Annotated in this window: 54 protein-coding genes and 2 pseudogenes; 29 read left to right on the top strand and 27 right to left on the bottom strand. The window is 41.9% G+C overall.

Features of this window, described 5'->3' with window-relative positions; genetic code table 11:
• Nucleotides 1-185: 185 nt before the first annotated feature.
• The 8 genes from MOB01S_RS06455 to MOB01S_RS06420 all read right to left on the bottom strand — a co-directional run bounded on the left by MOB01S_RS06455 (nt 186) and on the right by MOB01S_RS06420 (nt 5,526).
• Entirely contained in the window at nt 186-800 is a 615-nt protein-coding gene (locus MOB01S_RS06455; protein ID WP_066802798.1) for a hypothetical protein, read from the bottom strand.
• Between the two features lie 9 nt (nt 801-809).
• Nucleotides 810-1,355 carry a GTP-binding protein gene (locus tag MOB01S_RS06450; protein WP_066802796.1) on the bottom strand — a complete coding sequence of 182 codons (546 nt, stop codon included), beginning with the start codon at nt 1,353-1,355 and terminating at the stop codon, nt 810-812.
• A gap of 12 nt (nt 1,356-1,367) precedes the next feature.
• Entirely contained in the window at nt 1,368-2,585 is a 1,218-nt protein-coding gene (locus MOB01S_RS06445) for a hypothetical protein (RefSeq protein WP_066802794.1), read from the bottom strand.
• Nucleotides 2,586-2,643: 58 nt separating this feature from the next.
• Nucleotides 2,644-3,285: a hypothetical protein gene (locus tag MOB01S_RS06440; protein ID WP_066802792.1), complete on the bottom strand. Its 642-nt coding sequence runs from the start codon at nt 3,283-3,285 to the stop codon at nt 2,644-2,646.
• A gap of 39 nt (nt 3,286-3,324) precedes the next feature.
• A complete protein-coding gene (locus tag MOB01S_RS06435) occupies nt 3,325-4,071 on the bottom strand; it encodes a PhnD/SsuA/transferrin family substrate-binding protein (protein ID WP_066802790.1) in 747 nt (248 codons plus the stop codon).
• Between the two features lies 1 nt (nt 4,072).
• Nucleotides 4,073-4,558 carry a PAS domain-containing protein gene (locus tag MOB01S_RS06430; RefSeq protein ID WP_084349640.1) on the bottom strand — a complete coding sequence of 162 codons (486 nt, stop codon included), beginning with the start codon at nt 4,556-4,558 and terminating at the stop codon, nt 4,073-4,075.
• Between the two features lie 36 nt (nt 4,559-4,594).
• A complete protein-coding gene (locus MOB01S_RS06425; RefSeq protein WP_066802788.1) occupies nt 4,595-4,957 on the bottom strand; it encodes a roadblock/LC7 domain-containing protein in 363 nt (120 codons plus the stop codon).
• Between the two features lie 230 nt (nt 4,958-5,187).
• On the bottom strand, nt 5,188-5,526 hold the full coding sequence (locus tag MOB01S_RS06420) for a zinc ribbon domain-containing protein YjdM (protein ID WP_066802786.1): 339 nt from the start codon (nt 5,524-5,526) through the stop codon (nt 5,188-5,190).
• A 131-nt stretch (nt 5,527-5,657) separates the two neighbouring features.
• Between MOB01S_RS06420 and ygfZ the strand changes: the two genes are divergently transcribed.
• Nucleotides 5,658-6,332, top strand: coding sequence for a CAF17-like 4Fe-4S cluster assembly/insertion protein YgfZ (gene ygfZ, locus MOB01S_RS06415; protein WP_084349639.1), 675 nt, complete (start codon nt 5,658-5,660; stop codon nt 6,330-6,332).
• Between the two features lie 43 nt (nt 6,333-6,375).
• Here ygfZ and MOB01S_RS06410 read toward each other — a convergent pair whose 3' ends face one another.
• On the bottom strand, nt 6,376-6,699 hold the full coding sequence (locus tag MOB01S_RS06410) for a TraR/DksA family transcriptional regulator (protein WP_066802783.1): 324 nt from the start codon (nt 6,697-6,699) through the stop codon (nt 6,376-6,378).
• Between the two features lie 148 nt (nt 6,700-6,847).
• On the opposite strand from MOB01S_RS06410, the gene parC reads away from it, so the two are divergent.
• A complete protein-coding gene (gene parC / locus MOB01S_RS06405; RefSeq protein ID WP_066802781.1) occupies nt 6,848-9,088 on the top strand; it encodes a DNA topoisomerase IV subunit A in 2,241 nt (746 codons plus the stop codon).
• Between the two features lie 6 nt (nt 9,089-9,094).
• Entirely contained in the window at nt 9,095-9,745 is a 651-nt protein-coding gene (locus tag MOB01S_RS06400; protein WP_066802779.1) for a histidine phosphatase family protein, read from the top strand.
• Between the two features lie 407 nt (nt 9,746-10,152).
• Here the strand turns inward: MOB01S_RS06400 and MOB01S_RS06395 are convergent, their stop codons facing one another.
• A complete protein-coding gene (locus MOB01S_RS06395; protein WP_245640012.1) occupies nt 10,153-10,470 on the bottom strand; it encodes a protein tyrosine phosphatase family protein in 318 nt (105 codons plus the stop codon).
• A 173-nt stretch (nt 10,471-10,643) separates the two neighbouring features.
• On the opposite strand from MOB01S_RS06395, the gene MOB01S_RS06390 reads away from it, so the two are divergent.
• Both MOB01S_RS06390 and MOB01S_RS06385 read left to right on the top strand, forming a co-directional pair.
• Complete coding sequence (locus MOB01S_RS06390) at nt 10,644-10,901, top strand: YfhL family 4Fe-4S dicluster ferredoxin (RefSeq protein ID WP_066802775.1); 258 nt, start codon at nt 10,644-10,646, stop codon at nt 10,899-10,901.
• A gap of 20 nt (nt 10,902-10,921) precedes the next feature.
• Nucleotides 10,922-11,527 carry a class I SAM-dependent methyltransferase gene (locus MOB01S_RS06385; protein WP_066802774.1) on the top strand — a complete coding sequence of 202 codons (606 nt, stop codon included), beginning with the start codon at nt 10,922-10,924 and terminating at the stop codon, nt 11,525-11,527.
• 43 nt (nt 11,528-11,570) lie between these two features.
• On the opposite strand, the gene MOB01S_RS06380 is transcribed toward MOB01S_RS06385, so the two are convergent.
• The gene (locus MOB01S_RS06380) at nt 11,571-12,011 is read right to left on the bottom strand and encodes a type IV secretion protein Rhs (protein ID WP_218016080.1); all 441 of its coding nucleotides are present in this window, start codon (nt 12,009-12,011) and stop codon (nt 11,571-11,573) included.
• 327 nt (nt 12,012-12,338) lie between these two features.
• Here MOB01S_RS06380 and MOB01S_RS06375 point away from each other — a divergent pair, with 327 nt between their 5' ends.
• Together MOB01S_RS06375 and MOB01S_RS06370 are read left to right on the top strand one after the other, a co-directional pair.
• Nucleotides 12,339-12,845, top strand: coding sequence for a hypothetical protein (locus MOB01S_RS06375; RefSeq protein WP_157073915.1), 507 nt, complete (start codon nt 12,339-12,341; stop codon nt 12,843-12,845).
• Nucleotides 12,842-13,102 carry an AAA family ATPase gene (locus MOB01S_RS06370; protein WP_066802766.1) on the top strand — a complete coding sequence of 87 codons (261 nt, stop codon included), beginning with the start codon at nt 12,842-12,844 and terminating at the stop codon, nt 13,100-13,102. Before MOB01S_RS06375 ends, MOB01S_RS06370 begins: the two co-directional genes overlap by 4 nt.
• Here the strand turns inward: MOB01S_RS06370 and MOB01S_RS12795 are convergent.
• The 3 genes and pseudogenes from MOB01S_RS12795 to hisB form a co-directional block, all read right to left on the bottom strand.
• Nucleotides 13,093-13,238, bottom strand: a pseudogene (locus MOB01S_RS12795) (IS1595 family transposase); the annotation flags it as partial. The gene MOB01S_RS06370 and the pseudogene MOB01S_RS12795 sit on opposite strands and share 10 nt — an antisense overlap.
• A 208-nt stretch (nt 13,239-13,446) precedes the next feature.
• Nucleotides 13,447-14,085, bottom strand: coding sequence for an imidazole glycerol phosphate synthase subunit HisH (gene hisH / locus MOB01S_RS06365; RefSeq protein ID WP_066802764.1), 639 nt, complete (start codon nt 14,083-14,085; stop codon nt 13,447-13,449).
• A 9-nt stretch (nt 14,086-14,094) separates the two neighbouring features.
• Complete coding sequence (hisB, locus tag MOB01S_RS06360; protein ID WP_066802762.1) at nt 14,095-14,685, bottom strand: imidazoleglycerol-phosphate dehydratase HisB; 591 nt, start codon at nt 14,683-14,685, stop codon at nt 14,095-14,097.
• Between the two features lie 130 nt (nt 14,686-14,815).
• Between hisB and def the strand changes: the two genes are divergently transcribed.
• Both def and MOB01S_RS06350 read left to right on the top strand, forming a co-directional pair.
• On the top strand, nt 14,816-15,328 hold the full coding sequence (gene def / locus MOB01S_RS06355; RefSeq protein ID WP_066802760.1) for a peptide deformylase: 513 nt from the start codon (nt 14,816-14,818) through the stop codon (nt 15,326-15,328).
• A gap of 132 nt (nt 15,329-15,460) precedes the next feature.
• Complete coding sequence (locus tag MOB01S_RS06350; protein WP_066802759.1) at nt 15,461-16,099, top strand: hypothetical protein; 639 nt, start codon at nt 15,461-15,463, stop codon at nt 16,097-16,099.
• Between the two features lie 3 nt (nt 16,100-16,102).
• On the opposite strand, the gene MOB01S_RS06345 is transcribed toward MOB01S_RS06350, so the two are convergent.
• A complete protein-coding gene (locus tag MOB01S_RS06345; RefSeq protein WP_066802758.1) occupies nt 16,103-16,726 on the bottom strand; it encodes a PH domain-containing protein in 624 nt (207 codons plus the stop codon).
• Nucleotides 16,727-16,877: 151 nt separating this feature from the next.
• Between MOB01S_RS06345 and ykgO the strand changes: the two genes are divergently transcribed.
• Nucleotides 16,878-17,018, top strand: a complete 141-nt coding sequence (ykgO, locus tag MOB01S_RS06340; RefSeq protein ID WP_029103571.1) for a type B 50S ribosomal protein L36 — start codon at nt 16,878-16,880, stop codon at nt 17,016-17,018.
• 47 nt (nt 17,019-17,065) lie between these two features.
• Here ykgO and mutM read toward each other — a convergent pair whose 3' ends face one another.
• Nucleotides 17,066-17,875 (bottom strand): bifunctional DNA-formamidopyrimidine glycosylase/DNA-(apurinic or apyrimidinic site) lyase, encoded by an 810-nt coding sequence (mutM, locus tag MOB01S_RS06335; RefSeq protein ID WP_066802757.1) that lies wholly within the window; start codon nt 17,873-17,875, stop codon nt 17,066-17,068.
• A 225-nt stretch (nt 17,876-18,100) separates the two neighbouring features.
• Between mutM and bamJ the strand changes: the two genes are divergently transcribed.
• The 10 genes from bamJ (at nt 18,101) to mraY (ending at nt 28,554) form a co-directional block, all read left to right on the top strand.
• Nucleotides 18,101-18,961: a BamJ family beta-barrel-assembly machinery protein gene (gene bamJ / locus MOB01S_RS06330; RefSeq protein WP_084349638.1), complete on the top strand. Its 861-nt coding sequence runs from the start codon at nt 18,101-18,103 to the stop codon at nt 18,959-18,961.
• A gap of 93 nt (nt 18,962-19,054) precedes the next feature.
• Complete coding sequence (rsmH, locus tag MOB01S_RS06325; RefSeq protein WP_066802756.1) at nt 19,055-20,023, top strand: 16S rRNA (cytosine(1402)-N(4))-methyltransferase RsmH; 969 nt, start codon at nt 19,055-19,057, stop codon at nt 20,021-20,023.
• Nucleotides 19,941-20,405: a cell division protein FtsL gene (locus MOB01S_RS06320; protein WP_245640010.1), complete on the top strand. Its 465-nt coding sequence runs from the start codon at nt 19,941-19,943 to the stop codon at nt 20,403-20,405. Before rsmH ends, MOB01S_RS06320 begins: the two co-directional genes overlap by 83 nt.
• Nucleotides 20,402-22,417 (top strand): peptidoglycan D,D-transpeptidase FtsI family protein, encoded by a 2,016-nt coding sequence (locus MOB01S_RS06315; RefSeq protein WP_084349637.1) that lies wholly within the window; start codon nt 20,402-20,404, stop codon nt 22,415-22,417. Before MOB01S_RS06320 ends, MOB01S_RS06315 begins: the two co-directional genes overlap by 4 nt.
• 18 nt (nt 22,418-22,435) lie before the next feature.
• On the top strand, nt 22,436-24,001 hold the full coding sequence (locus MOB01S_RS06310; protein WP_157073914.1) for a UDP-N-acetylmuramoyl-L-alanyl-D-glutamate--2,6-diaminopimelate ligase: 1,566 nt from the start codon (nt 22,436-22,438) through the stop codon (nt 23,999-24,001).
• Between the two features lie 348 nt (nt 24,002-24,349).
• The gene (locus MOB01S_RS06305) at nt 24,350-25,030 is read left to right on the top strand and encodes a hypothetical protein (RefSeq protein WP_066802754.1); all 681 of its coding nucleotides are present in this window, start codon (nt 24,350-24,352) and stop codon (nt 25,028-25,030) included.
• A gap of 41 nt (nt 25,031-25,071) precedes the next feature.
• Complete coding sequence (locus tag MOB01S_RS06300) at nt 25,072-25,431, top strand: hypothetical protein (protein ID WP_066802748.1); 360 nt, start codon at nt 25,072-25,074, stop codon at nt 25,429-25,431.
• Nucleotides 25,431-25,871 (top strand): hypothetical protein, encoded by a 441-nt coding sequence (locus MOB01S_RS06295; protein WP_066802747.1) that lies wholly within the window; start codon nt 25,431-25,433, stop codon nt 25,869-25,871. Before MOB01S_RS06300 ends, MOB01S_RS06295 begins: the two co-directional genes overlap by 1 nt.
• A 58-nt stretch (nt 25,872-25,929) precedes the next feature.
• Nucleotides 25,930-27,441 carry a UDP-N-acetylmuramoyl-tripeptide--D-alanyl-D-alanine ligase gene (locus tag MOB01S_RS06290; protein WP_066802745.1) on the top strand — a complete coding sequence of 504 codons (1,512 nt, stop codon included), beginning with the start codon at nt 25,930-25,932 and terminating at the stop codon, nt 27,439-27,441.
• Nucleotides 27,442-27,444: 3 nt separating this feature from the next.
• Nucleotides 27,445-28,554, top strand: a complete 1,110-nt coding sequence (gene mraY, locus MOB01S_RS06285; protein ID WP_066802743.1) for a phospho-N-acetylmuramoyl-pentapeptide-transferase — start codon at nt 27,445-27,447, stop codon at nt 28,552-28,554.
• 91 nt (nt 28,555-28,645) lie between these two features.
• On the opposite strand, the gene MOB01S_RS06280 is transcribed toward mraY, so the two are convergent.
• From MOB01S_RS06280 to MOB01S_RS06270, 3 genes are read right to left on the bottom strand one after another with little or no spacing between them, the layout of a single operon-like run.
• Entirely contained in the window at nt 28,646-29,266 is a 621-nt protein-coding gene (locus MOB01S_RS06280) for an HI_0552 family protein (protein ID WP_066802742.1), read from the bottom strand.
• Nucleotides 29,267-29,292: 26 nt separating this feature from the next.
• The gene (locus MOB01S_RS06275) at nt 29,293-30,561 is read right to left on the bottom strand and encodes a replication-associated recombination protein A (protein WP_066802741.1); all 1,269 of its coding nucleotides are present in this window, start codon (nt 30,559-30,561) and stop codon (nt 29,293-29,295) included.
• Nucleotides 30,540-31,175 carry a hypothetical protein gene (locus tag MOB01S_RS06270; protein WP_157073913.1) on the bottom strand — a complete coding sequence of 212 codons (636 nt, stop codon included), beginning with the start codon at nt 31,173-31,175 and terminating at the stop codon, nt 30,540-30,542. Before MOB01S_RS06270 ends, MOB01S_RS06275 begins: the two co-directional genes overlap by 22 nt.
• A gap of 218 nt (nt 31,176-31,393) precedes the next feature.
• On the opposite strand from MOB01S_RS06270, the pseudogene MOB01S_RS06265 reads away from it, so the two are divergent.
• Nucleotides 31,394-32,035: pseudogene (locus MOB01S_RS06265) on the top strand (IS1595 family transposase); the annotation flags it as partial.
• A 100-nt stretch (nt 32,036-32,135) separates the two neighbouring features.
• Here MOB01S_RS06265 and MOB01S_RS06260 read toward each other — a convergent pair.
• Entirely contained in the window at nt 32,136-33,422 is a 1,287-nt protein-coding gene (locus MOB01S_RS06260; RefSeq protein ID WP_066802739.1) for a valine--pyruvate transaminase, read from the bottom strand.
• 361 nt (nt 33,423-33,783) lie between these two features.
• Here MOB01S_RS06260 and MOB01S_RS06255 point away from each other — a divergent pair, with 361 nt between their 5' ends.
• Nucleotides 33,784-35,526, top strand: coding sequence for a DEAD/DEAH box helicase (locus MOB01S_RS06255; RefSeq protein WP_066802731.1), 1,743 nt, complete (start codon nt 33,784-33,786; stop codon nt 35,524-35,526).
• Nucleotides 35,527-35,705: 179 nt separating this feature from the next.
• On the opposite strand, the gene MOB01S_RS06250 is transcribed toward MOB01S_RS06255, so the two are convergent.
• Genes MOB01S_RS06250 through MOB01S_RS06235 form a run of 4 tightly spaced genes read right to left on the bottom strand, consistent with a single transcriptional unit; the run spans nt 35,706 to nt 41,779 of the window.
• Nucleotides 35,706-37,637 carry an NAD(P)-binding protein gene (locus MOB01S_RS06250; RefSeq protein WP_066802729.1) on the bottom strand — a complete coding sequence of 644 codons (1,932 nt, stop codon included), beginning with the start codon at nt 37,635-37,637 and terminating at the stop codon, nt 35,706-35,708.
• 59 nt (nt 37,638-37,696) lie between these two features.
• Nucleotides 37,697-38,533 carry a substrate-binding periplasmic protein gene (locus MOB01S_RS06245; protein ID WP_066802727.1) on the bottom strand — a complete coding sequence of 279 codons (837 nt, stop codon included), beginning with the start codon at nt 38,531-38,533 and terminating at the stop codon, nt 37,697-37,699.
• A gap of 55 nt (nt 38,534-38,588) precedes the next feature.
• Nucleotides 38,589-40,937, bottom strand: a complete 2,349-nt coding sequence (locus MOB01S_RS06240) for a helix-hairpin-helix domain-containing protein (protein ID WP_066802722.1) — start codon at nt 40,935-40,937, stop codon at nt 38,589-38,591.
• A gap of 56 nt (nt 40,938-40,993) precedes the next feature.
• The gene (locus MOB01S_RS06235) at nt 40,994-41,779 is read right to left on the bottom strand and encodes a hydroxymethylpyrimidine/phosphomethylpyrimidine kinase (RefSeq protein WP_066802721.1); all 786 of its coding nucleotides are present in this window, start codon (nt 41,777-41,779) and stop codon (nt 40,994-40,996) included.
• Between the two features lie 52 nt (nt 41,780-41,831).
• Between MOB01S_RS06235 and MOB01S_RS06230 the strand changes: the two genes are divergently transcribed.
• Entirely contained in the window at nt 41,832-42,557 is a 726-nt protein-coding gene (locus MOB01S_RS06230; protein ID WP_245640009.1) for a lysophospholipid acyltransferase family protein, read from the top strand.
• On the opposite strand, the gene MOB01S_RS06225 is transcribed toward MOB01S_RS06230, so the two are convergent.
• A complete protein-coding gene (locus MOB01S_RS06225) occupies nt 42,543-43,520 on the bottom strand; it encodes a DsbC family protein (protein ID WP_066802720.1) in 978 nt (325 codons plus the stop codon). The genes MOB01S_RS06230 and MOB01S_RS06225 overlap by 15 nt on opposite strands.
• Nucleotides 43,521-43,739: 219 nt before the next feature.
• On the opposite strand from MOB01S_RS06225, the gene guaA reads away from it, so the two are divergent.
• The 4 genes from guaA (at nt 43,740) to MOB01S_RS06200 (ending at nt 47,769) form a co-directional block, all read left to right on the top strand.
• Nucleotides 43,740-45,299, top strand: coding sequence for a glutamine-hydrolyzing GMP synthase (gene guaA / locus MOB01S_RS06220; protein WP_066802719.1), 1,560 nt, complete (start codon nt 43,740-43,742; stop codon nt 45,297-45,299).
• Between the two features lie 60 nt (nt 45,300-45,359).
• Nucleotides 45,360-46,064 (top strand): hypothetical protein, encoded by a 705-nt coding sequence (locus MOB01S_RS06215; RefSeq protein ID WP_066802717.1) that lies wholly within the window; start codon nt 45,360-45,362, stop codon nt 46,062-46,064.
• Nucleotides 46,065-46,323: 259 nt separating this feature from the next.
• Nucleotides 46,324-47,118 (top strand): BPSS1780 family membrane protein, encoded by a 795-nt coding sequence (locus tag MOB01S_RS06205; RefSeq protein ID WP_066802714.1) that lies wholly within the window; start codon nt 46,324-46,326, stop codon nt 47,116-47,118.
• Between the two features lie 147 nt (nt 47,119-47,265).
• Nucleotides 47,266-47,769 carry a hypothetical protein gene (locus MOB01S_RS06200; protein WP_066802712.1) on the top strand — a complete coding sequence of 168 codons (504 nt, stop codon included), beginning with the start codon at nt 47,266-47,268 and terminating at the stop codon, nt 47,767-47,769.
• 4 nt (nt 47,770-47,773) lie between these two features.
• Here MOB01S_RS06200 and MOB01S_RS06195 read toward each other — a convergent pair whose 3' ends face one another.
• A complete protein-coding gene (locus tag MOB01S_RS06195) occupies nt 47,774-48,367 on the bottom strand; it encodes an IMPACT family protein (RefSeq protein ID WP_066802711.1) in 594 nt (197 codons plus the stop codon).
• The gene (locus tag MOB01S_RS06190) at nt 48,367-49,137 is read right to left on the bottom strand and encodes a YwqG family protein (RefSeq protein WP_066802710.1); all 771 of its coding nucleotides are present in this window, start codon (nt 49,135-49,137) and stop codon (nt 48,367-48,369) included. Before MOB01S_RS06190 ends, MOB01S_RS06195 begins: the two co-directional genes overlap by 1 nt.
• A gap of 71 nt (nt 49,138-49,208) precedes the next feature.
• Between MOB01S_RS06190 and MOB01S_RS06185 the strand changes: the two genes are divergently transcribed.
• Together MOB01S_RS06185 and MOB01S_RS06180 are read left to right on the top strand one after the other, a co-directional pair.
• Entirely contained in the window at nt 49,209-49,913 is a 705-nt protein-coding gene (locus MOB01S_RS06185) for a pseudouridine synthase (RefSeq protein ID WP_066802709.1), read from the top strand.
• A gap of 426 nt (nt 49,914-50,339) precedes the next feature.
• The gene (locus tag MOB01S_RS06180) at nt 50,340-52,715 is read left to right on the top strand and encodes a RelA/SpoT family protein (RefSeq protein WP_066802708.1); all 2,376 of its coding nucleotides are present in this window, start codon (nt 50,340-50,342) and stop codon (nt 52,713-52,715) included.
• Nucleotides 52,716-52,965: the final 250 nt, after the last annotated feature.

The raw sequence follows: 52,965 nt of genomic DNA, 5'->3' as shown, positions 1-52,965 counted from the left end.
CATATAAATATTGACATATAACAAAATATTATCCTTTTTATTGAAGGATTTTTTTGATTCAATGATTGTCATAACTTCCTATTATTGTAGGTATAACAAAACAAAAATAAAATTTAATTTTATATTATCTAAAAAATAAAAAACCATTCGGATTTAAGAATGGTTTTGTAAAAATAAGCAAATCATCATACTTCTTGTTCATCATGATGAAATTTAAGCCCTGATGTCTTAATCGCCCAAATTAGCTCCACAAAGGCACGGTTGTTGGTTAAAGGTTCACTATCCAATATAAGCACATAACCTGTACCATCAATCCACAAAAACACAAAACTGGTCTCAGGCATGAGCAAATCCACCTGCCGAAATAACGATACCGCTTTGCCTGTAATCGCCAAGCCACGCTGTTCTTGACGCACAAAAAAATCAAAAAAGTCCGCCCCCGCCACACTAAGGCGATCAGCTTCTTCTTGGGTATAGCCGATTTTGGCAAGGCAAAAGCCTTCGTTGGAAGCAATCGCCGCCTTGCGAGAGCCTGACAAACTTGCCACCACATAAGGCAAAAATTCGTCCAATGCCATGTTGGAGGCAACCAGTTTTTGGGGTAGACGCTCAATCAAGCCTTGCTCAGTAAACTCATCTAACCATTCATGCGAGTGTTTAGTAAGCCACTGACCAACCCTCATGGTAACCTTTTCACTCAAAATGTCCTGTAATGACAACTGTTGTGGCGTAGGATTGGCACGCAAAAACGCCTCAAATACCCCAGCAGGTGTCAGCATAAGATAATCAGAATTTGACATGACAGCTCCCTATGACAGCATATAAATCAACGAACGCACAAGCATTTTCATTTGATCTTTTTCACGAGCATCAACCACACTCACGTTGGCAGGCACGCCCCGCTCAATGAGTGCTTGGGTAAGACGTTCATGCAAATCCCACGGCATATTTTCAGCATGGGTAATCCCCACCACAAGGGCGCTAGATTTGATGAGTGGCATAAAACTGTCCAAATAATAATTCAAATCATCAACAGGATCAGACTCTTCGGCATTTAGCATAAGTAACAAGCCCAATGCGTTTTCGCTCAAAATCTCCCACATAAAATCAAAACGGCGTTGCCCCGGTGTGCCATACAGACGCACCTGCTCACCCCCATCCAACTTCATCACCCCATAGTCCATCGCCACGGTAGTGGTTTTTTTCATAAGCTTAACATCGTCAGAGGCTATCTCTTCGGTGGTTACGATAGGTTTGTCGGACAAGGAACGAATGGCTTCGGTTTTGCCTGCGCCCACAGGACCTGCGATGATGATTTTATAACTGGCAACCACATCTTTTTCATCGTCATGCATGATAATCCCCTTTTAGATACTGATATGAAGTTTTTGCAATAAGCGTTTAAAAAACCCTGTAGAACTGGCTTTGTTGACGCCTTCGTTGCGTTGTATGTTAATTTTAGGCGAAATGGTACTATTCATGGTGGATTCTTTTAATACATCCAAATCCGCCACACCTGACAAAATGGATAATAAAAACACACGGTTTAAAATCCCTCTATCATTGGGTTTACCAAATTGATCCAAACTCACCTGCAACGTAGCAATACTTTTGGGTGTAACAAGGCATGAAGAAATGAGCGAATGTGTGTAATGTGGCACTTTTGACATAAGTCCAAAGTTTGGCATATATTTGATTTTTAATAACAAATTAACGTCAGCAAGCTCCAAAGTATCGGGCAATACTTTATCATACAACTGCCAAAGCAAAGTATTGAGAGACAAACGCTGATGTGTGCCAATGCGAATCACCTCATCAAAATCCTCATACATGATGGGTTGAATCTCAATGACATTTTTTAAAGTGGTGTAGTTTTTGGCAATCGCCAAATAATCCAAAAGACGGTCAATGTTTTGTACCAGTGCCAAATTTTGGGCTTTATTGAGATAAAAAGTCTGTCGCCCTGCCACTACTTTGATGGGTATATTATGAAAACTAATGCTTAGCAAATCATACAAAACCGTCCCTTGTGGGATTTTAAAATATTTGCCCACCACTTGACGCAAAAAGTCCGACATTTGGTTGGGGTCTTGGGTGGCAGTACCACGATAAGGATTGATGGTTTCTTTGATGATGGTTTCAGAATCCAAGATGGGAGCAAAGTGATGAGCTTGGCGTTTAAGATTGGGGGCAGATTTGATGACATGACCAAGTGCCTGCATGATTTCTTGGCGAGTGTGTGGAGATTTTAGAAAAACGGCAAACTCTTTGGGAATGATATTGGCTTGTCGCCACAATATCAAATCCGCCTTTGCGATAAATAGCACCGCTCTTAGTTTGATGAACTCTTGGAGCTGTTTGATGCGAGATGGACCATAGGTCATCATACCCACACCGTCCAAATTAAGCACCAAAATCTCTGCATCAGAATGCTTTGTATTGACACTGCTTGGCAAAGATAGCCGAAGCATATTATTAAAATCCCTTTCAATGCTGATACATTGATGGTCTGGGTATGTCTCATTAATCAAAGTATTGAGTACTTCGGCACTTTGTTTTGAAAAACCTACCAATAATATTTTCATAGCTGTATCTCTTTAATGTTAAGTTGTTGTTTGGTTCAACAAAAACAAAATGCAACTTTTAAATATCTTTTTTATCAACTTGGGCAGTTGTCGGCGTAAAAATCAACTCTTGACGACATTTCTCCCAATCGCTGTGAAACTGCCAATGATTTTTTGACAACTCAAACCACACCATCATAAACCCCATGCGGTCATGGCACGCCACACAGTGAGTAAAAAACTCTTGCTCAATTTGGGCTATCTTACTTTCATCTTCGGCTTGCTTGGCAATCAATAGACGCTGACACACGTCTTTGGCAACCCAAGAAGCATCATCTTTACCGACATACATCTGATGGCTTGGCACGTCCATTGATGGCGTTACCAACACACTCCAACGGGTAGCAAGTTTGGTGATGTTTGGCAAATAATCACCTTGATTGACAAAATGACGAAAATCATCAACTACCCACGTATTTAGGCGTTTTGACACTCTTTGTAAAATGTCATTACCTGTGGTTGGCATAAGATACCAACACGCAAAAAAGTAATCCGCCAATGCACCTTGCAATGGTTCGTTTTGTTCAAGACGCATGGCGGACTGGATACGTTCTATGTGATAACGCTCGTTGTTTGGGGTAATTTTAACAAGGCGTGAAAAATAACGAAACGACTTACGCAACTCGTAAAATTCGCTACGAATGCTGGTCTGTGTTCGCATGATAAACCCTCCAAAAATCCCCAAACAACTTAAAGTCCATCAATCAAGCAAAGTTTCCATTAGGTCAATCATGAATTCAGCATCTTCTTCGCTCATGACCTCAAAACCACTTTCCAAACCAAGCTCTTTGAGTACCGCTTTGCCATCATCATCTTTGTCCAAAGACAATAGCACTTCTTGCAGTTTTTCTGCATCAGCAAAGTCATCTTTGACAAGCACTACGTGTGTCAAGGTAGCAATGTCACTTTGGATTAGGATATTAAGCTGTGATTTGGTAAGGTTGGATAACCCTGCAAACACTTCGGCGATGAAAAATGCCACTTGTGCCTTATCTTGGATAAGCAAACGTGCTGCCGCCTGATAAGTATCCACAATCTCAAACTTCACGTCATTTTCGGTCAAATCCACCGCTTCAAGCAGACGCATACCGATGAGCTTGACATCACGGTTGTTTGCCATCGCAATGGTCATGCCTGCTTTGACATCATCTAAGGTTTTGATGTCGGAGTTGACCGATGAGGTAACAACCATCTCATTAGATTTGCCCACAGGACGCACAATGGCACGATAGCCTTGCTCACGAATCATCTTGGCGGCATCAAAGGGGTTGGCATAGACAATCTTGATGTCGCCACTCTCAATCAACTCTTCTTGCTCAGCATGAGAAGCTGGCGTGTTTAGGTGAATGGCAAGATTGGCACGTTTTTGAAGTAGGTTATTTAACAAATGCCAACCTGCAAAACGCTCAGGTGAAAAATCAGGTGCAATCAAAAAACGATTTGCCATATTAAGCTCCTTTTAGGTTAGCGTAGGTTGCAATCGCTTCGTTGACTTTGGTGCGACTGGGTTTACGGCGTACAGAGGTATAACCTACGGTTTCGCCACGGCGTATATTTGGTACAACGGTAGCATACACCCAGTAGTGCGAGCCATCTTTGCAAAGGTTTTTGACATAGCCATGCCATTTTTTGCCTGCTTTTACGGTTGCCCACAAGTCAGCATAGGCTTCTTTTGGCATATCAGGGTGACGCAAGATGTGCTGTGGACTGCCTAGCAATTCTTCTTGGCTATAACCACTAATCGCCACAAAGGCATCATTGACGTGTGTCAATACACCATTTAAATCCGTACGAGACACGATGAGTTTACCATCTGGATAAGGACGTTCTACGCCTGTATCATAGACTGTGCGGGTTGTGCCATCTTGGAAAGTCAACTGGTGCTCTGTCGCCGCATCTGCTGGCTTTGGCATATCAGGCAGTTGGATATTCATAATCTGCTCCAAAAATTTAATGTCTTAACCGTGCGATTAGATCAGTTTTGCTAATGCTTCTGAGGCACGTTTGATGTCTAGGAAAATCAAACCCAATTTAGCATTTGGTTTAGCAAGAATGGTCAAAACCGCTTCTTTACCTGCCGATGTCATGATGACGTAGCCTTTTTCGCCTTGCACAAGTACACGGTCAGTACTACCACGACCCAACTCTGCACCAGCACGGTCACCCAAAGACAAAAGGGCTGCACTCATCGCACCGACACGGTCTTCATCAATGCCAGTCGGTAGAGCAGAAGCAATCATCAAACCATCAGTAGAAATTAAGGCAGATGCCTCAACATCGGCAGATGAGCTGTTTAGGTCTTCTAGAATTTGTTGAAAGTTATTGGTACGCATAAAAAATTTCCTTTTGGATCCAAAACATAAATGAAATCGCCATCATAAAAAAATAATGGGCAAACTAATTATAAGGCAGATTGGATAAAAATCAATCTTTCAATAACAAAAATGTCAGATTTTTTATACAGTCACATTTATCATTATCACAAACAACAACTAACAACCAAAATTCACATGACAAAACCCAAAAATAACCAAAACATATGTATGTTGGCTGAAATTATCTGTTAGGCTTTCTTAACAACGCTGGATTTTAATTTCATCGCCCCAAACCCATCTATTTTACAGTCAACATCATGATCGTCTGGTGCGTCATAGATGAGGCGAATAGACTTAACCTTTGTGCCAACCTTGATGGATGTGGTTGAACCTTTGACCTTTAAATCTTTGATGATGGTAACGCTATCGCCATCTGATAGCACATTGCCCACCGCATCTTTAATGATGGGCGTACTGTCAGTATTTTCGCCCTGCTCCCATTCATGACTACACATGGGACAAATCAAAAGTGAGCCATCAACATAGGTATAATTTTCATCGCATTTGGGGCAAGCAGGTAAAGTCATAATCTTCTCATTGGTTTAAATTTTATTGTTTATTTTAACTTAAATTTCATCATTTTTGTAAAAAATTTTATGCTTGAATTTTGGGTCATTTCCCCCAATTAGCTTTTATTACTTTTTTTGGAAATAATCTGATGAATTTTACCCAATTTACCCTAAGCGGTGTAGATGCCGACAAATTTTTACAAGGGCAACTCACCGCAAGTACCACCAAAATCACAGACCAATTTTTAGCCACTGCCATTTGCAACCTAAAAGGACGAGTGGCATTTGGGCTATGGATAAAGCGTGTTGATGATGGCTTTGACATCGTACTGTCAGATGATTTGGCAGATGATTTTAAAGCTCACATCAAAAAATATGGGGCATTTTCCAAAATCACCCTATCTGACCCCGCACCCATTTATCCTTGCGTGGTGGACGGTTTACCAACTTTTTTAGATGATGAAAATGATAAAGATTGGGTAAATTTTGCCAAAATCAGCCTCACGCAAGGTAACTATTGGCTCACCAAAGCCACCGCCGAACTCTTTCAACCCCAAGAGTTACGCCTACATCAGCGTGGTGGCGTGGATTATGACAAGGGGTGCTATTTGGGGCAGGAGATTGTCGCACGCCTGTGGTTTAAAGCAAGTCCAAAGGCATGGCTACATCTTATTACACAACCAAATCAGCTGAGCGACAAAATACAAGTTGTGTGCCAATTTGATCATCAAGCCCTCGTCATTGCTCGCCCTGATGATTTGGCAGACGTTGAGATTTTGCCCATGATGAATGGTCTTAACGAAAGTGTTGCCCGAACTGGCTAATCCCCAACCAAAAACCACCGCCCAACCGCGGTGGTTTTTTTAATTAATGAGCGTGTGCCATACAATGTATGGCATAAGGCACGGCATTTAGGCGACCTTCTTCTATTTCTTCGCCACATTCAGCACATTCGCCATATTCACCATTTTCTAGACGAGTCAGGGCAGAGTTGACTTTGGCGAGATTTTCGGTAGCCTCCAAAAGCAAACTTTTACGCATGTCGTTTTCTTGGCTGGCGACGGCTTGGTCGTCCCAGTGATGTCCAAGCTCATCTTGGGGGTGTTCTAGGTGGTTTGTGATTTTGCCAATGCGATACTCATACTCTGCTTTGAGAGCAAGTAAATCGGTTTTATGTTTGTTGATGTCCATGAAAACTCCTAATGACTTAACAAAAGTAGGGATTTATTTGTATAGATTAGCACAAATTGATGACATTGGGTAGGGTTTAATGAAAATAGCCATTTTCTCCCAATTTTGTTACAATAACCCAAGATTTTCCAAATTTTGATAACAACTCATGAAAACTGATTTTGACACCCGTTCCATTGCCGAATTTACCGAATCTGCCTATCTTAATTATGCAATGTATGTCATTATGGATAGAAGTTTGCCCCATATTGCCGATGGGCTAAAACCTGTACAAAGACGAATTGTTTATGCAATGAATGAGCTTGGGTTACGCCACACCGCCAAGCCCAAAAAGTCGGCTCGTACTGTGGGCGATGTCTTGGGCAAATACCACCCCCACGGCGACAGTGCTTGCTATGAAGCAATGGTATTGATGGCACAGCCCTTTTCTTATCGCTATCCTTTGGTGCTAGGGCAAGGCAACTGGGGCAGTCCTGATGACCCCAAATCCTTTGCTGCAATGCGATACACCGAAGCCAAGATGAGCCATTATGCCAGCACCTTATTGTCTGAATTGGGTGAAGGCACGGTGGATTTTATTCCAAACTTTGATGGTACAATGAGCGAGCCTGCCACCTTGCCTGCCCGTCTGCCCAACATTCTTTTGAATGGTACAACAGGGATTGCGGTGGGAATGGCAACCGACATTCCACCACACAATCTAACCGAAACGGTCAAAGCGTGCATTAAACTACTCAAAAACCCAGACATTAGCATTGCCGAACTTTGCAAAACCTTGCCTGCCCCTGATTTGCCAACCTCTGCCCAAATCATCACCCCAAAAGATGAACTAATCAAGATGTACGAAACAGGCAAGGGCAATTTTAAAATGAAAGCCACCTATCATCTTGACCAACAAGACAAAAACACCGTCATCATTGATGCACTACCCCATCAGGTTTCAGGCTCCAAAATCATTGAACAAATCGCCAAGCTAATGGGCGACAAAAAAACACCACTGCCCATTACTGACATCAATGACGAATCCGACCACGAAAACGCCTGCCGTATTGTCATTGAATTTAAAAAGGGCAAAGTAGATATTGACAAAATAATGGCACATTTGTTTGCCACAACCGACCTTGAAACTTCTTATCGGGTCAATATGAATATGATTGGACTAAATGGCAAGCCAGAAGTCAAAAACCTAAAACAAATCCTATCAGAATGGCTAACTTCTCGCCGTCAAGTGGTGCTAAGACGGCTCAAAAACCGCCTTGAGAAAATTGAACATCGGCTACATATTTTGGCAGGGCTTTTGATTGCTTATTTGCACCTTGATGAAGTCATACATATCATTCGCACAGAAGATGAGCCCAAAGCAGTTTTGATGAGTCGTTATGGTTTGTCCGATACCCAAGCCGATGCAATCCTTGATATTAAACTTCGCCAACTTGCCAGATTACAAGAGATTGAACTCAATCGTGAACAAAATGAGTTACAACAAGAACAAGCCACTTTGCAAGACCAAATAGACAACCCAGACAGCCTAACCGCTCTACTCATTGACGAGTTAAGCCTTGATATGAAAGCGCACGGCGACAAACGAAAATCGCCTCTTGTAGAACAAGATGAAGCGGTGGCAATCAAACTTGCCGACCTTGCCCCAAGTGAAAACATTACAGTGATTTTGTCAAAAGCAGGCTGGATTAGAATGGCAAAAGGGCACGAGATTGACCCTATTGCTCTAAGCTACCGCACAGGCGATGAATATGCAATGCACGCTTTGGGCAAAAGCAATGACAGACTGATTTTGCTTGATAATATTGGGCGAAGCTATGGGCTAGATACCACCAATTTGCCGTCCGCTCGTGGGCAAGGCGAACCAATTAGCAGTATGCTAAACCTTGCAAATGGCGGTAAAATTGAACAAATTTTATTTAATAACCCTTGTTCACTAATTTTGGCAAGCTCGTTAGGCTATGGCTTTATCACCGATGTTACAAATCTTGACACCAATCAAAAAGCAGGTAAAGCGATTGTTAATTTAACAAACAACACAAGCCTACTGCCAATCTGCCCAATCACAACCCAAACTTACATTGCGGTGGCAACCAGTGGCGGTTATTTGCTTGTTTTTGAGCGTGATGAACTGCCAGTTTTGGCAAAGGGCAAAGGCAACAAACTTATCAGCCTAAAAGAGAATGAAACGGTTGTTTCGGTCATTGCTTTAACCAGTGATGATTGCCTAACCGTTCACACCAACAAACGCACACTCACGCTCAATCCAAGCGATTGGGCAAATTATCAGGGTAAACGAGCCAGCAAGGGTGGTTTGTTGCCAAAGGGGTTTTTGAATGTGGTAGGGCTTGGCATTCAAAAAACAGAAACAACAAATAAATTTGAGTGATTTGCCATGAAAAAATTCTACCTAATCCGCCACGCCCAATCCGAATCCAACGCCATGCAAAAGGTATCACCCAATGCCAACATCGCCCTCACCAAACTTGGGGAAAAGCAGGCGTGCGAGGTGGCAGAATGGCTTATCACTCATGTTCCCACACCTGATAAGGTATTTGTTTCACCATACATCCGCACACACCAAACAGCACAGCCTTATTTGGACAAAATCAATCAGAAAGCGGACGTGATTGAGCCACTTCGTGAGTTTAATTATCTTGATTATGAGCATATCAAAGATTTGACTTATCCACAAATCACCAAACTGGCAGACGATTACTGGGCAAAAGGTGAACCTAGCCACAAAGACAGCCCCACTACTGATGATTTTATCAATCTCATCAACCGTGTCAAAATGGTGCGTGATGAATTTGGGCTTTTACCTGACGGTACTTATGTTGTATTTACACATGGTATGTGGCTTGGTATGCTCATGTGGCAACTTGTGCTAGGTTATCAAGGTCATGACTGCCCACGCCTGTTAAATATGCACAAATTTCGTGAATTTGAGCTAACTGTACGTCCCAAAAACTGTGAGGTGTACGCCCTAATCTATGACGGCAAGCACAGCACCATCAGTAAGGTTAGGATTAGGGGCGAGGATTGATTTGTAAGCAAATGCTTACATTGATTGACGATTTTTGCGTATTTTCTTATCAAGCAGATTTTGGCATAATACACACATCAGCAAGGAAGTCGGCAAATGGATAAGCCAAATATGGATGAATGCTGATGTTTTGGAAATTTATGGAAATCGGAGCAAAACCTTCTATCAACAAAACCGCAAAGTGATTTGCGGTTTTGTTGTATTTGGTATTTAAACGCTCACCTACTTAAATATACCAACCGAACTTCAAAATTGTTATGGTTTTTGTTCGTGGTGAGCTTGGAAAGCCTAATGAAAAAATCGCTTCACTCTTTGACTTAGCTTAGGGTAAACGGTTTTGTATGATTTTGATGTCAATTAAGTATAAAAAATGGGCACAACCGCACCCATTCATTACATTTTAAATATTACAACAACCCACTCACCACCGCACTCTGATAAAGTCGCTTGGCACGGTTGCCTGTCCCACAAAACACCATGACAGGCTTGGGGGTGCTTTTAAAAATATGAGCAAAAGCCTTGACACTATCTAAATGCAGATTATCATTATCAATCGGCAAATGATGATATGTCATGCCCACCGCTTTGGCACTTTTACCCAACTCATCAGCAGTTGGCTGACCGTCTGCCTCTCCATCAAAACGTAGGTTAATCAAACCTTTAAAGCCTAAGTCAAATAGCGTTTGGCACTGGCAGGGGTGAATTTGCTTATACAATGTAATCATGGCATTAATCCCTCAAAACTATTATCATAACCAAAAATACGCACTCTTGCAATGCCCATTTTGCATAAGTATATGACAAAACCGTGTATTTTTATCCAAAAATACTCAAAATTGGAATATACAACCCACCCATAATGACGTAAAATACCACCAATTTTTACTTTCTTAATATCATGGCACTAAAAATCACCAGCGACTGCATTAACTGCGACATTTGCGAACCTGAATGCCCCAACGAAGCCATTTTTTATGACCAAAAAGGGCAAAAAACCTACGTCATCAATCCTGACCTATGCACCGAATGTGTGGGCTTTTATGATGAGCCAACCTGTGATAAAGTTTGCCCTATTGACTGCATCATCAAAGATGATGACCGCCCAGAAAACAATGACGACCTACTCGCCAAATACAAACGTATTTGGAACAAATAACTGCCTTTAAAGGAAAAATCATGACCACCACCCTCACCGAACTCCAAGAAAAATCCAAACTTTGGCGATCTGACATTATCTTTACCCAAGAAGTTTTGGGCAAGCCATTTACTTTTCACACCACTTGGGGGATTTTTAGCCCTGAAAAGCTGGACGAAGGTAGCCTGATGCTTCTAGATTATATTGATTTTAAAGCGAACGACAACAGCATAGATTTGGGTTGTGGTTATGGCGTGCTAGGCATGACGGCATCTCGTGAATGTCCAAATGGTCAGCACATTTTGATTGACAAAGACTTTGTGACGGTGGAATATGCTCGCCTTAACTGCCAAAAAAACGGATTAACCAACACCGAAGTTTTTTTATCCAACGGCTTTAATCAGGTAGATAAAAATAAAAAATTTAGCCTTGTGATGAGCAACCTACCCGCTAAGGCGAGTAAAGAACAGCATTATCTTTACCTCTTGGACGCTTATGAACGCATGGAAGTGGGCGGTCGTTTTTATGTCGTTACCATCAATGGACTTAGGGACTTTATGAAACGCTCATTTACCGAAGTATTTGGCAATGCCGATAAATTAAAACAAGGTAAAACTTATACGATAACGGTGGCAATAAAAGAATAGATTTTATTAATAAAAAAGAGCGTATTTAATAATACGCTCTTTTTTATTTTAAAAACGGTACACATTCACGCCAAGCCGTGCAATCCTTGCCAAGCTCCCTTTGGATATAAAAATCCTCCACCATTTTGGCTTGTTGTTCTATGCCATAATGAAAAAAGGATTTGCCAGTTTGAAAGACATAGCGGTATTTGCGGTTAAATATCGCACGCCGTACCACCGCCATTCCTTGTTGAACCTGCCAGCAATGGGTCAGCTCGTGAATGAGCCACGCCCTGATAGGTAAGGGTTTGTCGCTAAAATCCTCACAAAAGTCATCTTTGTGAAAATACACCCACCCATTGGGCGATACCGCATAGCCTTTTAACACCCACCACGCTGTCGTTAGGCGAATGTCATCAAGGATAAGCGATATACCAAAGACCGATTTTGCCATTTGGCATTCACCATCTGTTAAAGGGCGGATTGGGCGGGTTTTTAATTTCATTATTTTTAAAAAAAAGTGTATAATGGGATATTTTAGCAAAGTTTATTCCTTTATACCAACCATTTAAAATCAGAAACTTGACAGATGTTAAAAAACCCCTTTCAACTTCCGCCAAAAACTTGTCCGCATTGTCAGCAAGATTTTATTTATTTTGACAAACGCCAAGAAATCCTATTTTGCCCCCATTGCCAAAATAGCCTACTTGCCATACCACCAATTTCTATTGATAAGAACCGACCAATTTTGATACAATTTTTGCAATTCTATTCATACAGTTTCAAATGTCATTTATTTTTATGGCTTTTTGTATTATCTGTGGTTTTATCAATGTATTGGGATAAAGAATGGTTATATCTTGCGGTTGTTAATTTTTGGGCAATTGGGGTTTTACTTGCTATTTTTTATAAAAAATTAAGAAAATATTTTGACACTTTACAATATCAACATCATCATTTAAAACAAGGTGTGGATAAAATTGGCGACCTTGATAAAAAATATGCAGTTGAACAAACCTTACAAAATTTACATCGTGGATATAAATTGATCTGTTGCCCAAATTGCACTTCTCAAAGATTAAATAGCCTAAAATATAAAGTAATTGAGAATGGCAAAACCAAAATTCAACACATTTGTTTGCATTGCAATCATCAAACACCATTTGATGTTAAAAGTCAAAAAACAGTGATTTTATATTTTATTTTAATTATTATGGCAAATGTATTTTCTCAATATTATTTTGTAGAAGATGTTTTTGCGTTAATCTTATTTACTCTATTTTGTTTTACAACTTCTAATATTCTTGAATTTATAGATTTTAAACAGGATAATCAATGACCCCCCTAGCCCAGCGTATTCGCCCCAAATCCATTGATGAGATGATTGGGCAGAATCATCTATTAGGCGAGAATGCCCCCATTACCAAAATGGTGCGTGAGGGTTATTTACCATCTATGATTTTGCACGGCAATGCAGGCCTTGGCAAAACAACATTGGCAAGTTTATTAGCCAAAAGCGTGGGACGAGAATTTCACCCCTTATCCGCCATCAAAAAGATCTTTGGCTTCTTTCTATCACAAATTAAGATTTTGTAGTAGAATAAAACAGATGAATTATGCTGAATACCAAGCAAATCACTTGTTGTTCTAGCTGTTACATTACTTCTGCGACAAAAAATTCAAGTAGTTTTAACTGTACTTTTTTACTTAGTTTACAATGAGCTGTCTTCATGTTTGTGGTATGGCATAGTTGCTAGTCTACGTCAGACCCAAGGTCTTGTTTGTGGCAAGCTTGTCAAACCCAACAAAAAAAACCGCTCACCCTTTGACTTAGCTCAGGGTGAACGGTTTTTGTATGATTTTGGTGTGGACTGGGTATTTGGGTGATTTTTGATTTGCCATCAAAAAATGATGTGCTTTCTTATGGTGATGTCATGGTGTCAAATCCGCCACTCAATAAAGTTTTTAAGTAGGCGTAAGCCTGCATTATGGCTTTTTTCGGGGTGGAATTGGGTGATAAAGAGGTTGTCTTTGATGACACTTGCCACAAAAGTCGTACCATAATCGCAAGTGGCGGTGATGATGCCTGCGTTGCGAGCATCTGTCATGTCAGGCTTGCAATAATAACTGTGTGTAAAATAAAAATGCTCGCCACGACAGCCCTCCCACAAGACGTGGTCGGTATCGGTATGTACGGCGTTCCAACCGACATGAGGGATTTTGATGGGTGAGCCGTTGTCCGTCCACGACTCATCAAATCTCTCCACACTACCTGCGATGACACCCAAGCATGGCACACGTCCTCCTTCGGTAGAATAATCAAACATCGCCTGCATACCCACACAAATCGCCATGACAGGTTTGGTGCGTAGAGCATCTTTGACCGCCACATCAACGCCTGCATTTCTCATGTGGTGCATGGCATCGCCTATCGCCCCCACGCCCGGTAGCAGAACTTTATCTGCTTGGCGTATCACATGAGGGTCGTTTGTGATGACCGTGTCTGCTCCTGCTACTGTGAGGGCGTTGGCGACTGAATATAGATTGCCTACGCCATAATCCAATAATGCAACTTTCATAAATTATCCTTATAACATCTCTTTGGTGGAAGGTAGTCGTCCGCCTGCTCGTTCATCATATTCGCACGCCATGCGTAAGGCACGAGCTAGGGCTTTAAAGACGCTTTCTATCTGATGATGGCTGTTTTTGCCTTTTAGGTTGTCAATGTGCAAGGTAATCATGGCGTGATTGACCAATCCATAAAAAAACTCACTGAACAAATCCACGTCCAACTTGCCAACATAAGCACGTGTAAAAGGTATGTCCATGTGCAAGCCTGGTCTGCCTGAAATGTCCACCACCACACGACTTAGACTCTCATCAAGCGGTGCGTAAAAATGTCCATAACGGCGAATGCCTTTTTTGTCGCCTAAGGCCTGTTTTAGAGCTTGACCCAGTGCAATGCCGATGTCCTCAACGCTGTGATGATCGTCAATGTGCGTATCGCCCGTGCATTTGATTTCTAGGTCAAACAATCCATGTCGTGCGATTTGTTCAAGCATGTGATCTAAAAAAGGTACGCCAGTATCTAGCTTGCTCACGCCTGTACCATCGATGTTTAGGCTTAGGGTGATTTGGGTTTCGGCGGTATTTCTGGTAATCTTTGCGGTGCGTGTCATGAGTTTTCCTTGCATGGCTAAAAAGATTTATTCTACACAATTTTGTCAAAATGTGGAGAAATTTTTAGGGAATTTTTGAGAAGTTGGGCAAATTGTTTTATAATACAATTTTAAATTTTTGGACAAACTCATGGCACTATTACCCATTTTACATTATCCTGATCCACGCCTACGGACGATTGCCAAAGAAGTGAGTGTATTTGATGATGATTTACAGACACTCATCGCTGATATGTTTGATACCATGTATGATGCCAAAGGTATCGGATTGGCTGCCACGCAGGTGGATAGACACGTGCGTGTGGTGGTGATGGATTTGGCAGGTGAAAACGAAGAGCCACGCCCACAGGTGTTTATCAACCCTGTCGTAACACCACTCACCGATGAGCGATGTCCCTACAAAGAAGGCTGTCTGTCTATCCCTGAGGTGTATGATGAGATTATGAGACCTGCTCGGGTGCGGATTGAGGCGTTAGACGCAGATGGTCAGGCATTTACGATTGAGGCAGATGGGCTGTTGGCGGTGTGTATCCAGCATGAGCTTGATCATCTCAATGGCGTACTGTTTGTGGATTATTTATCTCGCTTAAAGCAAGATAGAGCCCGTGATAAAGTGCGTAAAGTCGTTGCCAAAAAAGGCTAAAATCATTTCCCAAAATCCCCAAAATCATTTTGGGGATTTTTTTGAATTTATTTTTCACAAAAAATTCATCAAACTTTCATCAAAAATTCATCATTGATTCTTAAAATGCTCAAAAATCATGGGAATTGAGCGATGTTTGAATTATTGACGATATTGGTGGCGTTGGTTCATTTTATTGGTATCATTGGTTTTTTAACGCCACTCATGGCGATTTGGTTTGCCATTGACCATGTCAAAATGAACAAAGCAGGTTTGGTGGGCGTGGGGTTAGGCTTTGTCATTGCTGTTGTTGTCAGTAGTGTGATGTATTTGTCAGTGGCGACCATTAGCCATAACTTTTTTGAATTTTATAGTCATTATGGCTCTAAATTTTCAGAGTTTTATAGTCAGTACTTATTAAATACTGCTATTGTTGTCAATGTCGTATTGATGTTATTGTGGTTTGACAAAACTTTCATCAATAACAAAAACTTTACTTGGACTTTATTGATGAGCTATCAGGTGTCTTTATTTTTCTTGCTCATCTTTAATCCATTATTGGTGCTGGTATTAGAAAAATGTGGCGTGATTGATGTTGCCATTGGTCATTTTGCCAAAAGCCTTAGAATTTTATCCAGCGATGTGGACATTAGAAATGATTTGATTCACCCAAAACTCAGTCGCCAATCTTATATGCAAATGGGGGTATTTTTCTTTTTCAATCAACTGCTGGTGATATTGATGGCGATACGTCATCGCCGTACCGCCAAACATCAGCCCAAATCCGATTGAACATTATGCCCGCAAATAATGTTCAAACACCGCCCCAAAATCGTATTGGCGAATGCTTGTTAATCTGTCGTGATAGCCTAGTTCAACCTGCTGTACGGTTTGGTTGATGATGTCTGGCAAATTTAAAATTACCGTCTCTGGCATATCTTTTAAGGCAAACATTTGAGTAATGCTGTCAAATGATTTGTTCAAAATCATTTCACGTTCTTTGATGTATGCACATTTGTCAGCGATGGCTGTCAGTGCTTTGTATATATCACGCACACCCTCAATTTGTTGTTTGTCAATATCAATGCTAAACGCCAAACCACCCACATTAAATTTAAGTTCTACGTCCAAATCTATCGTACCTGCCGTTTCAATGCGGACATGGCTTGGGGCAAAATGGCGATAAGGATAGCGGTTGAGTGTACGTTTTTTGCTGGTGGCGGATTGACCGTCTAAGTGAATAAAAGCGGTGTTGGTAAAACAGTACTCATCCATTTTGGATTTGATGACAAAATAGATTTTTTCACCGTCTTCATGAAAAACATAATCATCAATGTCGGTTTGGTTGAACTGACTGGGTGGTATGATTTTGCCGATGTCGGATAAGCCCAAAGCATCGGCGGCGAAATTTTTAAACATGGTTTTGTCCTTAAAATTGATGACATTGTACAGATGATTGTACCATAATTTGCCTTAAAAAAGAGTTTTTTGGTGAAAAAATCACCAAATCCCCTTGTAAAAAAGAAATGTTATAGTATAATAAAATTATCACTAATTATGGAGTATCATCATGCAAGTATTATCTTCACTCAAATCCGCCAAAACTCGCCACGAAGATTGCCAAGTGGTTCGCCGTCGTGGTCGTACCTTTGTGATTTGTAAATCCAACCCACGCTTTAAAGCGGTGCAGGGCGGTAAAAAACGCAAATAATGTTAGAGCGATGAGAAAAAAGGACGTAAAAACGTCCTTTTTCTTTTTTACAGAGGCTGACAAATAGGGCAATAAACACTGGCTCGCCCACCAATTTTTGTGTTTTCAAGTGGGTGAGTGCATTTGGTGCAAGACTCGCCTGCACGCCCATAAACCAGCAATGTTTGCTGAAAATAGCCTGTTTTGCCTGCCCCGACAGTAAAATCTTTGAGGCTAGAACCACCTTGTTCTATGGAGCGTGCTAGTATGGTTTTGATGTTGAGTACTAATTTTGCCAGTTTATCGTGGCTTATGGTGCAGGCGGGGGTAGCAGGGTGTATGCCTGACATAAATAGGCTTTCAACAGCATAAATGTTGCCCACGCCAACCACCACCGACTGCTCCATGATGAGTGTTTTTATGGGTTTGTGAGTTTTTTTGGCAAAACTGGCAAGATAATCCACGTCAAATACCTCATCTAGTGGCTCAACCCCCAGTTTGTCCAAATATCGCCTAGCATCATCAGCCCACATTACCATACCAAAACGTCTGGGGTCATGATAATGCAGTCTTATGTCATCAAAGCCAAAAATGACGTGGTCATGTTTGCGTGGTGTCATGCCTATATGCTGTTGTAAACTGCCTGACATACCCAGATGAATGAGCAGTTCTAGGGTATCATCGCCATTTTTAAAAAATAAAATCAAATACTTAGCACGGCGAGTTACATCATTTAATGTCGCCCCCACCAATTGATCTAAATCGTTTGGGATAGGTTCACGCAGACGATACCCTGATAGGTAAATGTCATTGATGGTTTTGCCAAGTAGGGGCGATAGGCTTAATTTGGTGGTTTGGACTTCGGGCAATTCGGGCATAATTATTTACCTGTTAAAAACACCATGCTAAGACATTGGTATTAAAATGTAAAGTTGCAAAACAAAATCATTAAGATTGGCTAAATTGGATTTTAGTTGGTTTTGGTAACAATTTTTGTACCCAAGTGTTAGGATTTTAAAAGTTTTTTTGGCGTTTGTCATGGCATATTTGTTAAAATTTTGCTATTATATGTTGTCTTTTTTTATTGAAATATTGGAAAAATCATGGCAAAACGTAGCACATTTTTATTGACCGCACTCATGGCATCAATTGTGGCTTTGACAGGCTGTAATAATGACGGCAAAAGTGAAAGCAAATCAAGCTCTAGCACCACCATCACCAATAAAAGTCCAGAGCTAGAACAAGTGGGTTATAGTTTGGGTTATCTAATGGCAAGTGGCAACAAACAAGAAGTGCCTGATTTGGACGTAAAAGCCTTTGAAAAAGGATTTAGAGATGGTTATAGTGGCGATGAGTCCAAGCGTGCATTGACCGAAGATGAAATGAAAAAAGTTCTGACCGATTACCAAAAGAAACGTGAAGAACAAATCGTCAAAGAAATTGAAGAGAAAGCCAAGAAAAACAAAGAAGAAGGCGAGAAATTCTTAGCCGAAAACGCCAAAAAAGAAGGGGTGAAAACCACGCCATCTGGACTACAATACAAAATCATCACTCAAGGTACTGGTCCTAATCCAAAGGCGACTGACATTGTGGCGGTTCATTATGAAGGTAAGCTCCTAAATGGCGAAGTGTTTGATAGCTCTTATAAACATGGTGAGCCTGCCCAGTTTAAACTCAATGAAGTTATCAAAGGTTGGACAGAAGGTTTGCAACTGATGCCAGCGGGCAGTAAGTATGAGTTTTACATTCCGTCCGATTTGGCGTATGGCGAAGCAGGCAACCCTGTGATTGAGCCTAACAGTGTATTGACGTTTACTGTTGAACTGTTGGACGAAGAAACTGCCAAAAAAGCCATCGCAGAAGCCAAAGCCAAAGCCGAAGCTCAGATGGCAGAAGTCATGAAGCAGATGGAGGCTCAACAAGCCAAACCTGAACAAGCCCAATCCAAAGAAGTTAAAAAATAACCACACGCTGATGGGTGCGACAGCACTCATCACTCGTCAAAACCAAGTGCGTGTAACACTTGGTTTTTGTCGCTTATTTGATTAAAAAGAGATATGACTGATACAGCTACCCAATTCCAACATCAAACGGTACTTTTGACCCAAACGGTTGCCAGCGTACTTGGGGTGGCTGATTTGTCCCAAATGTCTCCCAAATCAGGCGTGTATGTGGACGCAACCTTTGGGCGGGGGGGTCATAGTCGTTTGCTACTTGAATGTTTGAGCAACGATAGTATGCTTATTGTCTTTGACAAAGACCCGCAAGCGATAGCGGTTGCTCATGAGCTTGCCAGTACTGACCATCGTGTGCGTGTGGTGCATGATAGTTTTTGCAACTTAACAGAATGTTTATCAAAACTAAATATCAGTCAAGTTGATGGCATCATGGCAGATTTGGGAGTGTCTAGCCCTCAGCTTGATGATGGTTCTCGTGGGTTTAGTTTTATGCGAGATGGGGCGGTGGATATGCGTATGGATACCAGTCGTGGGCAAAGTGTGGGGCAGTGGCTAAAAGTGGTGGATGAAGAAACGCTTGCTAATGTCCTATATGAGTATGGCGAAGAACGTCATAGTCGTAGGATTGCCAAAGCGATTAAGGCGATGGAAAGTTATGATTCTACTTTGGCGTTGGCAGAAACCATCAAGCAAGCTCACCCCGCTTGGCAAAAAGGCAAACACCCTGCAACTCAGAGCTTTCAGGCGATGCGGATTTTTATCAACAACGAACTGTCTGATGTCAAAGATTTTTTGTGTCAAACATTGGGGGTGTTAAAGGCGGGCGGACAGCTTGCGGTGATTAGCTTTCATTCACTAGAAGACCGTATCATCAAACAGTTTTTAAACAATCATAGTAAGGGCAAATATGAAGGCGATGATGTGTTGCTCTTTGCTCCAAAACGCCCAAAATACTTTGACAAACCTTATCGCATTGCCCCTAGCGATGATGAAATCAAAACCAATCCACGAGCCAGAAGTGCCTATTTGCGTGGGGCGAAGCGTAGTGATGTACCGTTTAATCCATAAACCTTTAAGACAAGATACAATGAGCCAAAAGCGAAACCGTCCTATTTTAGAATTACAAGAAAAGCCTGTTCATAGCGTAGGGCCGGTGGCGATTTATCGTTTGATTTTGCTGGTGGTTGTTATTTGTATTTTGGCGACATCGGTGGCAGTGTCACGCCAGACCCAAGAGCGTCACGAGACCTATCGCACCTTGCAGATTTTAAAAAGAGATTTGGCAACCATGCAAATTGAGCAAGAGCGACTGCTCATTGAACAGCAGACGTTTAGTGCCACGCCCCAAGTTGCCAAACGTGCAGTTGATGAATTGGGTATGTTTTTTCCAAGCAATCATCACAAAAAAATTATCTCTCCCACCTACATGGGTACGGAGATTCAGCCATGAAAAAAACATCAGCCAGTAAGGTGGTTAAACCATTACGCAAGAAAAAAACCGACCAAAACCCAACCCAAGAGACTCAAAATACCAACACCTTAAAAGAGCGACTTGGCAAGGTGGGCAGTATTGGCAAAAAAACTGACAAAACCAACCAACAAAAAGCCCCAAAACGCAAAGTTCGCCCCAGCGTATCCTTTGTGGGTGGACTACAAGACGCTGGGCGATTTCGCTGGATTTGGGCGTTGATGGTGATTGGGTTTGGCGTTTTGTTTGTGCGGGCGTTTTATTTGCAAATCATCAATGCAGACTTTTATATCAAACAAGGCGACAAACTCATCACTGCCAAACAAACCTTGCCTGCCACTCGTGGCATGATTTTGGATACTAATGGGGCGGTACTGGCGGCTAATGCTCCATTATCCAACGTGATTTTTAGTCCTTATGATTATGCCCAAGCCTACTACGAAGCCAAACGCCTAGAAAAAACCGCCCGCAGTGATGTTGGTAGACAAAACGCCAAAGAAACTTTACGCAAAATGGACTTGAATCTGTTGGCTGTTGCATCCAATGTTCCACGTGAAACATTGGAAAAGGCGGTGAAAATTGACGGTACAGTTGATGTAACCAACAAAGAAGCGGTGGAGAATGTGTTGCCACGGGGTGCTGGCTCTAAACGTATGGTGTTGTTAAGCAGAGTGTCGCCAGAAGTTGCCGAGACGGTAACGTTACTAAAATTTAAAGGTGTGTCCGAGGAGAAAAAACAACAGCGTTTTTATCTACAACCTGAACCAACCGCCCAGATTTTGGGTTATATGGCACAATCTAGCCAAGATGAAGATGGCTATGTGGGCAGGGCAGGGATTGAATCTAAATACGAAAAACAGCTTGCTGGTGAAAATGGACAAATTTTGACCTTGCGGTCAGTACGTAGCTCCATCGGCGAAATCAGAGAATTAAAACCCAAGATAGCTGGGCAAAATATTCAGCTCACCATTGATTCACGATTACAATATATTTTGTATAAAGAACTTGCCGAATTAGGTCGCCGTCAATCCGCCAAGACCACGTCTGGTATCATCGTAGACGTGATGACAGGCGATGTGCTGGCGATGTCGTCTTGGCCGTCCTTTAACTCCAACAACTTATCCGACCGCACCAATGAAAACGAGCGTAATCGTGCAGTGCTTGATGTCTTTGAGCCGGGTTCGGTGATGAAGCCCTTTACGGTCATTGCTGCCCTAGAATCTGGCAAATACAATGTCAATACACTTATCAATACTTCTCCCGGCTCAATAAAGCTTGGTGGATACAGCATTCGTGATAGTGGCAACTATGGCTCAATCACGCTTGCCAAACTGCTCCAAAAATCTAGTAACGTTGCCTCTGCCAAGATTGCACTGGCATTGCCTCCACAAACAATCGCTGAGACACAAAGGCGGTTTGGTCTTGGCAAAAAAACAGCCTTAGATTTTCCTGCCGAAGCATCAGGCAAAGTTGCTACTCCTAGTGCCAAAGACGTAACTCGTCGTGCGACATTGGCGTACGGTTATGGTCAGCAGGTTACGCTTGCCCAAATCGCCCAAGCCTATGCCACGCTCGGTAATGGGGGTGTCATGCGTCCGTTGAGATTAGTAAAATCCGAATCTGCCTTAGAGCCTATACAAGTTGCCAAGTCTAGCCATGCCCAAAGTGTTGTTAACATGATGATTAGTGTTACCGAGCAAGGTGGTACAGCAATGGATGCTAGCATCAATGGTTATCATGTGGCAGGTAAAACGGGAACAAGCCGTTTGACCAATAAACATGGTGGTTATTATAAAGACAAATACCGCAACGTCTTTGCAGGACTTGCTCCTGCCACAAACCCTCGCTTTGTGGTGGCAATCATGGTAGAAGACCCCAAGCGTGCCAAATATGCAGGGCAAACGGCTGCCCCTGTTTTTGCCAATGTCATGAAAGAGACTTTGCGTCTGTACAATGTACCATACGATAAACCACTTGATTTGTCCAAAGATTGATAAAAAGGAATGTGTACGATGACTTTATCCCAACTTTTTGCCAAATTTAACACCTTACCCAGTGAGCTTGCCAATTTGCAAGATTTGCCCATTAGTGATTTGCCTTTTAATGCCCTACAAGTTGACAGCCGAAAGGTGGCGGACGGTGATGTGTTTGTTTTGTTAAAACCGCAAGGAAGCGAGCCTGATTTTGAAAAAATCCAAAACTATCTAAATCAAGTGGCGGGCAAGGCGGTATTTGTGTTGTCCGAGCTTGATGTGTCGCCCATTGCTGATTTTATCATTGGTTATGAGACGCCGATTTTTATCGTGCCAAGCATACGAGATTATTTGGGCGAGCTTGTGCAATTTTCTTTACAAAATCAAAATCCGACCACTTTGCCAACCGTCATCGCTGTAACAGGCACCAATGGCAAAACCACCATTAGTCAGCTTGTCGCCCAATTTGCTCACTTGGCAGGACAAAAAGTGGCAGTAATGGGGACTGCGGGCAATGGTATCTTGGGTGAAAAAAAGGAAGGTGAAAATGGCTTAAATGATTTAACCCCAAGCACTCACACCACCCTAGAAGTCTTCGCTTTGCAACACGCCTTGTATGACTATGCCAAGCAAGGCGTACAAATCCTATCCATTGAAGCCAGTTCGCATGGCTTGCACCAAAACCGTTTGCAAGGCGTGCCTATATCTATTGCGATTTTTACCAATCTCACCCGAGACCATCTGGACTATCATCATGATATGGCGGATTATGCCAACGCCAAAGCCTGTTTGTTTGACAAATCTCTTTTCCCCCATTTGACCCATGCCATCATCAACCTTGATGATGAACACTCGTCTATTTTTATTGAGCGGGCAAAAGCGTCTCATTTGACCGTGTGGACTTATAGCCTGACTGATGATAAAGCAGACATTGTTGCCAAAAATATTGCCCCAAGCCTTGATGGGGTGGATATGTATATCATGACCCCACAAGGAGAAATGATGGTAAAAAGCCCATTATTGGGTATGTTTAATGTAGCAAACCTTTTGGCAAGCATTGGGGCAAGCCTTGCAATGGGTATTGAAATTGATAAAATTACCAGTATTATCAATCGCTTAAAAGGAGCGAGCGGACGTATGGAGCGAGTGCCATCAAGCAAAGGGGCGTTTATCGTTGACTATGCCCACACGCCTGATGCGGTAGAGCAAGTGCTATCAAGCCTACGCACGCATTGTGCAGGGACGCTGTTTGCGGTGCTTGGCTGTGGGGGAGACAGAGACAAAGGCAAAAGACCTTTGATGACCAAATCTGCCCTAAAATTTGCTGATAAAGTGATTTTGACTGCGGACAATCCTAGAAGTGAAGAGCCTTTGGCGATTTTAAAAGATATGCAAGAAGGTCTAGATTGCGACAGTCATTATAAAATTGAGATTGAACCTGATAGGAAGATTGCAATTGAACTGGCGGTCAAACTGGCAGGCGAGAGAGATATTGTGGCGATTTTGGGCAAAGGGCATGAGACTTATCAAGAGATTAAGGGCGTGCGATATGATTTTGATGACAGAGTGGTGGTGGGAGAGATGATTGAGCGGTTTGGGAAGTGAATGGGCAAATGAACAATCATCAAAAAGCGATTTTGGATAATCATTGTGATAATATCGTCAATAGTTTGATGGTGATTGTTTATTGTTTTACCATATTATTGGTAACTTTTGATATTATTCATAGTTTTTTGATTTTTTTGTTGCTATTGGTCAGCATAAAATCAATTCTATAATCAAAAAACAATTAAATCAATTTTATCAAAAGCAACCACCAACCCAAAAAACCATTAAACTTATTAAACATCTTTATTAGTTGTTGTGTTTTATGTTTATTGGTATTGGTGCATGTTGTTTTTATTATGTGATTGTCTATAAATAAATCATCATACTGCTGTGATTTGATCTAAAATGAGTGAAAAATATTTATTAAATGCCCTACCACCCAAATTTATCAATATCGCCAAAAGTGCCATTGAAAAAGAAATCAAGAGAGAAACTGCTCTTGTCAATGATGACAATACGCCTGATGAGTTATTGTTTGATATTGCTTATGGTAATGACATTCCCATTTTACAAGGTGTGCTTGATGAAATGCAAAATCCACACCAAATGGTGTTGGGTGATTTGTATGTATTTAGCCAAAATGCAGATGGCACAGAAACGACTTTGCAAAATTTTGGGCGAGCCTTGCCTGATGGTGAAACGGCAAAATGGGTGTTTTTGGCAAAGGATTTTGATGAAGCCTGTGCCATAAAAAATCAGTTGATGGATTTTGAGCCTTATAAACCAATGCCTAAGAGCATCGCCATTAATGAGCATTATCTCTTAAAAAAGAACAAAGAACGCTATGCCTTAGAAGTCATTATTTATCAACCGCAGAATTTTGGCGGTATTTGGCAATGTGATTATCATATTGGGGCGAATATGCCAGACTTTGACACCATTTATCAGACAATTTATGATAAAAATGGATTAAATGTTTTAAAAAGTACCATTAAAAGCGTGGAAAATCACTTAACTGCATTTAGAAAATTGGGCTTTAAAGTATTAATCAATCAAATGGTTAATTGCAATGATAATACGAAGTAAGATAATCTTTTAAATTGGTAGATTAACGATGGGGGATAATAATGTTTGATACAGGACAACAAGATTGCACGATTGACGGTTTATTTTTTAAACTGACTTGCCACGCTTTTCCAGAAAGTTATGATGTTTTTTATAATGATAAACAAGTTGCCTATGTCAGACTAAGGCATGGCGAATTAAAAGTTACCAATCCTGATAATACTGAAATTTGGTGGAATACGCACGATACCGATTGCCATTTTCCACCTGATAAGCAGTTAAAAAACGAAGGCTTGTTTGATGATGAAAATGAAAGACTATTTTATTTAACCATCATTGCCAAAGTGATTTATAAAAAGTTAAATAATCCTAATTGGCAAGTTTGGCAAGAAAATCACTTTTTAAATATTGGGATTGATTGATGAAAAAATGGTTATGCACTTTTATGGCAATAATGGTAAGTCAGGCGGTTTTTGCCCAAACTTATTTTGAATGCACCGACACGACTGGCTCAAAAATCAGTTTTAAGGATTTGCCAAAAGAGTATCACGCTTTGGCAGATGGAGAAAAATTATTTGCCTATGAGATGTCAAGTATTGGGCTTGGGCATACTTTTTTTATTCCTAAATCTGATATAAAAGCCAATCAGCAATATTTTACAAATGAAAATGGCGATAAAATATATCAAGAAACCATTTCATTTGTATATGATAATATTGGCTACGAAATAGAGCATTTAACCGTTGGTGAGAATAAAACCGCCACTATTAAAGAAACCATTCTTGATAAAGAAAGCGACAATCAAGAAATTTATCATTGTGATATGACAAAACCTGTGATAATTTTGTTAAATCAGTTATAAAAATGTCGTGATAATAAATTCATCAATTTAACATTAATTTAAAACCAAAGGCATAAAAATGACCCCCTATATCTGGCAATTTGATAATTTAAACACCGCTTTGGGCGAATTAAACCCCATTTGGCACGGACGATTTACCGCCCAAAGCACCAAGATTACCACCGACACAAGACAGCTAAACGCAGGCGATATTTTTTTGGCAATCTGTGGCGACAACTTTGACGGACACGCCTTTATTGATACCGCCAAAGACAAAGGGGCGGTGCTTGCGATTGTTAATCACAAGGTAGAAAGTGATTTGCCACAAGTGGTGGTGGGCGACAGCAAACAGGCACTTGGACTGCTTGGCAAATACCGCCGTGATGTTCACCCCAATTTGCAAGTGGTGGCTTTGACTGGCTCATCTGGCAAAACCACCACCAAAGAAATGCTTGGCTCTATCCTCTCACAAATCGCCCCCACGCTCATCACAAGGGGCAATCTAAACAACGATTTGGGCGTGCCGATGATGCTTTTGGAGCTTACCGATGAGCATAAATTTGCCGTGATGGAGCTTGGGGCAAATCATATTGGCGAGATTGCCTACACCACCGCCCTTGTATCGCCTGATGTTGCTTGCGTGCTAAACATTGGCACGGCTCACTTGGGCGAGTTTGGCGGACGAGACAACATCGCCAAAACCAAAGCCGAGATTTTTCAAGGCCTAGATGACACAGGCGTGGCGGTGTTGCCCTATGGCGATGAGTTTTTTGACATATTGGCAAATGAAGCCCAAAAATTTACCCAGCAGATTTTAACCACAGGCGAGCAAAATGTACCGCCCAAACTTGCCCTTGATTTTTCCAAACTCTCTGACATAGAAAAAGAGGAGCTTGGCAAACTGGATTTTGTGCAAGTCACAGGCGATGTTTTTGCCGATGATGTGGTGGTAGAAGGCGATAAGGTGGGCTTTGAGTTGTATGTCAATTTGGCGGTAGATGAGTTTGATGAAGGGGCGGTATTATTGCCCTTTGCAGGCGAACATAATGTGAGCAATGCTTTGTCTGCTGCTGCTTGTGCAGTGGCGTTGGGTGTGGATTTTGAGCTGATTGTAAGTGGTCTTAACAATGCCAAACCTGCCAAAGGGCGACTTAATTTCAAAACCTTTGGCAATCATCTGATTATTGATGATACCTACAATGCCAATGTCCCTGCGATGATGGCAGGCTTAAAAGTGCTAAATGCCCAAAAGTTTTTGGACAAAAATGCTTATGATAAGACGCTGATGGTCATTGGCGATATTGGCGAGCTGGGCGATGAGGCGGTAAGTGAACATCAGTCGCTGGGCGAGCAGATTGGGCAGGTGGGTGTGGATAAGCTCATTTGTGTGGGCGATTTGATGAAACACACGCACGAATATGCCTCAAAGGTGGGGATTGACAGCGTACATTTTGCCGATAAACCCTTGATAAAAGATGAGATTTTATCTATGATTGGAGATGGTCAAAACTGGGCAATGCTCTTTAAGGGGTCAAGATTTATGGCGATGGAAACAATCGTGAATGATTTAATAAACACAACGAGCGAGTAAACTATGTTATATTGGCTGATTGATTATTTGGATATTTTACGCAGTCAGACGATTGCATCTTTGGGACTTCGAAGTTTACTGGCAGTAGTAACGAGTATGGCAATTGTCCTGTTAGCAGGTAGACCTGTGATTGATTATTTGCGTAGCCTTAGGTATGGTCAGGCGGTGCGTACAGATGGTCCAAAAACGCATTTGGTAAAGCAAGGTACACCCACGATGGGTGGGGTGCTGATTTTGCTGGCTATTGGCATTTCTACCTTGTTATGGGCTGATTTGACCAATCCTTATGTTTGGATTTTGATGGCGGTGATGGTGATTTTTGGGGCGGTGGGCTGGCGTGATGACTGGCTAAAAATCAAACACAAAAACCCCCAAGGCTTGGTTGCCAAGAAAAAATACTTTTGGTTGTCAGTTGGTGCATTGCTTGCTGGTGGTTCGCTCTACTATATTGCTTTGCAACAAAACCCTACTACCATGATGGCAATGCAAGATTTGTTATTGCCCGTCTTTAAAAATTGGGTCATTCCTCTATCTGCTATCCCCTTTGGTTTGGGGTTTATTACGCTGACCTACTTTGCCATTAATGGTACGTCCAATGCAGTCAATCTCACTGATGGTCTTGATGGTTTGGTGGCTTTGCCTGTGGTGTTGGTATCAGCAGGACTTGGGGTGTTTGCTTATGTGTCTGGTCATGCTGAATGGGCAAATTATCTGTCTGTACCCTTCATTGCCTACAATAGCGAAGTGGTGGTGGTCTGTGCATCTATGGTTGGAGCGTGTTTGGGGTTTTTATGGTACAATGCTGCTCCTGCCGAAGTGTTTATGGGTGATGTGGGTGCATTGTCGCTTGGTGGTATGCTTGGCACGATTGCAGTGATGACACGCCAAGAGATTGCTTTTATTCTGATGGGCGGTATTTTTGTGGCGGAGGCTCTGTCGGTGATTATCCAAGTAGGGTCATACAAACTGCGTAAAAAACGAGTTTTTCGTATGGCACCCTTGCACCATCATTTTGAAGAAATGGGCTTAAAAGAAACCAAAGTCGTCATACGTTTTTGGATTGTGTGTATTATCCTTGTGGTGTTGGCACTGATGACCTTAAAACTGCGTTAATGTTTATGTCTTAATTTAAAAAGGGCAAAGATGATTTGCCCTTTTTTTTATGTTGTGTTAGATGAGATTAAGTGTATTTGCCTCTAATCTTTTAATGACAATATTCATACACTTTACTTAACCATTCAATGGTGCTAACCGTCCAGTCCAATAATTCATCATCATTAAAATTATTAAGCTCATTTTTATAAATAAACTTGCCCAAACGATAAAACTCGCCTTGTTTTAAATCTATCTTATCATAATCAAATTCACAGGCTTTTTTAAAATCACCATATTCATTGATACGACTATGCCAAAAATAAAAGTCGTCAAATTCTTTAAAGTCAATGTCATTTATCCATTGATTAAAATCTGATAAGGAACTTTTTGACAAATGAGCCTTATAAGAATGCCAAGTTAATGAAACAATCAATCGCTCTTTATTTAAAATCACCACAATAATTGGGGCATTGCCAAGATAACGCTCATATTTATAATAAGCAAAAAAGTGGCGTCTAATTTCCCAGCCATTACACCAATTTTGAATATGGGGTTTGGCAAAGTCATTGGGTAGATTTTGATAAACCTTTAAATTAAAGTCTTTAAAAATTTGCCAAGCAGATTTATGGTCGGCTTTGATTTTTTCTAAATCATCAGGGCAATAAAGTTTTAACTCCTTCATTTGGGAATAAGGTTTATTTAAAATATCGGCGTGGGTGGATTTTAGCATAATTATTTATCAATTAAATTTTAAGGTTAGCCATTGCTATTTTGTGATTTCAACCATTTCATAAAATTAAAACTTGCCTGTTCCTTTTGATTATCGCCAAACTCATAAAACTTAATACCCACCATATTATCAGGCAAATAATTTTGCGGATAATAATGATTGGGATAATCGTGCGGATAAATATAATCCACGCCATAACCTGTTTGTTTCATTAGAGTGGTAACACCATTTCTAAGGTGGAGCGGTACAGGCGAGTTGTCGTGTTTGACAAATTCTAAGGCTTTATTAATCGCTTGATAAGCGGTGTTGGATTTTGGCGAAGTCGCCAAATAAATCGCCACTTGCCCCAAAATAATTCTTGCCTCTGGCATTCCAATTTCTTTGACACTTCTTAAGGCAGTATCGGTAAGTAATAGGGCATTGGGATTGGCAAGTCCAATATCTTCACTGGCGAGTATCACAAGCCTTCTGGCAATAAAGACAGGGTCTTCGCCAGCATTTAGCATTCGTGCCAGCCAATAAATACTGGCATCAGGGTCAGAGCCACGCACCGATTTGATAAAGGCACTAATCATATCATAATGAAATTCGCCATCTTTATCATAGCGGATTAAAGTTTTGCCAGCGACTTTGCTAATACTCTCAAAATCAATCACAATCGGCTCGCCTTGATGGGCATAAATGGCAAGTTCTAATAGATTTAATGCTTTTCTGGCATCGCCTTGTGCTAATTGATAAATGGGCGAAATATCATTTAAGATAATGGGTAATTGTTTTAAATGTTCATCTGTGCTAATTGCCCTTTTTAATAACTCTTCCATTTCATTATCGGATAAGGGGGTTAATTCATAGACTTGGCAACGAGACAATAAAGCGTTATTGACACTAAATGATGGATTTTCGGTGGTCGCCCCAATCAAAGTAATTTGCCCACTTTCTACCGCACCCAATAAGGCGTCTTGCTGGGCTTTATTAAACCTGTGAATTTCATCAATAAATACCACAGGCGATATATTAAATAATCCATCATCGCTATTTAAAACTTCTCTTAATTCTTTGACACCGCTATTGATGGCGGATAAGGGGCGAAATTCTCGTCCTACGCTTTTGGCTAATAAACTTGCCAATGTTGTTTTGCCAATGCCTGCATTACCGTGCAAAATCATAGACGGTAAATAACTCTCACGCACCATTTTGGTAATGGGGGCATTCTCGCCTAATAGATGATTTTGTCCAATCATCTCATCAATGGATTTGGGGCGAATACGCTGGGCTAGGGGGATTGAAGTTTCCATTTTGGGGTTTTGCACCAGTAATATTGAGAACTTAAATTAACCAAAAACAATATGGGAATAAATAATAACATTAAATAAGAACCATCACTCAAACTTCTTATGATAAAAAACATCAAAACATAGATGATAACAAGATGATGGGTATTGATATTGTTTAATTTTGGACTTATTATAAATTGATGATGACAATTTTGGCAATGAAATTTATCAATTTTTTGATGAAGTCTTTGCGAATGGCAATTTGGACAACAAGGAGCAAATGTATTAAATTTCACCTTTAAATCTTCCAAAGTAACTGAGATTTCAAAATCATCTTTAACCAAATTATAAGTATCCACACCCTTTAAAATGGGCTTATTTTTTAATTTATAATAATGATAGTTTTGTAAATTTTTTTCCATAAAATAAATGCCAACACCAAGCAATATCAATGCCATTAACGATAGTTTTATCCAAAATACAGAACCTAAATTTATTTTGTCAAAATTAGCAATGACTTCAACAATAGCAATAAAAATTGCAAATATAATCATAGCATCTGCATAAAGCTTCCATTGTGTTTTTATAAATCGTCTTGCAAATTGCCTAAATGTCATCTTTTCTAATTCAGGCAAAAAAGGGTTAATCAGCAAACTTTTTTGGCAATGCGGACAAAAAACAATGCCGTGATGATAAATGACTTTATCAAAGGGCTTGGCACAATTTGAGTGTGGGCAAATTATTTTATTTAATGAATGTTTCATTATTTAAAAGGGTTAATAATGGTTAAATTCTCAATCCAATCAAAATCTTTGGGGCTGTACTAGAATAACACGTATGTTATACTAGTTTTATGAAGATAACCCATTGTAAACTAAGCAAAAAAGTACAGTTAAAACTGCTTGAATTTTTTGTCGCAGAAGTAACAGTTAGAATAGTAAGTGATTTACTTGGTATTCAGTACAATTCATCTGCTTTATTCTACTACAAAATCTTAACTTGTGATAGAAAGAAGCCAAAGATCTTTTTGATGGCGAAATTGAACTTGATGAAAGCTATTTTGGTGGTATTTGCAAAGGCAAGTGTGGTCGTGGTGCAGGTGGTAAAACAGCCGTGTTTGGTCTTTTAAAGCGTAATGGCAAGGTTTATACCGTTGTTGTCAAAGATACCAAATCAGATACATTAATACCAATCATCACAAGCAAAATCAAACCTGACAACATTGTTTATACCAATTACTTATTCAAGCCACAATGCTCTTGATGTGAGTGATTTTAAGCATTTTCGGATTAACCATTTCAAAGAATTTACACAAGACCACAATCACATCAATGGCACCCCAAACTTCTAGAATCAAGCCAAACACGAGTACCGCCGACACTACAACGGCATTGACAAGAAACATTTTCACTTATTCATTAAAGAATGTGAGTTTCGTTTTAATTATGGTACACCGTTTAATCAACTTAAAATATTGAGAAAATGGTGTGGGATTTGGGCTTATCTACGTCAGCCCCACAACCTTTGTCTGTTTTTGAATAGAATTTACCATAACACCAAGCGGTTTGGTGATTTTTTATGACACGCCATTTTAATCAAAGCGAGTTTTGTTGATATAGCCCTTTGACCACCTCCCCTATCATGCCTATCCCTGCCGTCAGTACTTCATCAGTTTGGGCGACTGACAGACGGATACATTCATGAGCATGGCGATAATGGTCGGTATCTATCCCCACAAAAAAATGCAGGCTTGGTATGATGAGTGTGCCTTTGTCTTTTAGGAGTTGGTATAGCTCTTGGCTGGTGATGGGCAAATCTTTAAACCACACCCACAAAAACATCGCCCCTTCTGGCTTGTGAATAAAGACAGGCAAATTAGCAAACTGCTCTTTGAGCAGTTTGACTGCCAATGCACTTTGACGTTGATAAAATGGCAAAATGGCATGTTTGGATAAACGCACAATCTCATCGCTGTCAAAAAGTGGTTTGGCAAGGCTCGCCCCAAAACGAGTGGGGGCAAGGTTGATGATGGCATTCATCGCTGATACTGCCTTGATGATGGCAGGGCTTGCCACAATGATGCCTGTGCGGACGCTGGGCAAGCCCACCTTTGACAAGCTAAAACACAACACCGTATTATCATCAAAATTAAGCGTGGTGTTTGTATAGATGATGTTTGGAAATGGCATGCCATAGGCGTTATCAATGATGAGTGGCACATCATAAGTGCGTGCGATGGCAGAGAGTTTGTCCATTTCGTCATCGGTGAGGACGTTGCCGGTGGGATTGGTGGGGCGAGAGGCACAAATCGCCCCAATGCGTCCATGTCTTAACTCATCTAGCTCATTTAATTTATCAAAATCTACGGTATATTTAAAAAACCCCGCCTGCCCCTCGTGGGTACATTCTGTAATGACAGGCTCTACCGCCACAAAATGCGTGCCGTCCACATGAGCATCTGCATAGCCGATATACTCTGGCGACAGTGGCAGTAGGATTTTTTTATCCACACCACCAAAATCGCCAGAAAACAGATTAAACAGATAAAAAAAGGCATTTTGTGAGCCGTTGGTCAAAGCGATGTTATCGGCTGTCAAACCCCAATCATAATGACGATTAAAAAACGCCACCAAACTGTCAATAAACCCCTTATCACCTTGTGGTGTAGAATAGTTGGCGACACCATCTAATACCGTACCGTCCGCCACAAGGTCGTGAAGAGTTTTTTGGTACACGTCATTGACCTCGCTGATGATGGCAGGGTTGCCACCACCGAGCATATTGATGGGTTTGTCAGAAGCTAAGGCATTCCCCAAATCGTCCATGAGCTGTAAGATACCGCTATTTTTGGTGAATTTTTGTCCAAAAGTAGAAAATTGCATGAAAGTTTTCCAAATCAAATAAACCATTTTATCACAACTTTCTTGCCATGATAACAACCCAACACATACCAAAACCCAAAAAAACTGTGCCACTTATCCAAAATCTGTGTTATAATGGTCGTCTTTTCGCTTTGATGACATCGCTCTTTTGTTTTGAGATTTCAAAACCACACATTTGACCTCTTGGGTTTACTGCATTTATTTTGTTGCGATGATTTTGGTGTTTTTATTTTTGGTTAAAAAACACAAATAGCGACAACCTCACCCTTTCAAAATACGTATGCAACCACCACCCCTCATCTGATAGGTGGTATTTGGTGGTTTTTCTTTCATCAAAGGGTGTTTGATATTTAGGCAGACCATGACAGACCAAACCCAAAACACTACCACTTTTGCGGATTTAAACCTACACTCCGTGATTTTAAAAGCCCTAGAAAAATCAGGCTACACCACCCCAACCCCCATTCAGGCAGGGGCAATTCCGCACGCCCTAAACGGACGAGATTTGTTATTGTCCGCCCAAACAGGCTCTGGCAAAACCGCAAGTTTTGTACTGCCCATTTTGGATAAACTTGCCAAGACCCCCAAACCAAAGTTAGCCAACGCTGATGAATTTAGCCAAAAATCTCACCGCAAACACCAAAAAACTCCCATTAAAGCCCTAATACTCACTCCCACACGTGAGCTTGCCATGCAAGTCCAAGACAATGTGCGTAAATACAGCAGTCAAATGCGTGGTGTGTTTAGTGTACCGCTTGTGGGTGGTGCTCCCTATGGTGGTCAAATCAGAGCCTTACATAAAGGCGTTCAGATTGTCATCGCCACACCCGGACGCCTGATTGACCACATGAATGATGGTCGTGTGGATTTGTCAGAGCTTGATACGCTGGTGTTAGATGAAGCTGACCGTATGCTGGATATGGGATTTAGTGATGCCATTGAAACCATATTAGCCCAAGTTCCTACCACTCGCCAAACGGTGATGTCATCAGCCACATGGGACGGTGCAGTTGGCAAAATCGCCGAGAGCTTTACAAAAAACCCCGAACGCATCTCCATCAAAGTAGAATCTGCTCACATTGATGAAAGTGTGTATTTTTGCGATGATTTTAACCACAAAAACAAAATCTTACTTGAACTGTTAAATAATGACGACATTGGTCAAGCCATTATTTTTACCGCCACCAAAAAGAGTACCGAGCAACTTGCCCAAACACTCACCGACAACGGTCTATCCGCTCGCTATCTACATGGCGACCTACCCCAAGGCAAACGCAACCGTATCATCAGCGATGTCAAATCTGGCAAATGTGATTTTCTCATCGCCACCGATGTCGCCGCTCGTGGCATAGACATCTCAACCATCAGCCATGTAGTCAACTACGACCTACCTCGCCAAGTAGAAGACTATGTTCACCGTATCGGACGCTGTGGGCGTGCTGGACGTACTGGGGTTGCCATGAACCTATGTAGCCGTGATGACCAACGACAGCTAGGGCACATCAACCGCTATCTGTCTCGTGAGATGAAAGAAAACGTCATCGCAGGATTAGAACCCAAATTTACCCCCAAAAAAGACCAAGACAAACGCAAACATGGGCGTAAATTTGACAATAACCGTTTTCAAAACCGCCCTCGCCAAGACAAATCAAAAGATTTTTATCAAAAATCTTTTGAGCGTACTTTTGAAAAATTTGGCAAAATTAACAATCCATATGAACGTGGTGAGCGTAACGAGCGTTTTGAGAACAACAAACCAAACCCTCATCACAAGCACTTTGACAAATCGTCCAACCACAATGACGATAAATCATTTGAGAAAAAATTTAATAAATCCGCCAAAACAGACACCGACAAAAAATTTGGCAAAACCAACAAACCCGCGCGCCGTGATGTAACAGAGCTTGACCGTGAATATCATGCCAAGATGGGTCGTGATGTTAAAAATGAGAAAACCAAAGAATTTTCTTCTAAACGTGGGCGTGGACGCAGTGATGAACCGTTGTATAGCACCACCGCCAAACGCCCAAAAAAGCGTGTTATTGAAGAGGTATTTTTTGACAAACGCCAAACCAAAAAATCCAAAAAATTTGGTGAGTTGTAATTTTATAGTAAATTCCATTCAAAAACAAACAAAGGTTTTTTGTTCGTGGTGAGTTTGTCAAACCACAACAAAAAACCACCCCACCCGCCAACGGGCTCAAAACGGTTTTTTGTATGATTTTGATATGAATTAAGCATAAATAAAAAAGGGTCAATAACGACCCTTTTTTATTATCACAATCACCCCTCAATCTCATCAACCGCACGCCATGCCTCATCAATCGCCCCATCAGCATACGGCATCCAGTCAGCATCAGAGTTGGCGATGTGAATATTGCCGTGTGGGCGTTTGACATTTTCTAGCATTTTATCGGCTGTTTTTTGGTCAAATAGGCTATTATATTCATAACTATACCCATGACCCCAACGGTTCATCGTAACCGCCAGCACCTTATCATCTAGCTTTTCACCTGCCAATTCATAAATTTCACGCAACTGGTCTAAGGCTTGTTTTTCTAGGTCGTGATAGCTGGCTTTATACAGTTCGGCACGCCCTATCCTGCACGCCTCTCGCACATCTTTGCCTGTTCCATAAGGCACAGGAATACGCACCATATGAATCACCATAGGCTCGCTTGGATCTTTGGGGTATTCATAACCACCCATACTCACAGGGTAATCCAACATCACATGCACAAATGGTGCTTTGGGGGCATACAACTGCCACGCACCCAACTTCTTGAAAGCCGTCCAGTCTTTTACCATGATTTTGGCATATACCATCGGTACACGACTGTTTTGGGCATGGTCATCTTTTTGAGCTTGGGGCAAATCACTGTCCAAATATGGTATCATGCCATGCTGACACGCCAAAATACAATGTGTTGCGTCCACACGGTAGAGTTTGCCGTCCTTTTTATAACCAACCATCACGCCCTTTTTGCCATCTTTTTCTATGTTTTTAACTTGTACGGCTGTCGCATTGAGGCGAATGTTAAAATTTTGCCCTGCCACGTCCAGTTTACTATAATCAAACTTATCTAATACAATCGCCTCCATGTCGCTTTTGCCTTGTGAGTTTTCAGGATTTGAAACGATGTTTGGAATAAGTTTTTTAATAATCAGTCGCAAAATAGACACGTTGCCATCTGGAAAATGGAAAATATAAGGCTCACCTTCGCCTTTTTCATGATAAACCAAACCTGATTTGTCAAAGCCTGGATTCACACCATGAAAACGGTCGTAAAAGGCACTATATGCAGACAGACCGTCCACAGGAAAACCCCAATATTCTAAACAAACTTCCTCAAAATATCTCATCGCCTCATCAGACAGACCCACACGCTCTCGCAAAAATTTGTCATAACTGATGCTTTTTAGATAATCCTCTCGCTTGTTTTTGGGAATGTCAGTCAGATAGTCCTTGGGTATCGTATAAAGCTCAATCAAGGCTTTTTTGTCTGTCTCACTAAATGGTGCTTTTGTGAAAAAATCTGTGGCATTGTCAGAGCTTGGCAAATCAGGCAATACCAAACCTTGCCCAAAAGTGGCTTTATTGAAAAATACGCCTGTTTCATTCATGCCCAGTTTTTCAAAATATTTTTGGTCATAATAGGTATAAAACTTTTCTACATCAATACCCAAATCAGTCAATAGACCCATTGCCTCTTCGCTGTATTCACTAGGCGTATCAATGGATTCACTACCGCCATAGCTAATGCGAAAGACTTCTTTGCCGTCCACCATTTCCAAAAATTCATTACGTTTGGCGTGTCCACCAAAATCATCATGGTTTTCTAAAATCAGAATCTTGGCATTGGGGAATTTTTTTTGATAAAAATAAGCACTGGCAATACCGCTAATGCCTGCCCCGACCACCACCAAATCCACTGTTTCAAGTACAGGCTCAACCGATACATCAAATTTAGTTTTTTTCCATGCCATCTCGTGAGCCACATCATAACTACCCTCATGGTCGCCTCGCAGACCTGTCATGCTTGGTGGGTAGTTTGAAGGAGGTGTCAAGGCTTGTGGTGTGGCACTCTTTGGCGTGGTAGTATCCACCACCTTAGATTTATCATTACCACAAGCGGTCAATGCACCTGTTGCAACACCCGTAATGAGTAGTGCCGTGCCATTTAAAAAATCTCTACGAGTAATTTGTTTGGTCATAAATTTATCTCAATAAAAAAGCCCAAAAAACCAACATGGTTTTTTGGGCATAACAGATATTACTGTTTTTCCTCTGGATTCATGTGTGCCACCGCCAAATGTTTGTTGGTGATTTTGTCAATCTCACCTTCTGCTTTGAGCTTGGCAATACCGTTATTTAGTTTTTCCAATAAATCTGTATTGTCTTTATTGAGTGCCATTACATGTTGAGCAGAAGGTTCATCAGGGTTTTCCACGATTTGGATTTGTAGATGTTGGTCAGGGTAATTGGCTTGGAAATACCGCAAATTAATATTGCTATGGATATAAGCATCTGCTTGTCCACGTATCATAGCGATAAAGCCATTGATACCCTTATCCACAGGCATGATTTTACCCACGCTAGCATTTTGTAACAGTTTTTCATAACTTGACCCTGCCAAAACACTAACACGAGCATTGCCAAGCTCTGATAGGCTTTTGGGTTTTATGGTTGATTCGTCTTTATAAATCAAGGACGTTGGGTTAGAAAAATAGCTATTTGTTAAGGCATACTTGCCCGCCCGCTCTTCTGTCCACGAAATGCCCGCCACCGCAATGTCATACTGCTTTTGTTCCAATCCTGTAAAGATGTTTTTCCAAGCCACTTGGACAACTTCTACATTAAATCCCTCTTTAGCACCGATGGCTTTAACAACATCAACATCAATCCCTGTTAGGTTGCCATTATCATCTTTGTAAGTAATGGGGGCTCCTGTGCCTGTGGTTGCCAAAACCACAGTAGGTAAGTTGCTGGCAGTGGCGGCGGGCTCGCTGGCATTTGATGTTGTTGATTGGTTGGTAGAGGATGTGTCGTTGCCACATCCCACCACACCAAAAGCAATTACAAAAAATAATAAAGGTGAAGTAATTTTCATAATAAATCCATAATTTATTACATTATCTTGACGTTATTATATGCCCAAACCAAACTTATTTCAATCCTGCCTGCTTTAATAATGCCCCTAGACTGCCGATTTTGCCAGTATCTTTGTTTTTATCAGATTTTGCCTTGTCAAATTTGGGTTTGTCCAATTTGGCTTTATCGGTTGTGTTCTTGCTGGGCTTTTTGTCGCCTTTGGGCTTTTTGTCCATATCAGAAATGGGGCTGGCTTTTGCTTGTTTCATTGTCAAAGCAATGCGTTTGCGAGTTTCGTCCACCGACAACACACGCACTTTGACAATATCTTGGGGCTTGACAATGTCGGCAGGGTCAGCCACAAAGCCGTCCGACAATTCAGAAATATGCACCAGCCCATCTTGATGAACGCCAACATCCACAAAACAACCAAAGGCAGTAACATTGGTAACCACACCTTCAAGCTCCATACCGATTTGTAAATGCCCCATTTGGCTCACATCATCACGGAATTTGGCGGTTTTAAACTCGCCTCTGGGGTCGTGGGCAGGCTTGGCAAGTTCAGCAAGCACGGTGGCAGTTTGGCTAAAATGGTCGTTGCTGTCATTTAAGGATTTGGCAAGTGCTTCGTTGCCAAGCACCTCACTCAACGATTTACCCGCCTTACTCAAAATCTCATAGACCAGTCCATAACTCTCTGGGTGTACGCCCGTTGCGTCTAGTGGTTCATCGCCGTCTTTGATACGCAAAAACCCTGCCGACTGCTCAAAGGTCTTTACGCCCAAGCGTGGCACGGCTTTGAGTTGTTCACGGTTTTTAAATGCCCCATTTTCACGGCGGTAATTCACAATCTGCTGGGCGACATTTTTGTTGAGACCTGCAATATGAGCCAAAATCGCAGGGCTTGCGGTATTGACATCAACCCCCACCGCATTCACACAATCTTCGGTCACTTTGTCCAGACTGCTTTCAAGCTCGGTTTGATTGACATCGTGTTGATATTGCCCCACACCGATGGCTTTGGGTTCTACCTTGACAAGCTCGGATAAGGGGTCTTGTAGCCTTCTTGCAATAGATACCGCCCCACGCACCGACACATCAAGCTCTGGCAACTCATCGCTGGCAATCTGGCTTGCCGAATACACCGAAGCCCCTGCCTCAGAGACCACCACCGCTTTGGCAGATAGTTTGTTTTCATCAATTACCGCTTTGATAAGCTCGTCCGTCTCTCGGCTGGCTGTACCATTGCCAATGGCGACAAGCTCAACATTGTGCGTGGCGATGAGATTTTTAATCACTTCTTTGGCATTCTCTGGCGTTTTGTCGGTAAAAGGATAGACCGTGTCGGTAGTAAGCACCTCGCCTGTGGCATCAATCAGCGCCATTTTGACACCGTGTCTAATGCCAGGGTCCACACCCAAAATCACCTTACGACCTGCTGGGGCAGTCATCAAAAGGTGTTTTAAATTTTGGGCAAAAACACCGATGGCGTGCGTTTCGGCAACCAGTCGTCTTTCGGTCAAAAGACGGTGTTCTATCTGTGGTCGCCACTTAACTGACCAAAGTTTTTCTGCCGTTTCGCCCAAGAACTTTCCCTGCTCGCTTGTTTCGTCAATATTTAATGACTGTTTAATTTGGCTAATATTTGGCTCATCTTCGCCCAGCACCGAAAGCACCAAAACATTGGCTTGACGACCACGAAGCATTGCCAATAAACGATGGTTTGAGAGCTTGGCAAAGGGTTCTGTATGGTCAAAGTAGTCTTTGAATTTCTCGCCTGCCTCTCGTTTTTCCTCACCGACAAGCTGTGAATGAATGCTGGCGGTGGCATTAAAACCTGTGCGTACTTTATCAAACAAATCCAGATTCAATGCCCATTCATCAAGCACAATCGCCTGCACGCCAGCCAGTTGCAAATCAAGAGTAGAATAATCCACATCAAAACTCTCGCCTGTATCGTCCGTCACACGGCTAACGGGCGTATAACCTGCCAAAACACTCAAAGGCTCGCCTGCCAAAATTTGCAAGGCAAAGGGGCGAAGTCCTGCCAAAGTCGCTTTGGCGGAAAGCGAACGGCGTTTTGGGCGGTAGGGTTCATAGATGGCGTCAAGTTCTAGCTTGCTGGTGGCGTTCCCCACTCGCTCTGCCAGCTCATCGGTTAGGGCGTTTTGATTGCTAAGCAGTTCAAGCACTTTGCTACGGCGAGTTTCTAGCTCTCGCTCATTGGCTAGGGCTTTTTCTAGCACTCGCAAAATCTCATCATCAAGTCCGCCTGTCTTATCCTTGCGGTAGCGAGCGATGAATGGCACGCTTGCCCCCTCGTCCAAAAGCGTGGCAAAGGCTTGTACTTGAGCAACTCTTAGGTTGTGGGCAGTAGCAAGTTTTTGATAAATGGCGGTGTGGTTGATGAGTAGTTCAGTCATAATAACCCTATCGGTTGGGATTGCAAAATGCCTATTATAGCAAACTTTATCCCATCTCAAAACCTTTTGGGAATGAGCTGTGCTTTTGGGTTTTCTGGGTGTGGTCTGTCGGCATTTTTGAGTGTCATGATAATCCACTCATCGGCACGTCTGACCGCCTCCACCAAATCATCACCGCACGCCAACCGCCCTGCGATGTAACTGGCAAGCGAACAACCAGAACCGTGAAACTCGCCATCAAGACGTGGCACAATGCTTCTGTGGACGACTTCACCACCGACATACAAAAACTGCTCAATGTCGCCCTCACTAAAATCATGCGATGTTTTGACAAGTACTGCTTTAACTCCATTAGCACACAGCTTTTTTGCTCCGATGTGCAAATCATGTTCGCCTGACAACGCTCTTAGTTCGTGGGTATTTGGGGTGATGAGCGTGGCATAAGGTAGCAGTTTACCAAAAGCCTGAACGAGCGTGTCTTTATCCCCCAAACTGCCACCGCTATTGGCGACAAGCACAGGGTCAAGCACAAAGGGCGTGTCTGGCTTGATGTGTCGCTGACCAAACAACTCTGCCAATGCACTGATGTTATCTGTCGTGCCTAGCATGCCTGATTTGATGGCTTTGACGGGCAAATCGTGAAGCACCGCCAAGGCTTGTTCTTTTAACAGTTTGGCAGATACAGGCTCAAAACCATAGACCGCTTGTGAGCTTTGTACCGTGATGGCAGTACATGCAACAGACGCATGACCACCTGCCTGTCCGATGGACTCAATGTCAGCTTGAAGCCCTGCCCCACCAGAGGGGTCAAGTCCAGAAAAACACAACACCACAGGACGCATGATTTCTCCTTTTACAAAACATAAAGTAATATCATAACATCTTTTATTTTCAATGAAAATCATTTATGCATCAGATTCTATGATGGCTCATCAAATTATGCTAAAATTGAGTTATCTATTGTATTCTAACATCATCATGACGCATTATCTAAACACTCCTCTCACCACCGCAAATCTTGGTAACAACGTCCCACGCAGACATGGCAAATTTACCCAAAAACTTGCCAAAAACTTTAATCGTATGGTGGGGTGGCGTATCGTTGGCGAGGTTGCCAATCTCAAAAAAGCCGTTCTCATCGGTGCACCACACACCTCCAACTTTGATGGTGTATATACTTTGCCATTGCTAATTGAGCTTGACATTGACATCAAAATTTTGGGCAAAAAAGAGCTTTTTACCATACCGATATTGTCACATTTTTTAAAATGGGCAGGAGTGATTGCTATTGACCGCCAAAAGAAAGGTTCAACCCTTAAAGCCAGTGTTGATAAATTTCACACAAGCGAGCGGTTGTTTTTGGCACTTGCCCCAGAGGGAACACGAAGTTATACTGACACGTGGAAAACAGGTTTTTATTATTTGGCGTTGGAGGCAGGCGTGCCCATCATTCCTGTGGCGTTAGACTACAAAACTCGTGAGATTCGTTTTATGACGGCATTTTATCCCACAGGCGACATTGAGGCGGATTTACCCAAGTTGTACGCCTATTATCAAGGCGTACAGGGCAAAAATCACAAAAATATGTCCAAACCATTGCAAGATTTATTTCACACCTAAAAATTGATAAAATTCATTAGCACGAAAATCACCCTCAAACAATTCACCTGTATCTTTATAAATCATTGGCGTTGCCATGATAGCGAGGGCTTGGGCGTGTTTTTGGTTGGCGGTAAGGCGGTTTTGGCTGTCTTGACATTGATTTTTTGGGCGTACGCCTTTCATGGCAGAAGTCAATAACATCGCACGTTTGGCATTATCAGTCTCACACCAAATTTGTCGCATGGGTTCAGGAGACTCGTCATAGACAGGATAGCCGATGGTTTTGACGGTGATACCTTTGGCATTATATTCGGCGATTTTGGCATGAAACATCTTGCAATAAGGGCAATTAATGTCGGTTGCAACATAGACCGTTGCTTTTTGATTTTTGGCAGGATAAACGGTTAGGGCGTTTTGGTCAAGCGTGGCTAAAATATGGCGGTTTTTGGCATATTCAAATTCATAATCTAGCCCTGATATTTTGCCATTTTTTACCACAAGCACATCACTGTTGATGAAGTAGCGAGCATCCGCACTCATCAAGAATGGTACACCGCTTTGTCCTGTTACCCCCCACAGCAATCCACGAATACTGCTATAAAAAAACTTGGTATCAGGCGTCATATTTTTTAGGGCTTTGGTGTTGGCAAGCAATGCTTGTTTATAAGCATCAGAAACAGGCGTGCCCATTTTGCCTTGTGCCATTAACGCAGGATTAATGGCAATGGCGGGGCTTGGGTTGGGCTCAAACTCACCCTCAATCACATATTTGCCGTCTGAGGTCATCAATATGGGTAAAAATTTTGATGAAGTTACTGACAACAAACCTTGTACAGGCGTGGTTTTAATAGCATCAGCAGAGGGCATGCCATTACTAGTAAGCACCTTGTTAATGGTGTTGGTTGTGGCGGTATCTACATTTGCCAATGCAGAGGTTGTTAATGCAAGTGATAACGTCAAAGCAGTAAGATATTTTTTCATAAACTTATTCCAAAAATAACCATTTTACTCCAATTTTTGACAAAATAGGCATATGGATACGATTTAAAAAATACCTGTAAGATTTGCTTTACAGTTGTAAAAATTTTGATGAATAAACTAATTATCAACACAACACCGTACATTTTATCATGTGTAACATTCCCCATTTATCCCAAAAAATGCTAAAATACCCCAACCCCACCATTTAAGGACATCGTAATGACCAACATCACCACCGACCGCATTTTAATCTTAGACTTTGGTTCACAATACAGCCAGCTCATTGCTCGCCGTGTGCGAGAGGCAGGCGTGTATAGCGAAATGCACGCTTTTGATATGGCGGACGAAGACATCAAAGCCTTCAACCCCAAAGGCATTATCCTATCTGGTGGTCCTGAAAGTGTGTATGCGGATAACAGTCCAAAAATCCCCCAAATCGTCTTAGAAATGGGCGTGCCTGTCTTAGGTATTTGCTATGGCTTTCAGGCAATGACAATGCAATTGGGCGGTATGGTGGAGGCAGGCGATGTCAAAGAATTTGGTTATGCCAAAATTGACATTAACGAAGCCGACCAATTATTACAAAATATGGCGGACGACCAAAACCAATCACAAGTGTGGATGAGCCACGGTGATAAAGTCACCCAATTAGCAAATGGATTTGCTGTAACATCAAGCACGCCAAGCTGTCCGTATGCTTCCGCCTCTGATGAAAGTCGTCATTTTTATGGGGTGCAATTTCACCCAGAAGTAACCCATACCGATAAGGGCGAAACTTTGATTTCCAACTTTGTCCATCGCATTTGTGGTTGTGGCAGTCTGTGGAATAGTGAGAATATCATTGAACTTCGTATCAAACAACTACAAGAGCAAATTGGCGATAATCAAGTGCTTTTAGGCTTATCAGGCGGTGTGGATTCATCAGTGGTAGCAGCGTTGTTGCACCGTGCAATTGGTGATAAATTGACCTGTGTGTTTGTGGATAATGGCTTGCTCCGCTTAAACGAAGGCGACACCGTTATGCAAATGTTTGCCGAGAATATGGGAATTCGTGTCATTCGTGCCAATGCGGAAGATCGCTTTTTAACCGCTTTGTCAGGCGTAACTGACCCAGAAGCCAAACGCAAAATCATCGGACGAGAATTTATTGAAGTATTTAGCGAAGAAGCCAGAAAACTAGACGGTATCAAGTTTTTGGCACAAGGCACAATTTATCCTGATGTGATTGAGTCCGCCAAATCCAAGCAAGGCAAGGCACATGTTATCAAATCACACCACAATGTCGGTGGTCTGCCTGATGATTTAGCCTTTGAACTCGTTGAACCTTTGCGTGATTTGTTTAAAGATGAAGTGCGTAAACTTGGCGTGGCACTGGGTATCCCACACCATATGATTTATCGCCACCCATTCCCAGGACCAGGTCTTGGCGTGCGAATTTTGGGTGAAGTCAAAAAAGAATATGCCGATATTTTACGCCTTGCCGATGATATTTTTATGCAGGAGCTTCGTGCGTCTGGTTGGTATGATAAAACCGCCCAAGCCTTTGCCGTATTCCAACCTGTCAAATCAGTGGGTGTGGTCGGAGATGGCAGACGGTATGCGTGGGTGATTGCCCTTAGAGCCGTTGAGACGGTGGATTTTATGACCGCCCGTTTTGCTCATTTGCCTTATGATTTGGTGGATAAAATTTCAACTCGTATTATGAATGAAATCGCCGATGTCTCTCGTGTGGTCTATGATGTGAGTAGCAAACCGCCAGCGACCATTGAGTGGGAGTAATAGTTTAGAATTAAAAACCGTCAATTTTTGAGAATTGGCGGTTTTATTGACGGAAAAAATATGAATATAGAAATTATAAATTTGTTATTGAATAACGGTTTTCATCTCGTATTTATCGCAATCATTTTTCTAATATGGCACATTATAAAAAATATTGAGCAATATTTAAGCATTTATCAAACTTTTAAAAATAGAAAAATTAATCTTTTGGAAGAAGCAATTAACTATCCAAAAATGCCAGATATGGAGAAAAATCGCTTAATAGAATTAAAAGTAAATGAATTATACTGTCAGGCAACTGGATTAAATGTTGATGCAAAAATCCGACCATTGGCATTAAAACTTATTGATGAGTTTTCACTCAATGAGCATAAAATTAATAGCATTCGTCATTATTTGACAATTCATCAAGGTCAAATACAAATTGATATTACAAAAATAGAATGGTGTTTTTTATTTATCTCTAAATGGATTTTTTGGTTATTATCAATAGTTATAGCAATAATAATTATTTTTTCAATAATGTTTATTGATATAATCAGAAATGATGTTGATGCATTAAACTCTATACTACAATTATTTTTTATGTCTTTTTTTGTTGGAATAATGTACGCTGGCGAAGCGAGAAAATACAATATATTTTGCAAAATTTATGAAAGTAATTGTAGTATTTTTAAAGCCAGAACTCCCAATTTATATTGGAAAATTGGTAGTATTACTCTATTTTTCATAATTATTTCTACAAATATTTATATTAAAATTTAATATAAATATATAACTTAATTTTTGATAATAAATACTTTCTCATCCTTATCACTCTTTTCTAAAAAAATAAAACCCACCATCATAACTGCTATACCCCCAATCGCCATTTAATTTTTCAACAATACGCTTGGCATAGCGTTCATAAATGTTGCCTTTTCGCTTGATAAAGAAATCACACAAACAGTTAAAACCCCACTTTTCTTTACCCCCAACACAAGGTATAATCCCCACATCACCCTACAATTAACAAAGGAATAGCATGACCGACTTTAACAATTACAACCCCTACCAATCCCCACAAAGCGAGATGAACACACCTGAGCAATATTCTGGTGAATTAGTGTTGTTAGAAAGCCCCAATTCCCTATCCTTTGGGGACGGTTTTAGTTGGTTGGGTGGGGCATGGCAGATTTTTATGGAACGTCCTTTGTTGTGGCTTGGGGCAGGTTTGATTCATGTCATTGTCATGACCCTGTTGGCACTAATTCCCTTTGTGGGCGGTATCATCATGGGCTTGATTGCACCGACATTTTTGGCGGGCATGGCATACATGGCTTATGGCATCGAAAGCCAAGAAGATATTGAGATTGGCGATTTGTTTGTGGGTTTTAAAAACAACTTTTTGGATTTCATCTTATTATTTATTTGGCAATTCCTGCTTGCTCTCGCCCTTGTGATACCTGTGGGGATTGTTGCCATCATGGCGATTGGCGGTCTTGCTGTGGTTGCGGGTGGCAACTTTGGTGATACGTCATTATTGGGTATTCTGATGATTGCTTTGGTAACATTGCTATGCTTCCTACCCTTGATATTAACCATGGTATTTTCACCCATTTTGATAGTCTTTCATCAGCAGTCAGCTTGGACTGCGATGAAATTAAGCCTAAAAGCCTGCCTAGCTAATCTCATGCCCTTTTTATCTTTTGGTATCGTGGCATTGATACTCATCATCATCTCAGCAGTTACGTTTGGATTGGCAGGCTTAGTCATCACACCACTCATCTCGATTTGCACTTATATCGCTTATCGGCAAATTTTAACCGCATATTATTAAAACTATCAAAACCGTTCATTTAACATGAGCGGTTTTTTTATGATAAACAACTTACCAATCAGCGAAAATTTGCAAAATTTCCCCCATTTTTTTGTTATAATGCCACATGATTGAAAAAATAAATCCAACAGATTAAAAGGAGAAAACATGACCGACTTTGATAACCACAACCCCTACCAAACCCCCCAAAGCAACCTAAATCAGGATTATGATGACGAAATTCCACCGCTGTACAACCCAAATGCAGTAGCATTATGGTCTCTGCTGTTCACGCCATTTGGAGCGTGGATGCACGCCAAAAATTGGGAGGCAGTTGGTGAATATGAACTCGCTCGCCAAAACCGCCTATTTGCCTTTGTGGTGGTGGCGTTGATTGTGGGGTCAATTTTGGTGGAAATGCTCTTTGGTTTTGCCATACCGTCCTTGTCCGTCTCGCTCATACCGCTTCTTGTTTGGTATCGCACGCTTGGTAAACAGCAAATCGACCTTGTCAAAGAAGAGCTGGGCAGTGATTACGAAAAACGCTCGCTCGTTGTGCCTGTACTTGTAGGCGTGATTGGTGGTGTATTGGCGGTTGTGGTGATAGCCATCATCATGCATGTCATGCTAGGAGCGTTGGATTTGTTGCACCCTGCTTATTTGGCGGAGTGATTGGTTAATCGGTCAGCACTTCTCCAAATACCCCCAAACTCCCCCCAAACACCGCCACTTTTTCGCTGTCCAGTTGCACGCTCATGATGACATTTTGCCCATAATCTGCCGACACGATTTCCCCACCCACTTGCCCAACCAAATAGCGAAGTTGGGCTTCGTGAGCAAAGTTGGTGGCGACTTTGATAAGTGATTTTGGCACAAAGGTTGTCAATGTCATCTCATCTACCACCAGTTGGGTGGCGGTGGCATAGGCACGGGTCAGCCCGCCTGCTCCCAGTTTTATCCCGCCAAAATACCGCACCACCACCACCAGCACATTGCCAATCGCCTTATGTTGCAAGACATTTAGAATCGGTCGCCCTGCTGTGCCGCTTGGTTCGCCATCATCATCAAAGCCTGCCGATGTGGTGTTGTTGGGGTTGCCGATAATATAACCATAACAAACATGGCGAGCATCTGGGTAGGTGGCTCGCAGTTGTTCCACGTGGAACATTAACTGTTCACGGCTGTCAATGGGATGGGCAAAGGCGAGAAATTCACTCTTTTTGATTTCATAAACCGCTTGGCAAGGGGCGGATAAGGTGGCGTAGGTCATCAACAACAATCCCAATAAAATTTCACCCGACTAAAATCGCCCTTTGCCAAATCATCAGGGTGGATAAAAAAGTTACCCACACCACCATCGCCCCACATAATCCCATAACCGTCCACATCATCGGTATCTAATTGAAATAACAACACATAATCCTGTGGCACGTCGCCATTTTGATAGGCTCTGGGGTCGGATTGAACAAAATAAGGATAGCCAAGCAAATGATGACCCGTGCTATCAAAAATTAGCAAGTCATAAATTTTATCACCAAGTTCGGACAAAGTATGATTGGCAAAAATCACATCAAAAGCCTTACTTTCTGTGAAACTAATGGCAGACTCGGTCAGTGTAAAAGTGGGAGCAAATGCCACTTCATCAAAAAATGGCAAATCATCGGTATCAATCCCAAGTCCATCAAAATCTTGCCAAAGGGCAGTATCATCTTGAATGACTTCGTCAAAATACAGCACCTTGCCCTCATCAAAATTGGTAAAAAACACCAACATTCCTGTTTTGGGCAAATGGTTATTGGCTGGCAAATCCGCCAAATTAAACTGCGCCAAAAAACCAAGCGGTCTGCCATCTTTATCGGTTGGATAATCCATATTTTTTGGTAAATAAGGCTGATTACCGCCAATTTTACTTGCCCACAAAGGCAACCCATCAGCCACACGCAATGCGATGTTAATCACGGGTTTGGCACTTGCCAAAATGTTGGCTTTAAATGGCAAAAACTCGACAGGCAATTCATCAATGAGTGTGTGCAAAGTCATCGTTGCTCCTTATGAAATTATCAAATTTGTGTTAGAATTATAACATTTTTAACAGATGAATAAAGGCAAATATGCGACTAGACAAATTTTTAAGCAAAGCGACCGAACTGTCTCGCAATGACTGCAAAAAAATCCTACATCGGGGTGAAATTAGTGTTAATGGCGACATTGTCAAAGATGGCAGTTTTCATATTGATGAAGTCAATGATGAGGTGGATTGGGCAGGCGAGGTGTTGTCGGTGGCAACAGGCAATCGCTATTTGCTACTTTATAAGCCAGAAGGTTTTGAATGCACGCTCAAAGCCAAAGAATACCCCATTGTTACCGACCTTATCGCCGTGCCAGAGGTTCTAAGTCTTCGTATTGCAGGACGGCTTGATGTGGATACCACAGGGGCATTATTACTTTCTGATGATGGGGCGTGGTTGCACCGTGTAACCAGCCCCAAACGCCATCAGCCCAAAGTTTATGAACTCACCCTTGCTGATGGTGTAAATCAAGACACCCAAGAGCGAATGATAAAAGAAATTGCCAAAGGTATTATTTTGGAAGGCGAAAAAGACAAAACTCGCCCTGCTACGCTATCTTTTGTGGACGACACACACGCCACACTCACTCTCACCGAAGGCAAATACCATCAGGTCAAGCGAATGATGGCGCATTTTGGCAATAAGGTGGTGGAGCTGCACCGAGCCAGCATTGGCACAATCACCCTTGACGGATTAGAAAAGGGCGAGAGTCGCTTTTTGACGGACGATGAGATTGGGCAGTTTTAATAAGATTGTAAGACATCAATAAACCACGCCAAACAAGATTGGGTATGATAGCATAAACCAGCAGACACATAAAAGGGCATTTCGTGATGGTGATAAACCATCAAGAAATGCCGTATAATTATGATAACAATGACACAACCCTCATCACACCCTAATCAAATCAATGAAATTTCTGCCCCAGCAAACTTAACCAATTTTAAAAAATACCATCACTTAATCACAATTTGGGTTGGTTTGTTAGGATAAAATCAAAGCAATCAAAAACAACCAATGATGGGGAGGTAGAGTCTCATCGCCATACCCATATCAAATTGGTGAGAATATGTACACCAATATACAGAAACGTTATTTTATGTTGTTAGCCTTTAAAAATTGGGGCAAAAATGCCATAATAAGTGCATAATTATATCCCACAGGAGCATTGGTATGGTGCAAATCAGAGATAGCTTGCCGTTATTGAACCGTAAAGGCTTGGAAGAAAAAAGCGACCAAGACAGTGCCAGCATGGCAGCAGGACTCGTTGCAAAGTTGCAAAACGCCCTACCCCCCGATGTCAAAGCCCAACTTAGCACTCACAAACTTGCCACCACCCACGACCACTCTAACACCAAAGCACCGCCTGCCACCCTGTCCGAGGACGACATTGATATGGAGGCTTGGCTATCATCAGTTGCCAAACGCATTGGCAAAGATGAATTGCCCCTTCTTAAAAAAGCTTGTGCCTTTGTCAAAACCCAAGTCAATCGCCCCCACGTTACTCGCTCTGGCACATACATCACAGGCGTCGGCATGGCGGACATTTTGGCATATCTTTTTCAAGATGAAAACGCCCTAGTCGCCGCCATGCTCTATCGTACTGTTCGCCGTGAGATAGTCAGCCTAGATACGGTGGCTTGTGAATTTGGTAAAGAGATTGCCCAACTTGTCGCCGATACGCTGGCTATGGGCAAACTTTCTGAAACCATAGAAGAAAACAAACGCCTAGAAGACTATTTTAACAACAACAAAGAACAACTCTCCACCATTTATAGCATGCTGATTAGCACCACCAATGACGTACGGGCAGTATTAATCAAGTTGGCTGAGCGTACTTTTGCCATGCGTGAGCTGTCTTTTGCCAGTCCTGACCGACAAAAGCGGGTGGCTCGTGAGGTAATGACTATTTATGCACCATTGGCACATCGGTTATCCATCGCCCAACTCAAATGGGAGCTTGAAGATCTCGCCTTTCGCTATCTTGCCCCTGATGAGTACAAACAAATCGCCAGCCTGCTTGCCCAAAAACGCAGTGAAAGAGAGCTGTACATTGAAGAAGTCAAACAGATTTTATCAGACGAGCTTGGCAAGGTTGGTATCACCTGTGAGGTATCAGGGCGAGTTAAACACATTTATTCTATTTACCGTAAAATGGTCAAAAAAAATCTTTCCTTTGACCAGTTATATGACATTAGAGCCTTACGAGTACTGGTCAATACCAATGCCGAATGCTATCACACGCTGGGTGTGGTACATGGTCTGTGGCGACACGTGCCAGAGCAATTTGATGACTACATCACCAACCCCAAACCCAACGGCTACAAATCTTTACACACTGTCGTCATCGCCAATGGTCGCACGCTTGAAGTGCAGATTCGCACCTTTGACATGCACTTTGAGGCAGAACTTGGCAAGGCTTCTCATGTTAACTATAAAGAAGGCTTAAAGGGCAAAACAGACGACTATCTCACCGCCAAAATCAGCTCACTGCGTCAGCTTTTAAGCAACGACAAAACGGTCAGTGATGAGGAGATTGACCTTGAAAATGTTGAACAGATTTATGTATTTAGCCGAGATGGTGATATCATTGAACTCCCCAAAGGGGCAACGGTACTTGATTTTGCCTACTATGTCCATACAGGCGTAGGCAATACTGCACAAGGAGCAAGGGTCAATGGTCGCTATGTGCCACTCACCCACCAACCAAAAACAGGCGACCAAGTAGAAATCGTTACCAAACCAAGTCGTGAACCAAACCGTGATTGGCTTGTGCCAGCACTTGGCTATGTCAATACCGCTCGTGCCAAATCCAAACTGCGTGCATGGTTTAACAAACAAGACAAAGATAAAAATATTGAAACAGGCAAAGCCCTGATTTTAAAAGAGTTTGAAAGACTATCCATACCTGTCTCACAGGTGGATTTGGGGCAGATTTGCCGAGAATTTGACCGCCAAAATTCAGATGAGCTATGCCTTGCAGTATTCATGGGCGACATTGGGGCAACTGCCATCGCCACCAAAGTGATGGGGAATATTGCCCCACCTGCCCCCACCCCCAACGAAACCGCCATCGAGCTAAAAGCCACCACTCGCCCCAACAAATACAAAATTGACCTAGATGGGCTTGACAACGTGGAAATTCACCTTGCCAAATGTTGTAATCCTGTACATGGTGAGCCAATTGTTGGCTTTATCACTCAGTCGCAAGGAGTCAGCATTCATCAACAAGATTGTCCAGAATGGGGGCGACTTGTCCAAAAAGACCCAGAGCGTATCGTCAGTGCGACATGGCAAGCCGATTTTGGACGCTATCAGCCAACCATCATCACGGTTGAAGCCATGCCACGAGATGGACTTTTGCGTGATTTGGTAAATGTGATTGACCGTGAAAAAATCAGTATTGGGCGTGCCGAGACGGTCTTTGCCGATGATGAAGTATGCCACATGAAATTTTTTGTGGAAGTGGCTGGTATTGATCATTTATCTCGCTTACTTGCCAAAATTGAACAACAGCCAAGCGTGGTCTATGCACGGCGAAGTGCTTAACACCCTATCCACTTATGCAAAATATTGTGGCAAGGCAGTGTAAACTTGGCTCATGCACACCACTCATTATACACAAGGATGTTTACAACCACGAATCGGTGCAGGGAGGTTTTATGTTTTCTGCACCTTTTTAATATTCTAAATTTTGTGTTGGAATGGTGAGAACACCATTTTTACAAATCAAGTCATTTAAAGCTAAGGGTAATTGATATTTTGTCGTGAAAGCATCTATTGTCAATGATACCAACCG

It is taken from the genome of Moraxella oblonga NBRC 102422 (genome assembly GCF_001598275.1).
Lineage (GTDB): Bacteria > Pseudomonadota > Gammaproteobacteria > Pseudomonadales > Moraxellaceae > Moraxella > Moraxella oblonga.
Note: the sequence above shows the minus strand (reverse complement) of the source record. Positions and strands in the feature narration are given on the sequence as shown.

Bases quoted from the DNA above. Each gene is read 5' to 3' on its own strand.
- MOB01S_RS06450 (WP_066802796.1), bottom strand. From the start codon at position 1,355: ATGCATGACGATGAAAAAGATGTGGTTGCCAGTTATAAAATCATCATC.
- MOB01S_RS06295 (WP_066802747.1), top strand. From the start codon at position 25,431: ATGAAAAAATGGTTATGCACTTTTATGGCAATAATGGTAAGTCAGGCG.
- ykgO (WP_029103571.1), top strand. From the start codon at position 16,878: ATGCAAGTATTATCTTCACTCAAATCCGCCAAAACTCGCCACGAAGAT.
- MOB01S_RS06425 (WP_066802788.1), bottom strand. From the start codon at position 4,957: ATGCGTACCAATAACTTTCAACAAATTCTAGAAGACCTAAACAGCTCA.
- MOB01S_RS06185 (WP_066802709.1), top strand. From the start codon at position 49,209: ATGCGACTAGACAAATTTTTAAGCAAAGCGACCGAACTGTCTCGCAAT.
- def (WP_066802760.1), top strand. From the start codon at position 14,816: ATGGCACTATTACCCATTTTACATTATCCTGATCCACGCCTACGGACG.
- MOB01S_RS06390 (WP_066802775.1), top strand. From the start codon at position 10,644: ATGGCACTAAAAATCACCAGCGACTGCATTAACTGCGACATTTGCGAA.
- MOB01S_RS06230 (WP_245640009.1), top strand. From the start codon at position 41,832: ATGAAAATCATTTATGCATCAGATTCTATGATGGCTCATCAAATTATG.
- MOB01S_RS06215 (WP_066802717.1), top strand. From the start codon at position 45,360: ATGAATATAGAAATTATAAATTTGTTATTGAATAACGGTTTTCATCTC.
- MOB01S_RS06250 (WP_066802729.1), bottom strand. From the start codon at position 37,637: ATGACCAAACAAATTACTCGTAGAGATTTTTTAAATGGCACGGCACTA.
- MOB01S_RS06345 (WP_066802758.1), bottom strand. From the start codon at position 16,726: ATGTTTAAAAATTTCGCCGCCGATGCTTTGGGCTTATCCGACATCGGC.
- parC (WP_066802781.1), top strand. From the start codon at position 6,848: ATGAAAACTGATTTTGACACCCGTTCCATTGCCGAATTTACCGAATCT.
- MOB01S_RS06445 (WP_066802794.1), bottom strand. From the start codon at position 2,585: ATGAAAATATTATTGGTAGGTTTTTCAAAACAAAGTGCCGAAGTACTC.
- MOB01S_RS06180 (WP_066802708.1), top strand. From the start codon at position 50,340: ATGGTGCAAATCAGAGATAGCTTGCCGTTATTGAACCGTAAAGGCTTG.
- MOB01S_RS06320 (WP_245640010.1), top strand. From the start codon at position 19,941: ATGATGAAATCAAAACCAATCCACGAGCCAGAAGTGCCTATTTGCGTG.
- MOB01S_RS06255 (WP_066802731.1), top strand. From the start codon at position 33,784: ATGACAGACCAAACCCAAAACACTACCACTTTTGCGGATTTAAACCTA.
- MOB01S_RS06275 (WP_066802741.1), bottom strand. From the start codon at position 30,561: ATGGAAACTTCAATCCCCCTAGCCCAGCGTATTCGCCCCAAATCCATT.
- hisH (WP_066802764.1), bottom strand. From the start codon at position 14,085: ATGAAAGTTGCATTATTGGATTATGGCGTAGGCAATCTATATTCAGTC.
- ygfZ (WP_084349639.1), top strand. From the start codon at position 5,658: ATGAATTTTACCCAATTTACCCTAAGCGGTGTAGATGCCGACAAATTT.
- MOB01S_RS06240 (WP_066802722.1), bottom strand. From the start codon at position 40,937: ATGACTGAACTACTCATCAACCACACCGCCATTTATCAAAAACTTGCT.
- MOB01S_RS06435 (WP_066802790.1), bottom strand. From the start codon at position 4,071: ATGGCAAATCGTTTTTTGATTGCACCTGATTTTTCACCTGAGCGTTTT.
- MOB01S_RS06235 (WP_066802721.1), bottom strand. From the start codon at position 41,779: ATGCGTCCTGTGGTGTTGTGTTTTTCTGGACTTGACCCCTCTGGTGGG.
- MOB01S_RS06385 (WP_066802774.1), top strand. From the start codon at position 10,922: ATGACCACCACCCTCACCGAACTCCAAGAAAAATCCAAACTTTGGCGA.
- MOB01S_RS06420 (WP_066802786.1), bottom strand. From the start codon at position 5,526: ATGACTTTACCTGCTTGCCCCAAATGCGATGAAAATTATACCTATGTT.
- MOB01S_RS06245 (WP_066802727.1), bottom strand. From the start codon at position 38,533: ATGAAAATTACTTCACCTTTATTATTTTTTGTAATTGCTTTTGGTGTG.
- MOB01S_RS06305 (WP_066802754.1), top strand. From the start codon at position 24,350: ATGAGTGAAAAATATTTATTAAATGCCCTACCACCCAAATTTATCAAT.
- MOB01S_RS06260 (WP_066802739.1), bottom strand. From the start codon at position 33,422: ATGCAATTTTCTACTTTTGGACAAAAATTCACCAAAAATAGCGGTATC.
- MOB01S_RS06195 (WP_066802711.1), bottom strand. From the start codon at position 48,367: ATGACCTACGCCACCTTATCCGCCCCTTGCCAAGCGGTTTATGAAATC.
- MOB01S_RS06375 (WP_157073915.1), top strand. From the start codon at position 12,339: ATGTATTGGGATAAAGAATGGTTATATCTTGCGGTTGTTAATTTTTGG.
- hisB (WP_066802762.1), bottom strand. From the start codon at position 14,685: ATGACACGCACCGCAAAGATTACCAGAAATACCGCCGAAACCCAAATC.
- MOB01S_RS06290 (WP_066802745.1), top strand. From the start codon at position 25,930: ATGACCCCCTATATCTGGCAATTTGATAATTTAAACACCGCTTTGGGC.
- MOB01S_RS06440 (WP_066802792.1), bottom strand. From the start codon at position 3,285: ATGCGAACACAGACCAGCATTCGTAGCGAATTTTACGAGTTGCGTAAG.
- rsmH (WP_066802756.1), top strand. From the start codon at position 19,055: ATGACTGATACAGCTACCCAATTCCAACATCAAACGGTACTTTTGACC.
- MOB01S_RS06200 (WP_066802712.1), top strand. From the start codon at position 47,266: ATGACCGACTTTGATAACCACAACCCCTACCAAACCCCCCAAAGCAAC.
- mraY (WP_066802743.1), top strand. From the start codon at position 27,445: ATGTTATATTGGCTGATTGATTATTTGGATATTTTACGCAGTCAGACG.
- MOB01S_RS06205 (WP_066802714.1), top strand. From the start codon at position 46,324: ATGACCGACTTTAACAATTACAACCCCTACCAATCCCCACAAAGCGAG.
- bamJ (WP_084349638.1), top strand. From the start codon at position 18,101: ATGGCAAAACGTAGCACATTTTTATTGACCGCACTCATGGCATCAATT.
- MOB01S_RS06455 (WP_066802798.1), bottom strand. From the start codon at position 800: ATGTCAAATTCTGATTATCTTATGCTGACACCTGCTGGGGTATTTGAG.
- MOB01S_RS06395 (WP_245640012.1), bottom strand. From the start codon at position 10,470: ATGATTACATTGTATAAGCAAATTCACCCCTGCCAGTGCCAAACGCTA.
- MOB01S_RS06380 (WP_218016080.1), bottom strand. From the start codon at position 12,011: ATGAAATTAAAAACCCGCCCAATCCGCCCTTTAACAGATGGTGAATGC.
- MOB01S_RS06225 (WP_066802720.1), bottom strand. From the start codon at position 43,520: ATGAAAAAATATCTTACTGCTTTGACGTTATCACTTGCATTAACAACC.
- guaA (WP_066802719.1), top strand. From the start codon at position 43,740: ATGACCAACATCACCACCGACCGCATTTTAATCTTAGACTTTGGTTCA.
- mutM (WP_066802757.1), bottom strand. From the start codon at position 17,875: ATGCCCGAATTGCCCGAAGTCCAAACCACCAAATTAAGCCTATCGCCC.
- MOB01S_RS06310 (WP_157073914.1), top strand. From the start codon at position 22,436: ATGACTTTATCCCAACTTTTTGCCAAATTTAACACCTTACCCAGTGAG.
- MOB01S_RS06370 (WP_066802766.1), top strand. From the start codon at position 12,842: ATGACCCCCCTAGCCCAGCGTATTCGCCCCAAATCCATTGATGAGATG.
- MOB01S_RS06430 (WP_084349640.1), bottom strand. From the start codon at position 4,558: ATGAATATCCAACTGCCTGATATGCCAAAGCCAGCAGATGCGGCGACA.
- MOB01S_RS06410 (WP_066802783.1), bottom strand. From the start codon at position 6,699: ATGGACATCAACAAACATAAAACCGATTTACTTGCTCTCAAAGCAGAG.
- MOB01S_RS06350 (WP_066802759.1), top strand. From the start codon at position 15,461: ATGTTTGAATTATTGACGATATTGGTGGCGTTGGTTCATTTTATTGGT.
- MOB01S_RS06315 (WP_084349637.1), top strand. From the start codon at position 20,402: ATGAAAAAAACATCAGCCAGTAAGGTGGTTAAACCATTACGCAAGAAA.
- MOB01S_RS06400 (WP_066802779.1), top strand. From the start codon at position 9,095: ATGAAAAAATTCTACCTAATCCGCCACGCCCAATCCGAATCCAACGCC.
- MOB01S_RS06280 (WP_066802742.1), bottom strand. From the start codon at position 29,266: ATGCTAAAATCCACCCACGCCGATATTTTAAATAAACCTTATTCCCAA.
- MOB01S_RS06300 (WP_066802748.1), top strand. From the start codon at position 25,072: ATGTTTGATACAGGACAACAAGATTGCACGATTGACGGTTTATTTTTT.
- MOB01S_RS06190 (WP_066802710.1), bottom strand. From the start codon at position 49,137: ATGACTTTGCACACACTCATTGATGAATTGCCTGTCGAGTTTTTGCCA.